The 40,470-nt window shown below is 39.3% G+C and carries 43 protein-coding genes and 1 pseudogene; 37 read left to right on the plus strand and 7 right to left on the minus strand.

The annotated features are described in order from the left end of the window. The 25 genes from DW694_RS14005 to DW694_RS14125 form a co-directional block, all read left to right on the plus strand. Nucleotides 1–2,050, plus strand: a 2,050-nt coding sequence (locus DW694_RS14005; RefSeq protein WP_286187158.1) for a heavy metal translocating P-type ATPase, incomplete at its 5' end; no start/stop codon positions are given. A 16-nt stretch (nt 2,051–2,066) separates the two neighbouring features. After that, complete coding sequence (locus DW694_RS14010; protein ID WP_021650478.1) at nt 2,067–2,585, plus strand: hypothetical protein; 519 nt, start codon at nt 2,067–2,069, stop codon at nt 2,583–2,585. 10 nt (nt 2,586–2,595) lie between these two features. After that, the gene (locus tag DW694_RS14015; protein WP_009203875.1) at nt 2,596–3,135 is read left to right on the plus strand and encodes a hypothetical protein; all 540 of its coding nucleotides are present in this window, start codon (nt 2,596–2,598) and stop codon (nt 3,133–3,135) included. Then, the gene (locus DW694_RS14020; protein WP_110102355.1) at nt 3,132–4,676 is read left to right on the plus strand and encodes an FAD-binding protein; all 1,545 of its coding nucleotides are present in this window, start codon (nt 3,132–3,134) and stop codon (nt 4,674–4,676) included. The genes DW694_RS14015 and DW694_RS14020 overlap by 4 nt, the downstream gene beginning before the upstream one ends. A 5-nt stretch (nt 4,677–4,681) precedes the next feature. Continuing rightward, entirely contained in the window at nt 4,682–5,386 is a 705-nt protein-coding gene (locus DW694_RS14025) for a 2Fe-2S iron-sulfur cluster-binding protein (protein WP_110102357.1), read from the plus strand. Nucleotides 5,387–5,948: 562 nt separating this feature from the next. Next, a complete protein-coding gene (locus tag DW694_RS14030; RefSeq protein WP_147420735.1) occupies nt 5,949–6,170 on the plus strand; it encodes a DUF6508 domain-containing protein in 222 nt (73 codons plus the stop codon). A 4-nt stretch (nt 6,171–6,174) separates the two neighbouring features. Further along, nucleotides 6,175–6,405: a hypothetical protein gene (locus tag DW694_RS14035; RefSeq protein WP_021650484.1), complete on the plus strand. Its 231-nt coding sequence runs from the start codon at nt 6,175–6,177 to the stop codon at nt 6,403–6,405. Nucleotides 6,406–6,553: 148 nt separating this feature from the next. After that, nucleotides 6,554–6,715: a hypothetical protein gene (locus tag DW694_RS16995; protein ID WP_158526416.1), complete on the plus strand. Its 162-nt coding sequence runs from the start codon at nt 6,554–6,556 to the stop codon at nt 6,713–6,715. Nucleotides 6,716–6,896: 181 nt separating this feature from the next. Next, a complete protein-coding gene (locus tag DW694_RS17060; protein ID WP_199579957.1) occupies nt 6,897–8,636 on the plus strand; it encodes a recombinase family protein in 1,740 nt (579 codons plus the stop codon). 29 nt (nt 8,637–8,665) lie between these two features. Next, nucleotides 8,666–8,812 (plus strand): hypothetical protein, encoded by a 147-nt coding sequence (locus tag DW694_RS17065; protein ID WP_199579958.1) that lies wholly within the window; start codon nt 8,666–8,668, stop codon nt 8,810–8,812. Next, on the plus strand, nt 8,809–10,035 hold the full coding sequence (locus DW694_RS17535) for a recombinase family protein (protein WP_320442618.1): 1,227 nt from the start codon (nt 8,809–8,811) through the stop codon (nt 10,033–10,035). The genes DW694_RS17065 and DW694_RS17535 overlap by 4 nt, the downstream gene beginning before the upstream one ends. Before the next feature lie 44 nt (nt 10,036–10,079). Then, nucleotides 10,080–10,775 (plus strand): hypothetical protein, encoded by a 696-nt coding sequence (locus DW694_RS17540; RefSeq protein WP_330409185.1) that lies wholly within the window; start codon nt 10,080–10,082, stop codon nt 10,773–10,775. A gap of 23 nt (nt 10,776–10,798) precedes the next feature. Next, complete coding sequence (locus tag DW694_RS14065) at nt 10,799–11,689, plus strand: LysR family transcriptional regulator (protein ID WP_110102361.1); 891 nt, start codon at nt 10,799–10,801, stop codon at nt 11,687–11,689. 158 nt (nt 11,690–11,847) lie between these two features. Beyond that, complete coding sequence (locus DW694_RS14070; RefSeq protein ID WP_110102363.1) at nt 11,848–12,540, plus strand: DUF4405 domain-containing protein; 693 nt, start codon at nt 11,848–11,850, stop codon at nt 12,538–12,540. Between the two features lie 17 nt (nt 12,541–12,557). Next, the gene (locus tag DW694_RS14075; protein ID WP_110102365.1) at nt 12,558–13,484 is read left to right on the plus strand and encodes a prolyl oligopeptidase family serine peptidase; all 927 of its coding nucleotides are present in this window, start codon (nt 12,558–12,560) and stop codon (nt 13,482–13,484) included. Between the two features lie 117 nt (nt 13,485–13,601). Beyond that, nucleotides 13,602–14,489: an aldo/keto reductase gene (locus DW694_RS14080; RefSeq protein WP_182465507.1), complete on the plus strand. Its 888-nt coding sequence runs from the start codon at nt 13,602–13,604 to the stop codon at nt 14,487–14,489. Nucleotides 14,490–14,507: 18 nt separating this feature from the next. After that, a complete protein-coding gene (locus DW694_RS14085) occupies nt 14,508–15,140 on the plus strand; it encodes a flavodoxin family protein (protein WP_006427000.1) in 633 nt (210 codons plus the stop codon). A gap of 45 nt (nt 15,141–15,185) precedes the next feature. Then, nucleotides 15,186–15,872, plus strand: a complete 687-nt coding sequence (locus DW694_RS14090; protein WP_118753209.1) for a flavodoxin — start codon at nt 15,186–15,188, stop codon at nt 15,870–15,872. A 144-nt stretch (nt 15,873–16,016) separates the two neighbouring features. After that, complete coding sequence (locus tag DW694_RS14095) at nt 16,017–17,018, plus strand: aldo/keto reductase (RefSeq protein ID WP_015528537.1); 1,002 nt, start codon at nt 16,017–16,019, stop codon at nt 17,016–17,018. A gap of 128 nt (nt 17,019–17,146) precedes the next feature. After that, complete coding sequence (locus DW694_RS14100; RefSeq protein WP_110102395.1) at nt 17,147–17,650, plus strand: flavodoxin; 504 nt, start codon at nt 17,147–17,149, stop codon at nt 17,648–17,650. Between the two features lie 20 nt (nt 17,651–17,670). After that, nucleotides 17,671–18,225 (plus strand): flavin reductase, encoded by a 555-nt coding sequence (locus DW694_RS14105; protein WP_006426948.1) that lies wholly within the window; start codon nt 17,671–17,673, stop codon nt 18,223–18,225. Between the two features lie 15 nt (nt 18,226–18,240). Then, on the plus strand, nt 18,241–19,002 hold the full coding sequence (locus DW694_RS14110) for a carboxymuconolactone decarboxylase family protein (RefSeq protein ID WP_110102397.1): 762 nt from the start codon (nt 18,241–18,243) through the stop codon (nt 19,000–19,002). Next, nucleotides 18,992–19,276: a helix-turn-helix domain-containing protein gene (locus DW694_RS14115; protein ID WP_286187161.1), complete on the plus strand. Its 285-nt coding sequence runs from the start codon at nt 18,992–18,994 to the stop codon at nt 19,274–19,276. The genes DW694_RS14110 and DW694_RS14115 overlap by 11 nt, the downstream gene beginning before the upstream one ends. Nucleotides 19,277–19,728: 452 nt before the next feature. After that, nucleotides 19,729–20,151 (plus strand): MarR family transcriptional regulator, encoded by a 423-nt coding sequence (locus DW694_RS14120; protein WP_110102401.1) that lies wholly within the window; start codon nt 19,729–19,731, stop codon nt 20,149–20,151. A 14-nt stretch (nt 20,152–20,165) separates the two neighbouring features. Next, nucleotides 20,166–21,449, plus strand: a complete 1,284-nt coding sequence (locus DW694_RS14125) for a cytidylate kinase family protein (protein ID WP_118753211.1) — start codon at nt 20,166–20,168, stop codon at nt 21,447–21,449. Nucleotides 21,450–21,600: 151 nt separating this feature from the next. Here DW694_RS14125 and DW694_RS17545 read toward each other — a convergent pair whose 3' ends face one another. After that, nucleotides 21,601–21,831 carry a helix-turn-helix transcriptional regulator gene (locus DW694_RS17545; protein ID WP_118608482.1) on the minus strand — a complete coding sequence of 77 codons (231 nt, stop codon included), beginning with the start codon at nt 21,829–21,831 and terminating at the stop codon, nt 21,601–21,603. Nucleotides 21,832–21,929: 98 nt separating this feature from the next. Between DW694_RS17545 and DW694_RS17000 the strand changes: the two genes are divergently transcribed. Next, entirely contained in the window at nt 21,930–22,103 is a 174-nt protein-coding gene (locus DW694_RS17000) for a hypothetical protein (RefSeq protein ID WP_182431210.1), read from the plus strand. On the opposite strand, the gene DW694_RS14135 is transcribed toward DW694_RS17000, so the two are convergent. Next, nucleotides 22,065–22,520, minus strand: coding sequence for an Rrf2 family transcriptional regulator (locus tag DW694_RS14135; protein WP_118608483.1), 456 nt, complete (start codon nt 22,518–22,520; stop codon nt 22,065–22,067). The two genes, DW694_RS17000 and DW694_RS14135, sit on opposite strands and share 39 nt — an antisense overlap. A gap of 226 nt (nt 22,521–22,746) precedes the next feature. On the opposite strand from DW694_RS14135, the gene DW694_RS14140 reads away from it, so the two are divergent. Beyond that, entirely contained in the window at nt 22,747–23,373 is a 627-nt protein-coding gene (locus DW694_RS14140; protein WP_118753212.1) for a DUF3786 domain-containing protein, read from the plus strand. Here DW694_RS14140 and DW694_RS14145 read toward each other — a convergent pair. Beyond that, the gene (locus DW694_RS14145; RefSeq protein ID WP_059085498.1) at nt 23,295–23,942 is read right to left on the minus strand and encodes a TetR/AcrR family transcriptional regulator; all 648 of its coding nucleotides are present in this window, start codon (nt 23,940–23,942) and stop codon (nt 23,295–23,297) included. The genes DW694_RS14140 and DW694_RS14145 overlap by 79 nt on opposite strands. A 168-nt stretch (nt 23,943–24,110) precedes the next feature. Here DW694_RS14145 and DW694_RS14150 point away from each other — a divergent pair, with 168 nt between their 5' ends. The 3 genes from DW694_RS14150 (at nt 24,111) to DW694_RS14160 (ending at nt 27,723) form a co-directional block, all read left to right on the plus strand. Then, the gene (locus tag DW694_RS14150) at nt 24,111–24,881 is read left to right on the plus strand and encodes an AAA family ATPase (RefSeq protein ID WP_092070354.1); all 771 of its coding nucleotides are present in this window, start codon (nt 24,111–24,113) and stop codon (nt 24,879–24,881) included. 85 nt (nt 24,882–24,966) lie between these two features. Further along, on the plus strand, nt 24,967–25,899 hold the full coding sequence (locus DW694_RS14155) for a MoxR family ATPase (RefSeq protein WP_118753213.1): 933 nt from the start codon (nt 24,967–24,969) through the stop codon (nt 25,897–25,899). Between the two features lie 6 nt (nt 25,900–25,905). Next, nucleotides 25,906–27,723: a nitric oxide reductase activation protein gene (locus DW694_RS14160; RefSeq protein ID WP_118753214.1), complete on the plus strand. Its 1,818-nt coding sequence runs from the start codon at nt 25,906–25,908 to the stop codon at nt 27,721–27,723. Nucleotides 27,724–27,816: 93 nt separating this feature from the next. On the opposite strand, the gene DW694_RS17320 is transcribed toward DW694_RS14160, so the two are convergent. Next, complete coding sequence (locus tag DW694_RS17320) at nt 27,817–29,382, minus strand: transposase (RefSeq protein WP_237971408.1); 1,566 nt, start codon at nt 29,380–29,382, stop codon at nt 27,817–27,819. Nucleotides 29,383–29,570: 188 nt separating this feature from the next. Here DW694_RS17320 and DW694_RS14175 point away from each other — a divergent pair, with 188 nt between their 5' ends. The 6 genes from DW694_RS14175 (at nt 29,571) to DW694_RS14200 (ending at nt 37,891) form a co-directional block, all read left to right on the plus strand. Beyond that, the gene (locus DW694_RS14175) at nt 29,571–30,194 is read left to right on the plus strand and encodes a site-specific integrase (RefSeq protein WP_118753215.1); all 624 of its coding nucleotides are present in this window, start codon (nt 29,571–29,573) and stop codon (nt 30,192–30,194) included. A gap of 514 nt (nt 30,195–30,708) precedes the next feature. Next, the gene (locus DW694_RS14180; RefSeq protein WP_353615827.1) at nt 30,709–31,986 is read left to right on the plus strand and encodes an ATP-binding protein; all 1,278 of its coding nucleotides are present in this window, start codon (nt 30,709–30,711) and stop codon (nt 31,984–31,986) included. A 161-nt stretch (nt 31,987–32,147) separates the two neighbouring features. Further along, complete coding sequence (locus DW694_RS14185) at nt 32,148–32,675, plus strand: hypothetical protein (RefSeq protein WP_286187167.1); 528 nt, start codon at nt 32,148–32,150, stop codon at nt 32,673–32,675. Between the two features lie 220 nt (nt 32,676–32,895). Next, nucleotides 32,896–34,536: a hypothetical protein gene (locus DW694_RS14190; protein WP_118753217.1), complete on the plus strand. Its 1,641-nt coding sequence runs from the start codon at nt 32,896–32,898 to the stop codon at nt 34,534–34,536. A gap of 201 nt (nt 34,537–34,737) precedes the next feature. Further along, on the plus strand, nt 34,738–36,456 hold the full coding sequence (locus DW694_RS14195) for a hypothetical protein (RefSeq protein WP_118753218.1): 1,719 nt from the start codon (nt 34,738–34,740) through the stop codon (nt 36,454–36,456). A gap of 181 nt (nt 36,457–36,637) precedes the next feature. Next, nucleotides 36,638–37,891 carry a HEPN/Toprim-associated domain-containing protein gene (locus DW694_RS14200; protein ID WP_118753219.1) on the plus strand — a complete coding sequence of 418 codons (1,254 nt, stop codon included), beginning with the start codon at nt 36,638–36,640 and terminating at the stop codon, nt 37,889–37,891. A gap of 37 nt (nt 37,892–37,928) precedes the next feature. Here DW694_RS14200 and DW694_RS14205 read toward each other — a convergent pair. Continuing rightward, nucleotides 37,929–38,561: pseudogene (locus DW694_RS14205) on the minus strand (transposase); the annotation flags it as partial. Between DW694_RS14205 and DW694_RS14210 the strand changes: the two are divergent. Next, the gene (locus DW694_RS14210; protein ID WP_330605119.1) at nt 38,530–39,186 is read left to right on the plus strand and encodes a transposase; all 657 of its coding nucleotides are present in this window, start codon (nt 38,530–38,532) and stop codon (nt 39,184–39,186) included. The pseudogene DW694_RS14205 and the gene DW694_RS14210 sit on opposite strands and share 32 nt — an antisense overlap. A 115-nt stretch (nt 39,187–39,301) precedes the next feature. On the opposite strand, the gene DW694_RS14215 is transcribed toward DW694_RS14210, so the two are convergent. Then, nucleotides 39,302–40,066, minus strand: a complete 765-nt coding sequence (locus DW694_RS14215; protein ID WP_118753220.1) for an ATP-binding protein — start codon at nt 40,064–40,066, stop codon at nt 39,302–39,304. Then, nucleotides 40,063–40,470, minus strand: a 408-nt coding sequence (locus DW694_RS14220) for a hypothetical protein (protein ID WP_353615828.1), incomplete at its 5' end; no start/stop codon positions are given. The genes DW694_RS14220 and DW694_RS14215, both read right to left, overlap by 4 nt.

Consider the following 40,470-nt stretch of genomic DNA (forward strand, 5'->3'; position numbering starts at 1 on the left):
ATTGGATGGAGTACAATCCTCAGTTGTAAATTTGATGAAGCAGACGCTGACAATCAATGTTGCTCCAGCTGCCGCAAATACAATAGCCAGTCAGATTGAAACGATTGTCCACAGCCATGAGCCAGATGTAGAAGTTTCCGAAATTGCACAGGAATACTATATACCTGCAAAAAAACAGGATACCAATACATCCTATAACAATGAGGACAAGAAGTTGACGATTCGTTTAGCGATTGGCGCAGCAATCTATGGTATTGGTATGGCATTGACAGTTTTTGCGAAAGTGCCACTGCCTGTCGAGTTAGTTTTTCTCATTGTCTCCTATATTATTCTTGGCGGGGATGTTGTATGGCAAGCTGTGAGGAATATTTCAAAGGGACGTGTATTTGATGAACATTTCCTGATGAGCGTTTCTACGATTGGTGCTTTTGTCATTGGTGAATATCCGGAAGCAGTTGCTGTTATGCTGTTCTATCAAGTTGGTGAATTTTTCCAGTCATTGGCTGTTGAGCGTTCCAGAAAATCTATATCAGATTTAATGGATATACGTCCGGATTGTGCTACAGTCAGAAGGAACGGAGAATTGATTACCATATCTCCTGAAAGTGTTGCCATTGGCGAGATTATTATTGTAAAGCCTGGTGAAAAAATCCCATTAGACGGTGTGGTATTGGATGGAGATTCTATGCTGGATACGAGGGCTTTAACTGGAGAATCGGTTCCGAGAAGCGTTCATAAAGGAGACGAAGCACTTTCCGGTTGTATGAATCAGACGGGTGTTTTAACGATTAAGACAACGAAAGCATTTGGTGAATCTACTGCTTCAAAGATTATTGATCTTGTGGAGAATGCGTCCAGTAGAAAAGCACCAACAGAAAATTTCATTACTACATTTGCACGTTATTACACTCCTGTTGTTGTAATCTTAGCAGCTATTCTGGCAATTCTGCCACCGATCCTTCTTGGTGGAGGTTGGACAGAGTGGATTCGCAGAGGATTTGTTTTCCTTGTGGTATCTTGCCCATGTGCATTGGTCATTTCAATCCCGCTGACTTTCTTCGGAGGTATTGGTGCGGCATCTAAACGAGGTGTTCTTGTAAAAGGAAGTAATTATTTAGAGGCGCTTAATAATGTCAGCATTATTGTGTTCGATAAAACTGGAACACTTACAAAGGGTGTTTTCAATGTGACTGATATTCTGCCTGCAAATGGATTTTCAAAAGAACAGGTTCTGGAGTATGCGGTCCAGGCAGAGAGCTTTTCTAACCATCCTATTGCAAAATCCATTCTCTCTGCTTATGGAAAAGAAATTGACCAATCAGTTATCTCTGATTACAAGGAAATTTCCGGATATGGAATCAGTGCCATGGCAGGAAAGAAGAAAGTTTATGCTGGCAATACGAAACTTATGGATTCAGAGCATGTGGAGTACACAGCCTGTGAAAAAGTTGGTACAAAGGTTTATGTAGCAGTAGATGGTCAATATGCCGGATGCATTTTGATAACAGATGAAGTAAAGCCGGACAGCAAAAAAGCAATTTCTGATTTGAAACATATCGGTGTGGAAAAAACAGTCATGCTTACTGGTGATGATGAAAAAATCGGAAAGGCTGTTGCGGAAGAATTGCAGTTGGATGAATATTATGCACAACTGTTTCCTGATCAAAAAGTGGAAAAGGTTGAGCTTTTAGACAGTAAAAAGAGACAGGGAAGCAAATTAGCTTTTGTTGGTGATGGTATCAATGACGCTCCTGTCCTTGCTCGTGCGGATGTTGGTATCGCAATGGGTGGTCTTGGTTCAGATGCGGCCATTGAAGCTGCGGATGTGGTTCTGATGACAGATGAACCATCTAAGCTGGTGGATGCGATTGATGTGGCAAAAGCGACAAAGCAAATTGTCATGCAGAATATAGTGATTGCCCTTGGAATTAAGAGTGTGTTCCTGATCCTTGGTGCTCTGGGTATAGCTGGAATGTGGGAAGCTGTATTTGGTGATGTAGGCGTTACCATAATTGCCGTCTTGAACGCAATGAGGATTTTGAAAAAATAAGAAACGAGGTGGCAATGTGAAACGGAAATTGATTCTGTTAGCAGTTACAATTGTTTTTCTTGCAGGTTTCGGTGCACTTTTGCATTCACCGCCTTCTATGATTGATGCAGTCACAGGAGCAACACCGAAGTCAAAAAAGGCGGCTCAAGCCTCCGCACAGTTGGAAGGCTCTTATGTTCTCGGTATTAATATGATGTCAGATGGTCTCGACAACGAGAACACCCGGAATAAATTAAAAGAATTGGCACTGGACGATTCGGAAACAAATGAAACAGATCTCATGAAAACGGACATTAGTTTTCGGTTATATGTATCTGAGACGGATTATCCGCTTGTCAGTTATGCTAAGAAACTCTGTGACAGGTTGAAACAGGCCGGTTTTTTCGTAGATCTGAAAGAGTACAGTAACACAATGATGCTATCAAGAGTGGTAAGTGGAAAGTATGATGTATTCCTGGCATCGGATGATTTTATTGACGTTACAACGCTAACACAGATGGACTATATGATCATGGACAGCGAAGAAATGAGGTGAGCGGGAATTTATGAGAAAATGGAATACGATTTTGTCTGTTTTAATGCTTCTCATTTTTATGATTCATGGAATCATGGGCAGCTTTATGCTGAACGGAGTTGGAAGTAGTGCAGGGAAACTTCTTGCATGGATTGGTGTTGGTATTCTTGTTGTGCATACGGTGATTGGTGTCATCCTGACAGTTCAGAGTTTACAGACAGCGAAGCAATCAGGAAAAATGTATCTGAAACAAAACGTCATATTTTGGGCGAGACGAGCCAGTGGGATGGCAATACTGATTCTGCTGTTATTCCATATTGGCTTGTTTGGAAAGGTGCAGAATGGGACATATATTTTGTTCCCTTTTACAACGGTAAAGATGGTAACTCAGCTTTTGTTCGTAGCGGCAATCTTTGTTCATATTTTTATCAATATCCGCCCATTGCTCGTATCACTGGGAATCATCAGTTATAAAGAACGAAGGAGTGATATTTATTTGATCCTTTCGGTGCTTCTTCTTTTTATAGCGGGAGCGGTTATTTTATATTATATTGGGTGGCAATATCTATGAGTAAGACAATTGTTATTATAGGTGCTGGACTGGCAGGACTTTCAGCGGCTTTGCAGGCAGCGGAAAATGGATGCAATGTAAAACTGGTTTCCTCCCTTCCGTCAGAGCGGGCACAGTCTGTTATGGCGGAGGGCGGTATCAACGCAGCTTTGAATACAAAAGATGAAAACGACAGTCCCGAAGAACATTTTACAGATACAATAAAGGCAGCATGTGGTCTGGCAGATCCAAATGCAGTTTGGGGAATGACACAGGCAGCACCGGAGCTGGTGCACTGGCTGCTAAAACTTGGAGTTAAATTTAACATGAGTGGCTATGATGATGTGGATCTGCGGAATTTTGGCGGGCAGAAAAAGAAACGGACTGCTTTTGCACAGAGCGATACCGGGAAGCAGATCATGACAGCTATGATAGACGCTGTTCGCAGGAAAGAAGCATCTGGTATGGTAGAACGGTTCAGCCATCATTCTTTCCTAACACTTCGTCTGTGTGGCAATATTTGTTGTGGCTGCGTAATCAGGGATGAATACAGTCAGGAGACTGTGGAATTACCGGGGGATGCGGTTATTGTTGCCACCGGTGGTATGCACGGATTGTTTGGAAATACAACGGGTTCGCTGAGCAATACAGGAGAAGTCACCGCAGAATTGTTCCGGCTTGGTGTTCCTCTGGCAAATGGCGAGATGATCCAGTACCATCCGACAACTGTGAAATGTGGTGGAAAACGCATGCTCATCAGCGAGGCGGCCAGAGGGGAAGGTGGCAGGTTGTTTGCCATGAAAGATGGAAAACAATGGTATTTCATGGAGGAAAAATACCCGGAGCTTGGAAATCTGATGCCACGAGATATTACCGCCAGAGAGATATGGAAGGTCAGCCATGAATCAGAGGTATTTCTTGACATGACGGAAATATCGGAGGAGATTATTTCAAATAAGCTATCTGGTCTGGCAGACGATTGTATGACCTATCTGCATAAAGATATACGAAAGGAACCGGTGTCTGTTTTACCGGGAATTCACTATTTTATGGGAGGCATTCTGGTGGATGAGCAGCACAGAACGCCGATTCAGAATCTTTACGCTGCCGGAGAATGCTGTGCCCAATATCATGGTGCCAACCGTCTTGGTGGAAATTCTCTGTTAGGAGCGTTATACGGAGGACGTGTTGCGGCAAAATCAGCATGTGAACAGGCAGATGTAGTAGATCTATCTTGTGCGACACAGATAGATTTTCCACCAACGTCTCAAATTTCAGAAATAAAGCAATTAAACAAAGTGATGCAGGATACTATGGGCGTTGTCAGAAATGAGAATACGTTGTTAAATGGGATTCAAACGGTACAAGCGCTGACAGGAAATCTTCCATTGCTTGGCATGGCAGTTCTAAAGAGTGCTCTTGCAAGAAAAGAAAGCCGTGGTGCACACTGGCGGGAGGATTATCCGAAGAGCAATGACGATGATTACCTTAAAACAACGGTAGCCAGATTTGATGGAAAGCAGATACAGATTTCCTTTGTACCTGTTCCAGAAAGGCGGTGATTCACTTGGTATATAAAATAAGAATCAGGCGGCAGGAGAGTCAGAAATCAGACAGTTATTGGCAGGAATTTGAGTTTGACGGAAGCAAAAACAGCTCTGTTGCCAATGTTCTAAAGGAATTGAACAGTAGAACACCTTTGAAAGATAATTCAGGGAATATAGTTACTCCCATCAGCTGGGAATGTAGCTGTATGGTGCGAAAATGTGGGGCTTGCGCCATGCTGATTAACGAACGTCCGAGGCTGGCATGCTCTACATTTTTACATACGTTAAAAGGTTCTACAATCACCTTGGAACCTTTAAGCAAATTTCCGCTTGTAAGAGATTTGATCGTTGACCGGTCAATTCTGTTTGAAAATTTGAAAAAACTGAACCTTTGGCTTGAAAGTGAAGCTTATATGAATCCGTGGACACATGAACCGAGATACCAGTCGGCACGCTGTCTGATGTGTGGCTGCTGCCTTGAAGTGTGTCCTAACTTCTCTGCAAATGGGACTTTCGCAGGCGCTGTTGCTGCAGTCAACGCATTTCGGATTCTGAATGAAGAACAGGAAATAAGCCATCGGAATGAGGTTTCAACTCAATATAAGGAAAATTATTTTGAGGGATGCGGGAAATCATTAGCTTGCCATAACATTTGCCCGATTGGTCTGCCTGTCGAAGAATTGATCGTGAGGTCAAATTCGGTAGCTATTTGGGGAAGACAGTGAGTATCAAAACGCTGATTAAAAAAACATGATTAACCTACATCTATGGTTTTACCAAAAATAGAGACATATCCTTTGTTTCGGTGTGGTAGCGGTTTTATTATGGACTGGATTCCGTCAAGGATGAATTTGATGCTTCCCTGAGAAGTATATCCAGTCGGAAGAATATGTCTCAGCAAAGCAGCAGAAGAGATATTGATCAAATTATGTCAATGTCTCTTTTTTTATGGAAGAAACAGGCTGATCAGAAATATGCAAAAGAGTAGCCTATTTTAATTATTTAACGAAAGGCGAACAGGGGTGTTCACAAGGGTGTGCACCGTTAAATTGTATCAATTTCGTAGTCGCAACGAAACCTTGCTGTTGTGGATATTACATGAATATATTTTGCGCTAGAATAATTATTGGGTATATGTTAAAATATAAAGAACATATATTCGAACGTTTATCAAGGTGGTGTATAGCATTGACAAAGTCAGAGAAACTACGAAAAATTCAGGAAATATTGGAATTAAAGAATCCACAAGAGAATCTGTATGCAGATCTGTTAAAGACAATAGGAGATTTGAAAACAAATTATGGGGATTACATGATTACGGAGCCGATTGACTGTAATGAGGAACTGAAACGTGTTCCGGGAGCGGATTATGAACTTTGTACGGCGTTGCTGACAATGCTGCTGAGAGAAGATCATTTTTCCAATGGTTCTTTTGAACGGAGATTTGCTGACGGGCAGGTGCTTCCTGTTCTGGTGAGGATGAAGGATGTTTTGAGTGCAGGAGTGTGATTTTATGAAAGTCGGGGATACTGCATATATTGTGGAATCAAACAGGTATGTGAGAGAAGTGGAGATCCGCAGGTGTTCCGGCGGGATGTTCCTGGTACGTTTTACAGATACGGGCGGCGGAATACAGGTGAAGGCTCACAGGCTGTTTGCAACGAGGGAAGAAGCTGAAAAGAGTATTGAGAAGGCACCAGAGACAAAGAGGGTGCGTGGGAATCCGTATGACCGATGGTATTGAACGGATGATAAAGTAAATAAATGATCAGGGGAAACCTGTTGCTGTTTGCGGAGAAATCTGTGGATGGCAGCGGGTTTATTTTTTTGTCCGGAAAGTCAAAAAATCAGGGACCAGGACTCCTTGGAACAGTAGGAGGTGGTTTTTGGCTATGGGAAAAATTGAACTGATCGATACCGGCAGACTGACGGAGAAACAGGCCAGGCTAAACATGGAAAAGTGTGCAGAGTTTCTGGCAAGAATGATCCAGAAGTACGGGGATGTGGTTCTGGGGGAGATTGAGGAGAGAAATTCACAGCTGCAGGGGAAGTGATCGAGTGTGCCGGTGGTCTTTTGGGGCTGCCGGTCTTTTTGCGCTATGGAAACCGCATAGGAGAAGGTGGATTTTGGGGCAGTTTTTTTGGTCGTTCTGCGAGTTGGCACAGACTGGTGATTCCGATATATTTTATGTACGGCAACCGTATGACGATGGGCAACCGAAATGAGGTGAAGATTTGAGAAAGAAATGTTACATATATACCCGTGTTTCTACAGCGGCTCAGACAGAGGGATACAGTCTGGAAGCACAGACAGAGCGGCTTCGGAAGTATGCGGACTATAAAGAAATGGAAGTGGTCAGGGAATACTGTGATGTAGGCAGATCTGGAATGAGCATCAAGGGCAGACCGGCTTTTATGGAAATGATGGATGACATTTCCTGTGAGAAAGATGAGATCTCCTGTGTGCTGGTGTTTAAGTTATCCCGCTTTGGAAGAAATGCGGCAGATATTTTGAAGTCTGTGCAGCTGTTGATGGATTTTGATGTGGATCTGGTCTGTGTTGAGGATGCCATTGACAGTTCCACGCAGGGCGGACGTCTGACACTTGCTATCCTGTCGGCTGTGGCAGAAATGGAGCATGAGAATATTACAGTCCAGTTCACGACGGCGAGGATGCAGAAGCTGATGAATGGGGGATGGCCGGGCGGCGGCGTGCCGTATGGATATGTGAGTGTGAATAAGGAACTGGTGGTGGTTCCTGAGGCGGCGGATCTGGTGAGGATGATTTATCAGAAGTATCTGGAACCGGATATGATGCTGAATACGGTTGTGGGCTGGATGAATGAGAATGGTTATAAGCGTGTGGTGAAGGGAGAGGATAAGGTTATCACTTCGGATTTTGTTTCTTCGGTGCTGGGAAATCCTATTTATTATGGGATGATCGTATATAATAGGCGGATAAATTCTGAGGAGATTAAAAAGAATCCGAAAGAGGTTATTTCCATCAGGGGCAGACATGAGGCGATTATTCCGGAAGATGTCTGGATGCGGGTACAGGAAAAGCGGAAGAGCTTGAGAAGACCGCAGAAGAAGGTGGATGATCCGGAGCGGATCAGTCTTCTGTCCGGATTGGTGAAGTGTCCGGTGTGCGGAACAGGGCTGGTTACAAAAAAGAATAAACGGAAGAACAGCAATCGTGGCGGCTATTATAAGATTGTTTATTCTTATGGGTGCCGGAATTATCGTAAGAGTGCAGGGCGTGTCTGTGACTGCTGGCGGACATACAATCAGGAGAAACTGGATAAGGCTGTGATGGAGATTGTGGGAAAGGTGACAGAAACAAGGGAGTTCCGTCAGGCAGTTATGGATGTGGTTGGGGACAGGAGTTCGCTGGATGCCTGTGAAGCGGATCTGAAAAGGACCAGAAAGGAACTGCACAGTCAGGAGCATCTGAAATATAAGCTGGGGATGGAACTGGACAATCTGGATATTTTTGCAGAGGACTATGACGGAGAATATGAGGCTGTTCAGGCAAAGATTGACGGGGCTTATGACCAGATCGAATGTCTGGAGGAGAAGATCCGGAAGCTGAAAAAGAAGATGGAGGCTTTGAAGAAAGGGGTTCGTTCTTCTGATAATATACGAAAGATTCTTGATAACTTTGATCTGCTGTTTGAGAGAATGAGCTGTGAGGAACGCAGGGAACTGTGCAGGCAGTTTATTGAGCGGATTGATGTTTTTTCTGAGGAAAGGGAAGATGGCAGGATCCTGAAAAAGATTGTTTTCCGTTTTCCTGTTTATTATGAGAGCGATGGAAAAAGAAAAGTGAATGATGAGCCGGATGAAATGGTGACTTTTGCAGTGGACTGTACGGAGCATCAGGTGACGGCTTCTGAGGCGAAAGCGACTTACGTAGAGATCCGTGCATATGTGAAAGAGAAGTATGGGATGAATATTCCTACATTATATATATAGCGCAGGTGAAACGGAAGTATGGTCTGGATATGGGGAAAGCGTATAACAAACCAGCGAAAAATAAGAATCATGTGCCAGTCTGTCCGGTGGAAAAGGAAAAGGCAATTCTGGATGCTTTGAAGCATTTTCGGATGCTGGATGAGGATGTGGAGTACAGGAAGGAGAGTGCAGAGTGAAGAAAAAATGTTATATTTATATCCGTGTTTTTACGGCAATGCAGGTGGACGGCTACAGTCTGGAGGCACAGAAAGAAAGGCTGATGAAGTTTGCGGAGTTCCAGGAAATGGAAGTGGTCAGGGAATACTGTGATGCTGGTAAATCCGGAAAGAGTATTACGGGCAGACCGGAGTTTCAGAGGATGCTGCAGGATGTGTCCGAGGAACGTGACGGAGTGGCATTTATTCTGGTGTTTAAGCTGTCACGTTTTGGAAGGAATGCAGCAGATGTTTTAAACTCCCTGCAGTTTATCCAGGATTATGGAGTGAATCTGATCTGTGTGGAAGACGGGATTGATTCTTCTAAGGATTCCGGCAAGCTGACCATCACGGTGCTGTCGGCAGTGGCTGAGATTGAAAGGGAGAATATTCTGGTCCAGACAATGGAAGGAAGAAAGCAGAAGGCCAGAGAGGGAAAATGGAATGGCGGACAGGCTCCTTTCGGATATGATCTGGATTCCAAGAATAGCACTCTGGTGGTGAATGAGGAAGAAGCGGAGATTGTGCGGATTATTTATGACAAGTTTGGGCATACGGATATGGGGGCAGATGCTATCTGTAATTATCTGAACCAGAGAGGTTATACGAAGAAAAAGGTCAGGGGGCATGAGCTGAACTATTTTGCCAGAGGACTGATCATGAAGATTTTGGATAATCCGGTTTATACTGGTAAGATTGCTTACGGGAAGAATGTTACGGAGAAGGTGAAGGGAACGAGGGATGAATACCGGCGTGTGAAGACTGATGATTACCTGCTGGCAGATGGACTGCATGAGGCGATTGTGGATGAAGAGATGTGGGAGGCGGCGAGAGAGAAAAGGAAGAGGACGGGGGTTAAGTGGAATAAGACACGTAGTCTTGAACATGAGCATATTTTGTCGGGACTTTTGAAATGTCCGGTGTGTGGTGCTGGAATGGCAGGAACTGTGAGGAGAAGGAAGAATAAGAAATCTGGTGAATATAAGGATGACTTCTATTATAGATGTCAGCACAGGAGAAAGATTGATGAGGAACATTTCTGTGATTTTAAGCCATCACTGAATCAGAATGAGATCAATGCAGAGGTGGAGTGGTTCATCAGAGGGATGATTGCTGATGAAAGGTTTCATGAGTATATTGGAGAAAGATTGCAGGAAAAGGTGGATGTCTCGAAGCTGGAAGAGAAGAGGAACGGGATCAGCTGAAGGGGCAGTTACAGCAGGTTGTCGGGGCGAAGAATAAACTGCTTGTGATGATGGATACTTTGGATGCTGGCGATAAGCATTATGCAAGGAAGTTCCAGGGCATGCAGGACCGTCTGGATAATCTTTACGACAGGATTTCTGGTTTTGAGAATGAGATTGCTGATGTGGAGGAAAAGATTAAGGCAGCGTATGGAAGACAAATTAGTGAAAAACAACTGTACCAAATCCTGCAAAAGTTTGATATACTGTATGCAGAAATGTCAGATATTGAAAAAAAGGAGTTTATGCAGTTGTTTATTGATGCAATTGAGTTATACCCGGAAAAGATGGATGATGGGCGCATCATCAGGCAGATTGATCTGGCATTTCCGGTGTATTATGAAGGTTTTGAAGGCGAAGCAATTCGGTTGCTCAACGAAAACACAGTCGAGATGGTATGTTTATTGTCCAAACTCCACGAAGCGAAGCATCATGTGAATGTGAGACTTGACATGGACGAGATGGATTTAACGGCGGCTGAGAGCAAGGCTACTTATGAGGAGATAAAGAAGTATGTTGCAGAGTATAATGATGGGATGAAGGTATCTAATCTGTATATTGCACAGGTGAAGAGAAAGTGTGGAATTGAATTAGCGGAGAATTTTAATATTCCTAGGTCAGAGGGAGCAAAGCAACCACAATGTCCGAAGGAGAAAGAAGAGGCAATTATTGGGGCACTGAAAGCATTTCAGATGATTTAAAATCACAAAGAGGAGTGAATTACATGATGTATAATCCACAACTTGATACATTTATCTGCGTTGTAGAAGCTGGAAGTTTTAGTAAAGCGGCAGAAGAATTATATATAAGTGCACCTGCGGTTATTAAACAGATAAATTCTTTGGAAAACAGCTTAAATTTGCAATTATTTGAAAGAACACACAGAGGTCTTATTATTACGGAAGCTGGTAAATCGCTCTATCAGGATGCAAAATATCTGATTCAATATTCAAAAGAATCGTTGATACGGGCGCAGGAAGCAATGAATCATAATGAAGAAATCATTCGTGTTGGAATATCTCCGATGACGCCACCGGAAGTTTTTGTGGAACTTTGGCCTAAGATACAGAAAATATATCCGGAGATGAAGTTTAAATTGATTACATTTGAAAATACACCAGAGAATGCAAGAGAGATACTGGCTAATATGGGAAAGAATATTGATGTGATAGCTGGAATCTTTGATGAAAAAATGCTTGAACTCAGAGGCTGTGATGGCACTGAGATTTCAAGAGAACCATTTTGTGTGGCGGTATCAATTCATCACAGGCTGGCAAAAAAAGAAAAAATTACACTTGATGATCTGGCTGGAGAAAATCTTATGCTCATGCGAAGAGGATGGAGTTATTATGGCGATATGCTAAGGGATGATATGATGAAAAATCATCCTGAAATCAATATTGTAGACTTTAATCTGTACAATGTAGAAGCATTTAACCGATGCGAAAACAATAATGAGGTATTACTGGCATTCAAGAGCTGGGAAAGTGTTCATCCACTGATCAGAATCATTCCAGTAGAGTGGGATTATACTATGCCGTTTGGAATTCTTCATTCGAAAAAACCGTCCATTAAGGTTAAGCGGCTGATAAATGCTATTAACAAGGTAAAATAAAAATTGAATACATGCGAGTAGAAACCTAAAGGTTAATACTGAATAACAAAACGAGACTTCTAATGGAGTCTCGTTTTGTTATACTTTAGCTGAAGTGAAAATGGAGGATACTATATGCAAATAAAGACAATAAGAATGCTTTAGATAAGAGGTAGGATATGAAAAATAAACGATTTACAGCAAAAATATTGATAGATATAGGAATGACGATATGTTTGCTTCTTCTTATGCCATATAGTCTGCTCAGCGAGACTGCACATGAGTGGATTGGTATGGCGATGCTTGTGCTTTTTATTTCACATTACATACTGAATCATAAATGGGTGACCTCTGTAAGGAAAGGAAAATATAATGCGTTCAGAGTGATACAGACAGTATTGGTTATCATCATGCTTATTCTTATAATGGGTTCCATGATAAGTGGAATATTATTGTCAAATCACATATTTAAATGGATAAAGATTTCCGGAACATATATGACAGCCAGACAGATACATATGTTTTGCGCATACTGGGGACTGGTGGTGATGTCATTACATCTCGGATTTCATTGGAATATAGCGGTAGCAATGGCAGGACGATTATGGGAACATCCATCCGTCATCAGAACATGGGCAGCAAGATCTGTCGCAACCACAATTGCAGGTTATGGTTTATATGCATTTTACAGGAGACAGATAGGAGATTATCTGATTATGAGGATGCATTTTGTATTTTATGATTATGAAAAGGGGATCTTTCCTTTTCTGCTGGATTATCTGGCAGTAATGATATTGATTGCATTTATTGGATATTATAGTGGAGTGTTTCTAAAGAAAACAGGTAAGAGAAAACGAAAAGGTTCATACTGAAAGAAGGTGGTGTATTTATGGAAAAGCGGAAATTAGTACTTACAATTATTGGAGTTGTTATTTTAGCAATGGTAATCATGGTATATATCTACTTTTCAAAACCCGGCAGGGATGAAAAGAAGAATCAACAAACAATAAACCAGGTACAGACCGTACAGCAGAAGACAGATGAGAAAAAAGAAAATACAGAAAAAAATACATCCGGAGATGAATTGGAAAATGTTACGCCGGGAAGCGAAGAATACCGGGGCTTCCTCCTGGATAATGTTCTTCATTCTCCAAATGAAGGGGACATTCATTACAATGTATATATTCCGGATGCATATGACGGGACAAAGGAATATGCACTATATGTAACATTACCCGGATATCAGGGATTATATTTTCAGGGCGTGGGAGAAAATATCCGGACAGAAGATTTTGGATTTGAAGCACAGAAGTATATTACCGATATGATTATTGTAGCTCCACAGTTAAATGACTGGGGACAGACATCAGCAGATCAGACAATTGAACTGACACAGTATTTTCTGACGCATTATATTATTAATCCATCGAAAGTATATATTAATGGTTATTCCGGAGGAGGAGAAACCCTGTCACTGGTATTGGCAAAGCAGCCGGAATTATATACAGCGGCACTTATGTGCAGCTCTCAGTGGGATGGTGCATATGAGCCGGTTGTGGAGATGAAAACGCCGGTATATTTTGTGATTGGCGAAAGCGACGAATACTATGGATCAGAACCTTTTAAAGAGGCATACCAGCAGATACATGAGCTTTACAAAGAACAGGGATTACCGGAATCAGAGATTGATAAACTGGTGGTACTGGATGTAAAAGATAAAGATTACTTTGAAGGAACACCGGTCACTTATCAGCATGGCGGTGGCTATCTGTTTTGTCGTGACAAAGAAATTATGGGATGGCTGTTCAATCAGTAAGAACCAGAATAAACCGAAAGGTTAAGACTGAAAAACTTATCGAAACTTCTCAAAGGAATCTATCAGTATTATAGTATGAATGTAAGATAAATGAAAGAAAACAAGGAGGATACGACAATGGAATATATTTCATTAAATAATGGTGTAAAAATGCCAATACTGGGATATGGCGTATATCAGGTAACAAAAGAGGAATGTGAAAGATGTGTGCTTGATGTTTTAAAAGTTGGATACCGGGCGATTGATACAGCACAGAGTTATTTTAATGAGGAAGAGGTTGGGAATGCAATCCAAAAGTCAGGCATTCCAAGAGAAGAAATCTTCCTTACAACAAAGGTGTGGGTCGAACATTATGGATATGAAGAAGCAAAGAAATCAGTTCTTGAATCCATGAAAAAGTTAAAGACAGATTATCTGGATCTGGTATTGCTTCACCAGCCATTTTCAGATGCTTACGGTGCTTACCATGCATTGGAAGATCTGTACGATGAGGGAAAAATCAGAGCAATCGGAATTTCCAACTTTTATGTAGACAGAATGGTTGATTTTGCATCCTTCAACCGCATTAAACCTATGGTAAATCAGGTGGAAACCCACATCTTCAATCAGCAGAAAGAGATGAAGGAATGGGCAGACAAATATGATATCCGGTTAGAAGCATGGGCACCATTCGGTGAGGGCAGAGGAGGCACCTTTGAGAATCCTGTCATCGCAGAGATTGCAGAAAAATATCAGAAGACTCCGGCACAGGTTATGCTTCGCTGGCATATTCAGAGAGGGGTAGTGGTTATTCCGAAATCAACACACATTGAGAGAATGGAAGAAAACTTTAATGTTTTTGATTTCACACTTTCTGATGAAGATATGAAGACTATTGCAGAACTGGACAAGAAGACAAGCTCCTTCTTCTCGCATCAGGATCCGAATATGGTGGAATGGTTCGTGAAGATGGTTGAGGAAAGAAAAAAGAATAATGACAGTTCAAAAGAAAAAAAGAACTGGTAAGCATAAGAGGAAAAATCAATGAAAGTATTACTTGTCAATGGAAGTCCACACAAAAATGGCTGTACTTATACAGCTCTTTGTGAAGTATCCAGTGCATTAAATGAAAATGGCATAAGTACAGATATTTTTTGGATTGGAAACAAGCCGATTTCAGGATGTATTGCCTGCAGAAAATGTCAGGAAAAAAATAAATGCATCCTGGATGATATCGTGAATGAATTTCTGGAAATAGCAGGGGATTATGACGGATTCGTATTTGGAACTCCGGTACACTGGGGTGGTGCAGGCGGTGCAATCACATCCTTTATGGACAGAGTCTTTTATGCCGATTTAAACGGTGGCGGCGACAGATTCCGCCTGAAACCTGCCGCTGTGGTAATTTCAGCAAGAAGGGCCGGAACAACGGCCACATGGGATCAGGTAAATAAATATTTTGGTCTGATGCAGATGCCGATTATCACATCGAGATATTGGAATATGGTACATGGGACGAATCCGGATGAAGTAAAACAGGATCTCGAAGGAATGCAGGTTATGCAGATCCTTGGAAACAATATGGCATATTTCATTAACTGTAAAAATGTTGCGACAAAAATGGGAATTGAAATGCCAAAGGCACCGGATTTTGTATTTACCAATTTCATCCGATAGAAATTAGCGTGACAAACATTTTATACGACAGGAGGTGACCTTAGAATGAAAACAAAGAAAATAGCAGCAGTACTCTTAACATGCATCGTGGCAATCGGTTTGATGGCAGGATGTGGAGCAAGCAATACAAACCAGTCTGCTTCTAATAATGACAGCCATTCTACAAGTACAAACCAGTCTGGAAATGAAGAAGCGGATACAAATTCCGAAAACACTACAGATACAACAGAAAATACATCAACAGGAAATGGAAAAACATTGGTTGTATATTATTCAGCTTCAGGAAATACAAAAGATGTTGCTGAAAAGATAGCAAAAATTACAGAGGCAGATCTGTTTGAAATAGAGCCTGTGGAGCCATATACAGATGATGACCTTGACTGGACAGATGATGACAGCCGGGTGTCAAGAGAACATGATGATGAGAGCTTAAGAGATGTGGAACTGGTGTCTACAACAGTTGATAACTGGGATTCATATGATACGGTATACATTGGCTATCCTATCTGGTGGGGAATTGCAGCATGGCCAGTAGATAACTTTGTAAAAGAGAATGACTTTACAGGAAAAACAGTCATCCCATTCTGTACAGCAGCGACCTCGGGAATCGGTGACAGCGGTAATCTTCTGGAAGAGATGACAGGAACAGGTGACTGGAAAGAAGGGGAACGATTCCATGGTGGAGCGTCTGAATCAGATATCAGTTCATGGATAGACAGTCTTGGATTATAAAAGAATATAAAAATATTTGGAGGAATCGTAATAAGTAAGACATAACCTTTAGGTTTAAACTGCCTAACAAAGAGAGACTTCTGTCCGGAGTCTCTTTTTCTTATACTTACAGTAAAGTTTGAAATATAGAAAAGGAAGATAAAGATGGAGATAAGAATTTTAGGAAGAGACTTAGAAGTATCAGAAATCGGATTTGGATGTATGGGAATGAGTCATGCATATGGAACTGTTTCAACACAGAAAGAAGCAGAAGAATTGATTGAAAAAGCGATCGATGAAGGCTGCACATTTTTTGATACGGCAGAGATATACGGAACAACAGAAGACCCTCATCACAATGAAAAACTGCTTGGGAAAGTGTTAAGGCCATATAGAAACAAAATTGTCCTTGCATCAAAGTGTGGGATACGTTTTGATGAAACTGCAACAACTGTAAATAAACCTTTGATTCCTGATGGACGACCGGAGACGATTAAAGCATCGATTGAGGGATCTTTAATGAGACTTAACACAGACCATCTTGATTTATATTATATTCATCGTATTGACATGACTGTACCGATTGAAGAGACGGCAGGAGCTATGAAGGAGTTAATGGAGCAGGGAAAAATCACACACTGGGGGTTATCAGAAGCTAGTGAAGAGATTATTCGACGTGCACATAAAGTATGCCCGGTTACAGCGATTCAGAACAGATATTCCATGATGTACAGGGATTATGAGAAATTATTCCCGGTGCTTGAAGAATTGAAAATAGGATTTGTTGCATTTTCGCCGCTTGCAAATGGATTACTGACAGCAGCATATCATTCCCATGGGGAATTTGAAAAGCCGGGAGATTATCGAAGCGCAATGCCACAGTTTACAGAAGAAGGATTAAAGGAAAATAATGAATTTATGTCCTGGATGAAAGTGATTGCAGAAGAAAAAAATGCCACGCCTGCACAGATTTCTCTTGCATGGATGCTTGCAAAGAAACCATATATCGTACCAATTCCGGGAACAAGAAAAGTAAATAGACTGGAAGAAAATATGGAATCAGCAGATATAAAGCTGACTCAGGATGAAGTAAAATCTATTGATGAGATGCTTGCCCATATGCCGATGTCGCAGGTGTTTGGAGGTTCAAAAATACAGAAGAAATAAAAGAGGTGAGCAATGAAAACAAGGAAAAAGATAACCATCGGGGTAATAGTGGCTTTCTTAGCGGTAGTCATGGTGGGTTATATCTATCTGTTTACAGGGGCTAAAATAAGTAAAGGAGAATAGAGATAATGGAGAAAATGTTAGTTGTATATTATTCCTGGTCAAATGGAAACACGAAAAGAATTGCAGAGCAGCTGACTAATGGGACAGGTGCAGATATTGCGAGAATCGAAACAACAGAGCCATACAGCGGCAGTCATGAAGATGTGGTTGAACAGGGAAAAAGAGAGGTAGAGGCAGGCTTTATGCCTCAGATCAATCCGATATCTGTAAATCTTGCTGATTATGATGTGATTGCTATCGGAACTCCAACGTGGTGGTATACGATGGCACCTGCAGTGCTTACATTTTTGACAACAAATGATTTTACAGGAAAGACAGTGATTCCATTTATGACAAATGGTGGATGGCCGGGGCATGTTATAAAAGATATGGAGGAAAATTGCAAAGGAGCTGCCTTTGCACATGAAATGCAGATTCAGTTTGATTCCAAAGGAAAAGATCATCTGGAAACTTCAGAAGAGGTGATTACAGAATGGATTGGGCAGATAAATACTGATATAAACAAATAACCATAAGGAGAGATAAAACAATGAGAAAAAATTTTGGAGCAAAGCCATTTTTATATCCACAGCCGGTTATGATTCTGGGAACCTATGATGAAAATGGAAAGGCAAATGCAATGAACGCTGCATGGGGCGGAATTGTAGGTGCAAATGAGATTATTGTAGATTTGTCTGCCCATAAGACAACAGACAATATTATAAAAAATAAGGCTTTTACAGTAGGGGTGGCAGATCTTGAACATCTGGTTGCCTGCGATTATGTGGGAATTGTTTCTGCAAATAAAGAAGCAGATAAGATGAAAAAAGCAGGCTTTACTACAACGAAAGGTGAATTTGTAAATGCACCAATCATCAATGAACTTCCATTGACTCTTGAGTGTGAACTTGTAAAAGTCATTGATGGCAGCAAGTATCTTGCGGAAATTAAAAATGTAAGTGCAGATGAGAAATATCTCGGTGATGACGGAGAAATTGATCTTAGTAAGTTTACACCAATTACATATGATCCGGTACATCACGGATATTACAGACTTGGAGAACGTGTGGGAAATGCTTTTAAGGATGGAGCAAAGTTAAAATAAGGACAGGTGATTAAAGTGAAAAAAATTGTACAGACAGCAGGAAGAAACGCACTGAATGAATTTGCACCACAGTTTGCACATTTTAATGATGATGTTTTGTTTGGAGAAAACTGGAATAATCAGGATATTGATGTAAAGACAAGATGTATTATAACAGTCACAGCACTTATCGCTTCAGGAATGATTAATACATCTTTAGTACATCATTTTGAAAATGCAAAAGCTCATGGAGTGACTCAGAAAGAAATTGCAGCCGTGATTACCCATATAGCATTTTATGCAGGGTGGCCAAAAGGATGGGTGGCATTCAATCTTGCAAAAGATGTCTGGAGTATAGACGAAGGTGATCTTTCATATGAAGATGAAGCAATGAGAGCTCATGCTAAAAAGATGATATTCCCGATTGGAGAGCCAAATGATAAATTTGCACAATATTTTACAGGGAAAAGTTTTTTGGCTCCTGTGTCTACGTCACAGGTTGGAATTTTCAATGTGACTTTTGAACCTGGTTGCAGGAATAACTGGCATATTCATCATGCAAAAAGCGGAGGCGGACAGATTCTTATCTGCATTGCAGGACGTGGATACTATCAGGAAGAAGGAAAAGAAGCAGTAGAAATGAAACCCGGAGATTGTGTCAATATTCCGGCAGAAGTAAAACACTGGCATGGAGCAGCACCAGATGAATGGTTTTCACATCTGGCAATTGAAGTACCGGGAGAAAAAACATCATCCGAATGGTGTGAAACAGTAACGGATGAGATATATGGAAAATAAACTTGATGCAGTCCAGTACTATCAGGATCACAAAGATCTCGGAATACGTGGATGTGCAGAAAATCTTGGCATCGGATACAGCACATTAACAAAATGGCTAAAAGACTTCCGGGAATCAGGTGATATTCCTGTTCGTGGTTCTGGTAATTATGCATCTGATGAGCAGAAGGAAATTGCCCGTCTCAGACGTGAATTACGTGATGCCCAAGATGCACTTGATGTGTTAAAAAAGCAATCAACATTCTGGGAAAATGACGGAAGTCATTTATTTTGAAGTGTCTGAGAAGACGGAAACTGCCAAAAAGGCTGGATGCCGGGTTTCCGTCTCCGGGATGTTGAAATTTTTAGGTGTCTTTCGCTCAGGATTACATGTAAGTATAGATGATGTTTGGGATGCAACATGATAGAAGAGCTGTAAGATTTTGAAAAGAAAATCTTATGGCTTTTTTTGCAAACAAATAGAAGAGGAAAATAGTGTTAAAATGTAAAAAAATATTTTACAATAATAAAAAAGAAAAATGCTGATGAGGTATCAATTACGATTTAGTTTGAGCTAATATCATGGTATTACCCTGAAACAAAGACACTATATTATCAAGAGGGTAATACATTGTACAAGATTCCAATATACTAAAAAAGTTATTGACATACGCCACAAATATAGTTATAATTCCAAATGTTTGAATTATAACTATTTATATGATAAAAGAAGGAGCTAAATAATAAATGGATGATTCATTTCACTACCTGTCTATGATAAACCATATGACTGTCCAGAAAAAACTAATGGAACAGCTGGCAGACACAGGCCTTACCTTGGGACAGCCCAAAGTATTGGATTACCTGAAAGATCGCGATGGTGCCAGCCAGAAAGAGATTGCGGCAGGATGCCTCATCGAGGCAGGATCTTTAACGTCCATTTTGAACCGTATGGAAGAAAAAGGTCTGATCGAAAGAAAAATGCTCAATGGAAACCGTCGTACTTTTCATATTTTTATGACAGAATCCGGAAAGAAAAATCAGAAGCTTGTGGAGGAGGCTTTTAAGAAAATAGAAAAAACTGCATTAAATGGTATTTCCGAAGAAGAGCAGAAGTTGTTTATGGATATTTTTTGCCGGATCTATCGAAATCTTGCAGATATGAAATGAGGAGGAAATAAAAAATGGAGAAACTAAAACGATATTTAATATTTCTGGTGGGATTGTTTGTAAACTCCCTGGGAGTCAGTCTGATCACAAAGGCAAACCTAGGAACATCCCCGATTTCATCAATTCCTTACGTATTAAGTCTTAATTTTCCATTTACACTTGGAAATTTTACCATCTTTTTCAGTATCTTTCTGATCGTACTGCAGTTGATCATCCTGAGAAAGAACTTTAAATTGGAGCACATCCTTCAGATTCCGGTATCCATCATATTTGGATATTTTATTGATCTTACCATGATTCTTTTTTCCTGGGTCAATCCGGAAGCGTACATCATGAAGATTGTATATCTTCTCATCGGATGTCTGATTCTTGGCGTAGGTGTATATATGGAGGTCTTGGCAGACGTTGTCATGCTTCCGGGAGAATCTTTTGTCCGTGCTATTGTTCTTACATGGAAAACAAATTTCGGAACAACCAAGATCTGTTTTGATGTATCCATGTCAGTGATCGCTGCTGTACTTTCTTTCGTATTTGCAGGAAGACTGGCTGGTGTAAGAGAAGGTACCGTTATTGCTGCCCTTCTGGTAGGCTTTATCGCCAGACTCATCGGTAAGAAACTTGTATTCCTGAAAGATATGATTTTCCCGGAAAGCGTATCTGCAGAAAACGAGAACGAAGCAAAAGAACAGACAGCAGGAACCTATGGAAAAAATGTTATCGCCATTGGAAGACAGTTTGGAAGTGGCGGCCACGATATTGGCAAGATTCTTGCAGAAAAGTTGGGATATGATTTTTATGATGCGGAGATTATCCAGATGACAGCAGGAACCACCGGATACACACCGGAATTCATCAAGAAAAACGAAGAGATCATGACAAACAGTCTCATCTATGATCTGGTTAATCAGATGTATCTGAATGCGGATATGCAGGATGAAGCACCGAAGGATAAGATTTTCGAGGCAGAATGTCAGGTTGTACGTAATCTTGCGAAAAAAGGCAACTGCGTGATAGTAGGCCGTTGTGCAGATTACGTTCTCAGAAATTCCGGAAACTGTCTGAAAGTATTTTTTTCAGCGCCTCTTGTGAGCAGAATTAGAAGAGTGGCACAGAGACAGAATATCTCCGAGGGAGAAGCCAAAGCTACGGTTCAGAAAAATGAAAAACTCCGTGCAGATAACTACCGTTATTACACCCGCCGTATGTGGGGTGCAGCCGGAAACTTTGATCTCAGCCTGAATACAGATTTGGGAGAAGAATATATTGAGAACTGCATCCGCAGTGCTATGAAACTGTAAAAATATATAAAGCCTTATAATATTTGTCGTAAATGATATAGCCCCTTAAGGAACAGTCAATCTAAAAATCATATTTGAGGGACATATCATTTGCAGTAATATTATAAGGCTTTTTCTTTTCTACTGTATACAGATAAGACATATACAGGACTTATAAAGTATTTCGGTATTCCGCTGGTGTCATATGGAACTTTTTCTCAAAAATTTTATAAAAATGCGTAATGTTGGAATAACCGATCTCTTCCATGACAGCAGTAACAGAACGATCAGGCTGCTTTAACATTTTCGCCGCTCTGGACAGACGGATATTCTGGATAAGAGAAGAAAAAGTCTGTCCCGTATAATTTTTTAGGATAAAAAGCAGGAATCCTCGGCAATTCAATTACCGAGATGAAAGCGTAAACTGTGCATGTCTACACTCATAATAAATGAAAGATTGCAGAAAAGTACAACACAACACCAGAAGAGGTACGCAGAGAAATGCAGATAGCCATAGATGCAGGATTTGATAATCCTGATCCGGCTGTGCGAAGTATTTATGGGAAACCTGAATCCGGTCATAAGGAAGGTGAACCGGATGTAGTAGGAACATTTTCCGTAAATCGGGATGAAAATTTAACCGTGATGGCTAACCGGGGAGATATTGAGGATTGATGTTCGCTGATAATAGGTATCTATGATATCCTGTAAAGTAATCGTATTCATTTTTTCTTCAGCAGTTTTTTGGATTTCATTATAGAATTCCTGTAAAGACAACTGAATATTAATGCCAACGCCGCAATCAGGGTTGGTATGAGTATCTAAATGGAGCAGCGGCTTCTCACCTTCAACTGCTTTATAAATATCCAGCAATGTAATCTGATCCGCAGGTTTTGAAAGAGAAGGACGAGCATGTCCGGCTACACTGGTCATAAGTCCGGCTTTTTTTAGTTTTAACATAAGCTGGCGTACAAAGCCGGGATTTGTATGGACACTTTCTGCAATTGAGGCACTGGAGAGAGATTTTTCCTGGTTGATAGCAATCAGAACCATCACATGAACAGTATCGCTTAATTTTGTTGAATATTTCATGATAAGAAACTCCTTATAGTATGATATAATGATTTTTTTCACATTTTTGAGACAAAAATATTTCTGGTTTGTCTAAAATATTTCAAGTTCTCAACAGTTCTTTTTAATGTGTTGAGAAACTGTGCATATTTATTATTTTGATGATTGTAAATAATATAATTACAACTATAATGAAATTTAAAGGAAAAGTCAACACAGTAATGAAACTTACGGCAAAGGAGAACTTATGGAATACAAAAATCAAACAGAAAATCGTGCATTTCAGGAAATGTTGCAGTCAGCAGTAAAACGGCTGCAAAATCGTTCCGGAGAGGATCTTGCTGCAAAAAGTGGGGCTGTTTTTCATAGCAGTCGAAATGTGCTTGAAGTACTGAGTTTTTATGAAACGATTGAAATTCAACTCCCTGAGTTTCGTATTAACTCAAACATGGACGAATGGCATTATCTGACATTGCTGCATTATCTGGATATGGCCGATGGAACAGAAGGTTCACAGAAGCTCATTACTTTTGGTAACCTGAAAGATGGATTGATTCGAGGAACCAAGTTTGACCGGACTGCAGAGCAGAAACTGGAAAAGCTTTTGCAGGATAAAGATCCTGAGAAAATTCAGAAAGCATGTAAAAACCTGGGTGCAGAATTCACAGAGACAAAGGCGGATTTGTGTGCTGTTTTTCCAGTCCTGCCAAGATATCCGGTAACTTTAAAGATATGGTTTGCAGATGAAGAATTTCCTGCATCTGGCAAAATATTTCTTCAGGATCATGCCGATCATTATCTGAGTGTAGAAGATGCGGTAACAGTTGGAGAAATTTTGCTGCAAAAATTATCGGAAGCATTTTCTTCCCTCTGATCATGGATCAGAAAACTTTCCAGTCCGGCTTTGATAAATTTGTCAATTGTTGTCTGAATCTGTTTCCAGTCATTACAGTGATTACGTAGCATCAGTCTGTTGATGGAAAGGCAGCCATTCATTTGAAAATAAAAAACCGATTCTGCCTGCTCAAAGGTCAGGAGGCTGTGTGACATAAGCCAGGTCACATAGCCTTCTTTTGTATTTTCTGCTAATTTTTCCAGAAGAATGGGGGCAATTGCATCATCCAGAAACAGTGCCCTGTATTGTGATTCCATCTGTATTTTCTGACAGAACGGATAGGAACAGCTTTTTTGATTTAGACAGAATAAATGATCTACAGTTGTTAACATATCCTGAGTCATATCATTAAAAATATCTGATAATACATCATGGATATCGTAGTAATGAAGATAAAAAGTGCCACGGTTGATTTCAGCATTTTTGCAGATCTCTGTAACTGTAATTTTCGTAAAACTCTTCTGCTTTAACAATTCTAAGAACGTATCTTTTATGGTTTGCCTAGTATAGCGGGTACGGCGATCTTGTTTTCTCGTTTTTTCTGACATTATATACTCCTGTATTATTTGGTATCATATGATTCCTCAACAATTTTTCTGATGTGTTGAGTAGCCATACAAATCTCACAGATTGATTATTGTAATTTATATAGTAACAACTATAATGAGATTTAAAGAAAAAGTCAACAGATTGTTCAGAATTTTAGGAGGAAAAACATGGGACATGTAATTGCTGTATCAGGAAAAGGCGGTGTAGGGAAAACAACCCTTTGTGGATTGTTGATTCAATATTTATGTGAAAATGGAAAACATCCGGTTTTAGCTGTAGATGCAGATGCAAATGCGAATTTGAATGAAGTGCTCGGCGTTGAACCGGAGATTACACTCGGAGAACTGAGAGAAGAGATTGAACGTGCAGGAGTTGATCCACGGTATCAGATTCCGACAGGAATAACAAAACAGGCTTATCTGGAAATGCGTCTCTCCGATGCAATTGCAGAAGAAGATGATTATGATTTGATGGTAATGGGGCGAACCCAGGGACAGGGCTGCTATTGTTTTGTAAATGGTCTTGTGCAGACCCAGGTTCAGAAACTGCAAAGCCATTATCCATATATTGTGGTTGATAACGAAGCAGGTATGGAACATATCAGCAGAGGAATCCTGCCAATGATGGAAGTTGCGATTCTTGTAAGTGACTGTTCAAGAAGAGGTGTTCAGGCGGCCGGACGTATTGCAAAGCTGATGAAGGAGTTAAACTTTAAACCACAGAAAACCGGATTGATCGTGAATCGTGTTCCAGATGGAAAACTGGATGCCGGAACTCTGGAAGAAATCCGAAATCAGGGACTGGAACTGTTAGGGGTTGTACCACATGATGACCAGGTATATCAGTATGACTGTGCTGGAAAGCCGATCATACGGCTTCCGAAAGATTCTCCTGTAAGAAGTGCACTGGGAGAAATTGTAAAGAAGTTAGGATTGTGAGTTGGAGGATTGAAAGTTTGAAGATTGAGTAAACAGAAATATTATCTGATTTGGTATAACCAATTGCAAAGAAAGGAAAATCCTCATGAGAAATCATTGGACAGAAATAGAAAAATATTTAGAAGACCAGAAGATAGCGCAGGAACTGATTGGAGAACTGAGAGATTTTCACATGCGTTATGAGGTAAAGGATCAGGTAAAGGAACGGGTAGAAAAACCGGATATCCTATTTTATGGGAAAAAGATTCTGGAAATGTCAATAGCAGCGCTTCTTCAGGGAGATAACCTGTTACTTTCCGGTGCGAAAGCTACAGGAAAAAATGTACTATGCGAGACACTGGCATGGATATTCGGAAGACTGGAATACGACATTTCTTTTCATGTAAATACAGACAGTGCCGATCTGATCGGAACGGATACCTTTATAAATAATGAGGTTCGCCTTCGGAAAGGCCCCATCTACCAATGCGCGGAATTTGGAGGATTTGGAATCCTGGACGAAATCAATATGGCAAAAAATGATGCGGTTTCTGTACTGCATGCCACACTGGATCATCGGCGCAGAATCGATATTCCAGGATATAACAGGATTTTACTTCATCCGGCAACACGATTTATCGGCACGATGAATTATGGTTACGCAGGTACCAGAGAGCTAAATGAAGCATTGGTTTCAAGGTTTATGGTAATTGATATGCCTGAAATGGATGAGGATAGTGTCCTTTTTGTATTAAGACAACATTTTCCAGATGGGAAAAAAAGTGCACTGAAAGCCTTTGCAGGACTGTTTCTGGATTTGCAGATCAAAGCTTATCATGGAGAAATCTCAACAAAATCTCTTGACCTGAGAGGATTGGTTTCTGCTGTAAAAGCAACAAGAAGCGGACTTTCTCCAATTGATGCAATCCAGATGGGGATCATAAATAAAAGTTTTGATGTATTTGAAAAAGAGATCGTAGAAGATGTGGTTTCTACCAGAATCCCATCTTCCTGGACCGGAAAAGATATATGGGGGTAAGCTTGTATGGAGGATGTCAGATGGCCGGCGGAACAACTGGAAGAACATCGTCTGGAGATCAGCAATCGTATCAGAAATCTTTTTTGGACAGTCAGTGGTGATTATGATATGGAATTTGAACCGGATACAGAAAAATATGTTTATTCAAAACAAACAGTTCTGTATGAGGCAGTGAAGCAGGGTGCCTTTGCACGATATTTTGATCAGAAGAAACTTGGCATGTATTTGATGAAAAAATTACATTTTTCTGCTGGAGAAGATATGCTTTTGCCTCTTGCCGGATTATGCATGGATGCTGCAGTGAATCGTTTTATCATTCGAGAACGTTTGGGAACAAAGGAAATCAGAGAACAGGCGTTCAGAGAATTGGAAAAGGCCGAGGAAGAGCAGGTATCAGACAAAGCTGGAACAGACCTGATTCACAGGATTAGGCTTCTGTATATAAGGCATGTTCTGGAGAACACAGACGATGAGGGAATGGATCCACAGGCAGAGATTGCATTGTACAAGATTCTTTCTCTGAAGGATGCGGAAAATACGGAAGAGGTCATAAACGTGATAGATGAGATTTATAATCATGTTCTGGATCCCTCTTTTGAAAAAAGGAATGGAAATCTGGAGAAGATTCTGAATTTACCGGATATGGCATTGGCCAATGACGCGTGGCAGGAATGCATGACGGATGAACAGATGGAAGACATCATTCAAAAATATCTTTCTAATCTCAAAAAAAAGATGATGAGTCTGGATATCAGAAACAAAAAGAAAAAAAGATTTTATTTCTCTCCGGAAAATGAAGAAGTTCCGGAAAGTTCGGAGAATATAAATCCACAGGCAGTGCGACGGATACGGGAATATGTGGAACTGAATTACGGAAAATCGTATCTAAGTGAATCGGAGCAGGCCAGAGTCAACCGTAAATTTTGTACAGGAATCCACAAAAACTGTATCCTGTATCTTACAGATGGAATTTTACAGAACCCTGTGATAAAAAATAATCAATACCGTTTTTCACAGTTGCAGTTTGAAAAAAATAAAGCCTATTATGGAAATAATCACTGGATCATCAAAAGAAATATTTCTGAGTTGGCAGAGTCACTGAAACGGGCATTTATAATCCGAAAGGATGATTTTGTCAGCAGATCTGATGCAGGGCAGCTTGTTCCTGAAAGGTTATGGAAAATTGGAAGAACAGACGATGACAAGTTATTTAATAGAAAAAAGAGATCAGAAGATTCTGAGTTTGTAATAGATGTCCTGATTGATTCCAGTGGTTCCCAAGCTGGCAGACAGGCTCAGGTAGCGGCACAGGGATATATTATCAGTGAAGCATTAAGCCAGGCAGGAATTCTTCATCGGGTGACAGGATACTGTGCTTTCTGGGGATATACAGTACTTCAGAGATTTCGGGATTATGAAGATCCAAGGGAAACAAATGAAAGAATCTTTCAATTTCGGGCATATGCCAATAACAGAGATGGGCTTGCCCTGAAAACCGTTTGTTCCTCTCTCATGGAGCGACCGGAAAAAAATAAGATTTTAATCGTATTAAGTGATGGAAAACCATGTGATATGAGCATACAACGACCAGGAACCCGCCAGCCCAAGATCTATGACGGAGAAGGAGCTGTGAAAGATACTGCATATGAGGTGCGCCGAGCCAGAAATCAGGGAATTTTCGTAATTGGTATTTTTGTAGGGAATGAAGAAGAACTCTCCGTGGAAAAGAGAATCTATGGAAAAGATTTTGCCTATATTCGTAATATCAGCAATTTTTCCCGTATGGTAGGAACTTTTTTGCGAAGACAAATTGATATGGAATGAAAATGGAGGAATCACTATGGGTAAAATTGGATTTGCCAATTGCCAGGATGTAAGAAATCAGAAAAAGATACGGGAATTAGATTGTCCACGCTGTCATGAACCGGGAGGCATTGAAGCCTTTGTGAAAGACGGGATACTTGCAGAGGATGGAGTATGTGATAACTGCGGATATATTCTTCCAGAAGGAACAGAACTGGAGGAAGTGGAGTAAGAAGCATTTAAGGAGCATAAAAAAGATGTTTTGCGTATTGCTTCGGAACTTATGCTTGAAAAGATTGTTTTTACTTTATGCAGGATACCTGCACAGGCATTATAGGACTGCTCTTCATGTTTTGATGATTTAAGGAGTCTGTCAATCAGTTCTGACATCGCAGGACCAATGGCAGAAGCCCAGCGGCGGTAATAATTACCATCCGTTGAATTGACTTCTTTGTAATAAAGGTGTTCTGGCGGCATATGTTCATCTACCGTGATATACAGCGGAAACTCTCTATAAGACCGCTTATGTGTACAGATCAGCCGATTATACTGATTACAGATTCTGATCTCTGAAGCGGTTGCCTTCAGGATTGCAGGTTTGCCACAGTAAGAGTACAATACGGAGTAGTAGTGGCCGTCATACTCGATGTGGTAGTTGTTGGGAACTTTTAGGACCGCTTTATAGTTGCAAGCCGTGTAACATCCGCCTGGCAGTGGTTTCATACATGGTTTGTCATACTTTTCGAAAGCATCCTGTCTTGAGAAATCCTTGCCTTGAAAAGATCGTTTATTGAGGACTGCTACTATTTTTTTGATTTCAGCATTCAGGTCTTCAAATGATACATATATCTTTTCTTTCAGTTTCTCAACCAGGTGTATTTCAAGATAACGTACATGATTTTCAACTGTAGGCTTGCCTTTCGGCTTTCTAGCGGGTGGTGGAAGAACTATAGTTTCATAGAAATCTTCCAGATCTGCAAATGTAGACTGCAGGATAAGTTCATCCTTTGTGTGCTTGGTTACAGCAGTTCGCAGGTTATCGGGCACAAAGTATTTCGTAACAGCACTATAAAATGAAACAGCATGGGCACAGCCTTCTATAAAACATGGGAGCTTCTCATTTGGAAAAGCTTCTGCATAGATCAGACTGCTGACTCCAAGAGTGGTCGCAAAGATATGGACTTTTTTGATCTCGCCCGTTTCGGTATCTGTTAACAGTTCCGGCTGATCACCGACCCAGTCGATATACATCTTTTCACCCGGGATTCGGTTTACGGCCATTGATACCTTCTGGCCACCATAGTTTTCTGCTATGAATCGGTTGAAGTATTCGTAAAACTGTGACTTCTCATAACCATCAGGATTCTTTTCTTTATAATCCAGCCAACAGAACGAAATGTTCATGTGGCTCCCTAGTGCATGGATTCTGTCATAGTAATACTGGAAATCTGGAAGTGGGACATTTTTCCTCTGTAGATTTTTCTGCGGATAGAAAAGGTTCTCAACTTCATTAGGTGCCATCATTCGGAGTTCCTCGATTGGGATTCCGTTGGCATGGTATCGGCTCATGATCAGATTTAATGTACCTGAGCCAATCTTGTAACGTTCCATAACGGACCTGGTCTGGCATCCATTCAAACGCATCTGGATGGAGCCGATAATCGTGTTGTAGTCTTGCATAGTTATGCCTCCTTTCGCAATCATTTGATGACTACGAAAGAACTATAGCACGTTGAAAACTTATTGATCAGCTGAAGCGGAAACGCGTTCAGTTACATCCGGAAAGACTGATCAGCTCTTATCGGAATGCGTGGTCAGATGAGCCGGAATTTGCAAATGATACACATTATTCAAAATATTATGATGGCATGTATGTTTTATTTAAGACAGGGATGCGTATTTCAGAATTTACAGGTTTGACGCTATCAGATCTGGATATGAAGAACAGAACCATCAATATCGATCATCAGTTACAGAAGAAAGGAACACTGGTTTATATTGATACTACTAAAACGTATGCAGGAAAAAGAGTGATTCCTATGACGGATGGTGTGTATGAGGCATTTAAAAATATTTTAGCGGCAAGACCTAAATTTAAAGTTGAACCGATGATTGATGGATATTCTGGTTTCCTCTGGTTTGACAAAGATGGAAAACCGATGGTGGCCATGCACTGGGAGAAGTATTTTAAGCATGCAGTGGATAGATATAATAGTATTTATCGAGTGCAGCTTCCGAAGATTACTCTTCATGTGTGTCGACATACTTACTGTAGCAATATGGCGAAGTCTGGTATGAATCCGAAAGTGCTTCAGTATTTGATGGGGCATAGCGATATATCGGTAACTTTGAATACTTATACACATTTGAAATTGGATGATGCGAAGGAAGAAATGGAAAAGCTGGCCAAGGCACAGGAAGCAACAATGGCAGTAGAAAGAGCTGAAGGAAAGTCGGATTTACACAGTTTGAGGGGACGCAAACGTGCATAAATAAAGGATTTGTGGCATAGTGCCACATATATTTTTTCAGTGTAATCTGCCATGGACAATAGTCAAATGCCGGAAAATCTGAAACTGTGTAAAACGGGTTTTTGAGGGTGATTTTACACAGTTGATGGGAAAAGAGCACCAAAATACGCTGTGAAAAGCCGAAAAAAGAAAAATATTTTGAAATGTGAAAATGACGGAAAGCCGCATAAAACCTAGATAAAATCAAAATTGACCGAGATATGACAGGAGGAAAAAATAGTGATAAGAGTGTTATTCATCTGCCACGGCAACATTTAAAGTATGGCGAGAAAGACTTGATTTTGTAGGATTTTCTAGATAGAAACAAATAATTTACACCTTATTTATACCTTTGGAAGACCGAATCGGAATAATTAAAAAAGTTGTCATAATTCAATTGGTCAAAAAATAATACTACACTCAAAATCAATTAAAGAATCAATCGTAAAAAAATACGATTGATTCTTTAATTGATTTTGCATATAATATAATTATTATGGTTGGAAAGGGAACGATTACTATGCGTGAAACAAGAATATTAGAATTCAAGGAAACGATTACGAATACTTTTTTGAAAACAGTTAGTGCCTTTTCGAATTACAATGGTGGAACAATTCTTTTTGGGGTTGATGATAATGGAAATGTGAAAGGATTGCCAGATGTAAAACAGGCCTGTCTGGATATCGAAAATAAAATCAATGACAGCATATCACCTCAACCAAACTATACACTTGAAATACAGAACAATGACCAGACGATAAAACTTACTGTAAAAAGTGGTCTTCAAAAACCGTATTTATATAAATCAAAAGCATACAAACGAAATGATACAGCAACGATAGAGGTAGATACATTGGAATTTTCAAGGCTTGTATTAGATGGAAAAAATATTAGCTTCGAAGAATTACCTTGTAAAGATCAGGAGCTATCTTTTGAAATTTTACAGTGTAAACTGAAAGAAAATATTTACATTGAAACTTTCAATCAAGATACTTTAAAGACATTGAACCTGTATGACAATATAAATGGTTATAATAATGCAGCGGGACTTTTGGCAGATAAAAATCATTTTTCAGGAATTGATATTGTTAAGTTTGGTGAGAATATCAGTATTATTCAAAAAAGAGTAACGTTTGAACATATATCGGTTTTAGAAATATATGAAAAAGCACTTGCTGTATTTAGAGATTATTACCAATATGAAGTAATACAGGGGGCTGACAGAAAAATGGTAGAGAAAATACCGGAAGCAGCTTTCAGAGAAGCAATTGCAAATGCTTTGATTCATAGGGTATGGGATATTAATTCACACATCAGAGTTTCTATGTTTGATGATAGAATAGAAGTAGTGTCTCCTGGTGGATTGCCGGCTGGAATAACGGCAGAAGAATATTTATCAGGTAAACTATCTATTTTAAGAAATAGAAATCTTGCAAATGTATTTTACAGACTGGGATTAGTAGAGATATTTGGAACAGGAATTACACGAATCAAACAACTATATGCAGAGAGTTTGATAAAACCAGAATTTGAAGTGTCAGAAAATGCTATAAAAATTGTACTACCGATATTTGAAACGAATGTCAATTTAACCGAAGACGAAAAAGTGATTTACAAATTTTTAAGTAAGACGATGCTGAAACCAATAAGTGAAATTGCACCATATGTCCCATTTGGCAAATCAAAAACAACACAATTACTGAAAGCTATGGAGAAAAAAGGTGTGATTGCAGTTGAAGGAAAAGGCAGAGGAACAAAATATATCATTAAGTGATTGAGAACATAGCGGGTTCAAATTACACAATCTTTCAATAACACAAGGAGAAAATCATATGATAAAAATTTTATTTTTATGCCATGGCACTCTTTGAATTTGGAGATTATTCGTATCAGGAGATAACATTAAAGGAGAAATTGCTGGAGGTGTTATCGTATTTGTTGCGGATAGGTGATTTCAAGCAGTATGCCGGAAAGACTATCCTAAATAATGTTTATATGGACCTGCGAGGGAAAAAGCCTGTATTTAAGAGAACCAAGACGGCTATGGAAAGAAATAATATATTTGCAACAATCAGAAGGTATGCAAAGAAGCTAAAGCCGCAGTATAATGGAGATGTATATCTGGAAACGGTCAGATGTTATTTCGATATATCGCAAGAAAATCTGGAAAAGTGCCGATATACATATCAAGGGAACGAAACATACGCCTTTCTGATGTCGGATAAATATATTATGGCACTATATACGCATTGTCTGGTGACGAGGAAGAAGGCTGCTATGCAGGGGACACAGATTGAAGGATTTACAGAAAAAGAGTATGGAATGGTTAGGCTTAAGAATGTGGGGGATGTTTTGTTTCAGGCATTGTTGCTTGATAATGTGAGATTTGAAAATGACAAGATATGTACGGAATTTTGCACTTGTTTTTGGGGATTAGGAAAAGTACGTCAAATCGGTATTTGAGGAGGGCTATGATGGAATGATTTACTGTGCAATTATTCTTTCAATTTTATTCCTGCTTAGTGGGATTATGAGTAGGTAAGTGTTATTGATTATTGCATCAGTATTATTTGCACCAAGTCATATTGTAACTTCATATAGAAATGCAAAATGAGATTTGCAACTTGGTATTTGTAAGTTAAAAATAGATGAAAATGTTTTATTGTGCAAAGGAGTGTGTAATATGAGCGAAAATTTTAATAGTCATATTGCCTGTGAAGGTACGGATAATGATATTAATTGGGTTTGCAAAGTCTGTAAAGATTTGCCGAATTATGCGGGAATGTACTTGTATCAACGAGAAAGAGAAAAAAATCAGTTGAAAAACGTAAAGGATAGACGTGCTGATTTAATACTGCTGAAATATTATTATGCCTTGCTGCACCTGTTGGACAAGATACATGAGCTTCATGAATGTCCTAATCCGGAAAATGATGTACCAAAATACGCAGACCGGAAATGCTCAACACCAGAATGTTTTGTTTATTATCGATATATATATAATACTTATGCGAGCATTTTGATGACAGAAAAGGGACTTAATCAGATTAATCTAAGATGTGATATTTGTTCTGTTTTACCTTATACTATTTTTAGTGACTTAGAAATGATTGCTAAAAATATGCATAGTGATGATATGGAGAAAACACAAAAATTAGAGATAGAAGCAGTAATCGCAGATTATTATTTAGAAGCGGTTGGTTCTTGTGAACAGTGGGATGAGTGTCCGAGCGGAGTGGACTGGTTGGAATTGATAAAAAGTGTTCAGTTGTTAAGGAAATATCTGGAAAAAAAAGATCGTAAGGAACTTCAAATTAGTCTGAACGAATGGAACAGAGTACGGTCTATCGACAACATTCTGAACACTGAAATAAAAACAACTTGTAGAGACTTTCAGACGAAGAACATTCCGTTATGTGTATTGGAAAAGAAAACGCTTGTGTATATGGATTTTGGCGTTTATCAACTATATGAGAGTAATGAAGTTTTCCACACACAACTGGATAATTATGCCGAAATGGATGAAATTCAATTTGTGTATAGTCCTACTCATATGGAGGAAGTATGTAGGATGGACAATTCTATATTTGAGGGCAAACGGCGAGATAATATTTCAAAAATTTGTAGCAACTGCGAAGTCTTTCTGGTTCGGGACGGATGTCTCAAAATTCTCACAGAACCTGTAGAAGTGTGCTTTGACCGTGCGAAAAAACTTCAGGTTTTGAATCAGTATGCTGAAGAGTCAGAATGCGCTACATTTGAGGCTCTAGAGGAAAAAACGTGTGGATTACTCAGATGGGACGAAAAAGAGGTGGAAACACACAGAAAGGAAATTTCTTTGTTAACATCTACACAGTTATTTGATCCGAAGAATGAGATGATTGATAACGAAAGCATTAATAGGGTATTTTACGAGATTTGTGGTTCTCGTTTTCCAGTTGAGGACTTTAAGGATTATTGTAAAAAGGAAAGAACCTTTTCCGAGATTAGAGAAGCGGTTCGGCTTCTTTTTATACTAATGAATGCATTAGGCTATCACAGAAATAAAATTGAGAAGCGCACAAAGTTTACATATAAAGCTTTTTATCCTACTTATGATCGTGAGTTTTACAGAACCATTAGAAGTGGTTTTTATGATGTTGATCATATCTGTTATGCGTCAAAATGTAACTATTTTGTTACCTGTGATTATGCATTGTCATCGCAGGCGATGGAAATTTATCGTTATCTTGGATGCAAAACCAATGTCATCTATTGTGAAAAGAAAGCACCGGATCCTTCCTTACCTTTGGCAGTGTTATGTAAGAAAACAGCTACTCCATAAAACTTTTGTGATACTATATCGGTTCGTTCATTGTAATCATATGTGGAAAGTATTGCTTTCTTACTTCAAAAAATTCGTTCTAAGAGAGAAATAAATTCCAGTTGTAAAAACGAATGCAATTCATATTTAATAGATTATAAGGAATTCCGTATAGAAAAACATGCTAAGAAGAACATTATTTGATGAGAAAAGGTGAGGTATATGGAGAGACAGCAAGAGTATGAATTAAGAAAGAAAATTGCAGATGCTATACAAAATGATGTCGACAGAGTATTTTCTGAAAAATTACAGTTATTTAATCATGATTTCTATTATGAGATTCTTTTTCCACTTATCGTGTTAGAAATGAACTATAAAATGAAATCTGAAGAATCTTTAGCTGCGGGATTGGGTGATTCTAATGAATATCTCATTTTAGTAAATCCTCTTCGAGAAGCTATATATTGGTACATACATAGGGTGCTCATATCCGATAGGAAGATTTCGTTTTCAAAGAAAAGATATGTTCCTAGTTTAGGTGAAGAATATTCATTTGTTGAGTATGTATTACAATTGCACGACGAATTTAAGCGGGGAGAGCAAATAAGAGAAATACGTGATTGCGCTTCAAAGGTAATGATAAAACCTGAAGATGATAATACATATGGTTTCTATTTTCCTGTTATTTCAGAAAAATATCATAAAGAATTATTATATTATTATGGTTTAGATGATACTTTGAATTTTGAGGTAGAAAAAGAAATATTTGTTGAATGTGAGAAATACTTGCATGATAAAATCAATGTGAAAGAGTTAATAAAACATCCTCAGAAGATTTATATTTTTTATAATATACTAAATAGAATGGCAAATGTTATTGATACTAAATATTTCGAGTTGTGTAAGAAACGTGTAATGTCAGACTTAAATAAGATATCGTCGTCTTCACTTAGAAGCTTAGATGATAATACGAATAAAGTGATTATTGGGAGCAAAGATGAGTTGGCCACATTTTTGGCATTGCTTTATTATCTGAGTAGGCTTTGTATGCAGAAGTATATGTTGGCTTCGTCGACTATGGTGGGTGAATTGGAATATGTATGTCAGTATGATCTCGTCAAAATATTAGCATTAGGGAGGCAAATAGGAATCTCGAGAGATTCTGTAATGAGTTATATAGATTATTTTTCGATGGATGTTAACGTGACAAGTGGAAATTTTACTGAATTTCCCCTGTTAAAATTTAAGAATAAAATTATCTGGATACCAAGCTCCATAGTATTGAATGATTTTCAATTCTCGATAGTAAATGGACATTACTACAAAGGAATACGTTTCGAGAATAAGGATGAGACGGTTTCTCAGTCAATAATTGATTATATTGTTAATCATGTGAATAAATATTCGAATATTCTTTATAATACAAATTATGTTTATTCAGTACCTAATGAGACATTTAAGGGAAAGCCCCTTAATAGTGATATTGATGTTGCAATGTATGATAAAATAGGCAAAAAGTTGCTAATTATTGAATGTAAATGGAAGGAAAATGTATATCAAAACCGTGAGAATTATATAAAAATTGAAGATGCCTTAAAAAAAATATATGATAATCAATTGGAAAAACATCAAACCTATCTTGAAAGAGATATTAATAGACTAAATGAGCTATTTGATAATCAGATTGACTTTACAAGGGAAGGAGACGTTGATACCTTATATCTTTTTGTTGATAAAAGGATACAGTATCATGATAATGGAACAAATCGGCATGTCATTCCAATTTTTATGCTTGCTTATTTATTTGAAAATAATTCATCTAAGAGGCAATTAATATTAAGTGATGTGTTCTCGGAAATACGGGAAATGAAAAGTAGGGTGAGATATGAAAGAATTAAACTAAAAGAACCAGTACATCTTGGGGAAATAACAGTTATATAAAGTTGATGACCCATGGATATAAGTTATTTTGATTCGGTAGATTTCAGCTTGCAGTAATAATGTAATCATAGTAAACATACTAGTTCAATTCTTGGGGGATGCTTCATACTGGTCCATGGTACTGAATTAGTAATATATAGTAACACTTAATCAAAGAAGAAAACGCTGACAAGGAGGTAACATGGGAGAGATTGTTGGACTATGTATTGGAAGTTATGAATTTTTATCACGCAAAAATACTTTTGGTGATTTATTATCAATTTTTAGTCAAGATGATTTGACGATAGAAGAAGTATTTGACAAAGAACTAGATGAAAGTATTACTAGACGATATTTTACTACGACTGTTAATAATGCAAAAATGTGTTTAGATGTAATGGGACATACAACTCTAAAGGCAAAAAGTTTATTTGAATACCATAAGAAGAATTATTTAGACTACTTAGAAGAAGATTTTGATGATGAAGTCGATAGTGACAATATTGAAAGAAAGTATACCTTTGAAAATTGGGCCCGAGCAGTAAAAAAGTATTCTTCAATATTAGCGTCCGATATTTATGAGAATGGTGATTATATATCATTAGAGAAATGCAGGGGAGAGAACAATTCTCTGTGCGAGAAAATAGTATTAGACTCATTACCACATTGTAAGGATGATACATATTTTGGCATTGATTTCTATTATTTAGATGAAGAAATAGGATCACCGTGGGATGTATTTCGTATTATTTTAGAAGCATTTAAATCGGAAGACATAATTACTCTTGATTATACAAATCTATTTGAGGGTGGATGGTGTGATGAGGTTCCAGAGGAAAAAGAGTATTTAGTATCTAAGACAGTTATACTTACAGAAGGTAGTACAGATGCAAGAGTTATATCTGAAGCAATGAAATTGTTGTATCCTCACATGGTAAAGTTTTATTCTTTTATTGATTTTTCAACTTATGTTGTGCAGGGAAGTACAAATTACTTAACGCATTATTTAAAAGCATTTATTGCTGCTGGAATCAGGAATAGAATTATTGCATTATATGATAATGATTCAGCTGGTTTAAGTGAAATAAAAGTTTTAAAAAATATTCCAATTCCATCAAATGTAAGAATTATGCACTTGCCAGATTTAGAAATGTGTCTCCATTATCCAACTATTGGACCGGGAGGAAGTTCAATAGACAATATTAATGGTCGTGCTTGCTCAATAGAAATGTTTCTTGGTAAGGATATTCTGAAAAAAAGTGGAGAATACGAGCCTGTTCGTTGGAAATCCTATATTGATAAAGTAGATGCATATCAAGGTGAAATAGTTTCTAAATCAGAAGTGTTGAAACAGTTTAAATTGAAGGTTAAAAGAAGTCAGGATCAACTTGTTTTAGATGAATGGGAAGAGTGCGATTTGCTACTTAGGGAAATTTTTGCTGCTTTTGAAAAGTAACCGCTTAATTTTTAGGTATGATAGAAAAAATCCCCGACTACTTTTCAGTAGCCGGAGCACCTTGACAATTCACATATGATTGATTTGATTCGTTTGCACGACGTTTGATTTCAGCTTTGACGGTTTCGTTCCATGGCGCCAGAAGTTCTAATTCATCATCACTCATCCTATCATCAGGCAGTTTTTCCAGCAGATAGGTAAGATATTGATAGACGTTTACTCCATTGGCTTTTGCCATTTCTACTATTGTGTACACGATGGCACTGGCCTGGGCTCCGTTTGGTGTATCGCAGAACAGCCAATTTTTACGGCCTACTGTAAACGGGCGGATCGCATTTTCGCTGAGATTATTAGAAAAACTGCAGCGGCCATCTTCCAGATAGGTGGAAAGATAGGATCGGCAGTTCTGAATGTAGGTGACAGCTTTATCCATTCTGCTTCCACGGGTAGGGCTCTGCTGATCAAGCCACGACAAAAAGCCTTCTACTACCGGCTTTTCTTTTTCAAGACGCGCCTTTTTGATAGCATCGAAGGAAGAATACTTTGATCTGATCACATCTTCCAGATGGAAGAGCTGGTTAATGTACAGCATTCCCTGTACGGATGGCTGGGTATAATCCAGAGCCTTTCCCTTAGGGATGGCATCTGTCAGATATCTTCTGCAGTGTGCCTTATCCAAGTACTCGAATAAGGCACACTGCAGACGTCGCTTCTATGATGCGTTAGAAGTCATCCCGAAAGCGCATCAGAAAGAATCTATCCTGCATCTGTTTATAAAACAGATACAAGCCATTTACCGGGAAGAAGGAAAACTAGCAGGTCTTTCATCAGAAGAAAGGCTTGCCCAGCGTCAACTGGTGGTGAAACCACTAGTGGATGCTTTCTTTGCGTACCTAAAACAAAATGAGACTAAAGCTCCAAAAAGCGGAAAAACAAGGGAAACTTTTACCTACGCTTTAAATCAGAAACGGTATCTTAGAGTGTTTCTGGACGATGGTGATCTTCCAATCGATAATAACGCCAGTGAACGTGCAATCCGAGGTTTCTGTATTGTAAAGAAGAACTGGGAGATGATTGATACGATCAACGAAGCAACAAGTTCAGCAATCATCTATAGTATCGCAGAAACAGCAAAAGCGAATAATCTGAAGCCTTTTGATTATTTTGAATATCTGCTGACAGAAATCCCAAAGCATGCAGAGGATAAAAACACTGACTTTTTAACGGAATTTCTTCCATGGTCTAAGTCTTTACTCGAACATATCCGGAAGTCTAAGAAAGCAGTTGAAAAATGATATGGCCGCTGAAAGCGGCCTAATATTTTGCAAATTATGCTTAAACGGAATGCCAGTTCCGCTACTGCGGAACGGCCATTCCATTTTTAACGGTACGAAGTACCGCTAGATGATATCATTCCGTTTCACGCATATTTATACCGTTCATCTCCAAACGATATGTATGATGTTTATCTGTGATACGTGTAAGGCATGCATCAGCGTAGGTGTTATCGGCAAACATATCAAACCATGTACTGACTGGAAATTGTGAGATAACTACAGTTGATTTTCTTCCATCCCTGGTATCAAGGACTTCAAAGAGATCCCGACATTTATCAAGGGCGAGATCCATAAGACCGAAATCATCGATCACAAGCAGATCCAGTTTGGTCAGTTTATTCAGGTAATCCAAATTTGTGGATTTGATGCGTGCCTGTTCCATTTCACTCATAAGGGTGTTTGCCTTTATATACTTTACACTTTTAGACTGCTTCATTGCAGTTACGCAAAAAGCATTGATAAGATAAGTTTTTCCGCTGGCAGAAGAGCCTGTTACAATGAGATTTTTTCCTTCCTCTATCCAATGGCAGGTGCTCAGCCGTTCTATTGTCTGGGTGTCAAGCTGACGTTCCGGACGGTAAATGGTTTCGTCAAGATCTGCCGCCGGGTATCGCAGATGCGCTTCTTTCATTAGACGATTAAAACGTTTATCTGCCCGTGCCTGCCACTCTGCATCAACCATTGCTGTCATGCGTTCCATAAAAGTGTTCAGATCTGCATTGGGATCTTTCAACTGTTCTTCCAGGATATGTGCCATTTCTGGAACACGGAAACTCTTCAGACGCATGATCAGAGCCTGTTCCTGAGGCGTTAATGTAATGTCATGGGATGAACTCATTTGTATGCCTCCTTTCCGCGGATATTTGTATGGGAAGGAAGTTTTCCGGTTCCGTTCATACCGCTGTTGGAATGATTGTTCCGGACCATGCCAAGTGCTTTCTTGAAATAAGAATACTTGCAGGCATTGGCTTCTACGCATTTCTCAGCAGCCTTCTGAACCAGTCTGTGTGGAACATCCTTACAGGAATGGAGTACACCGGCACAGCTGTTGTATGCCTGTTCCTCATGTTTGGGACTGCGGAGTATCCTGTCAATAAGAGTTACCATAGCCTCTCCATAAACAGATGCCCACCGTCTGTAATAAGCTCCGTCATGTGCATTCACTTCTTTATAATACAGGTGTTCTGGAGGCATATGATTGTCATCTGTAATGTAAAGAGGAAAATCACGGTAAGATCTTGG

The sequence above is a fragment of the Ruminococcus sp. AM26-12LB genome, from assembly GCF_003480785.1.
Taxonomy (GTDB): Bacteria; Bacillota; Clostridia; order Lachnospirales; family Lachnospiraceae; genus Blautia_A; species Blautia_A fusiformis.

What these genes read in the sequence shown, in the direction of transcription:
- DW694_RS14015 (WP_009203875.1), top strand. Translation starts at nt 2,596, where the DNA reads ATGAGAAAATGGAATACGATTTTGTCTGTTTTAATGCTTCTCATTTTT.
- DW694_RS14020 (WP_110102355.1), top strand. Translation starts at nt 3,132, where the DNA reads ATGAGTAAGACAATTGTTATTATAGGTGCTGGACTGGCAGGACTTTCA.
- DW694_RS14035 (WP_021650484.1), top strand. Translation starts at nt 6,175, where the DNA reads ATGAAAGTCGGGGATACTGCATATATTGTGGAATCAAACAGGTATGTG.
- DW694_RS16995 (WP_158526416.1), top strand. Translation starts at nt 6,554, where the DNA reads ATGGGAAAAATTGAACTGATCGATACCGGCAGACTGACGGAGAAACAG.
- DW694_RS17065 (WP_199579958.1), top strand. Translation starts at nt 8,666, where the DNA reads ATGGGGAAAGCGTATAACAAACCAGCGAAAAATAAGAATCATGTGCCA.
- DW694_RS14065 (WP_110102361.1), top strand. Translation starts at nt 10,799, where the DNA reads ATGATGTATAATCCACAACTTGATACATTTATCTGCGTTGTAGAAGCT.
- DW694_RS14070 (WP_110102363.1), top strand. Translation starts at nt 11,848, where the DNA reads ATGAAAAATAAACGATTTACAGCAAAAATATTGATAGATATAGGAATG.
- DW694_RS14075 (WP_110102365.1), top strand. Translation starts at nt 12,558, where the DNA reads ATGGAAAAGCGGAAATTAGTACTTACAATTATTGGAGTTGTTATTTTA.
- DW694_RS14080 (WP_182465507.1), top strand. Translation starts at nt 13,602, where the DNA reads ATGGAATATATTTCATTAAATAATGGTGTAAAAATGCCAATACTGGGA.
- DW694_RS14085 (WP_006427000.1), top strand. Translation starts at nt 14,508, where the DNA reads ATGAAAGTATTACTTGTCAATGGAAGTCCACACAAAAATGGCTGTACT.
- DW694_RS14090 (WP_118753209.1), top strand. Translation starts at nt 15,186, where the DNA reads ATGAAAACAAAGAAAATAGCAGCAGTACTCTTAACATGCATCGTGGCA.
- DW694_RS14095 (WP_015528537.1), top strand. Translation starts at nt 16,017, where the DNA reads ATGGAGATAAGAATTTTAGGAAGAGACTTAGAAGTATCAGAAATCGGA.
- DW694_RS14100 (WP_110102395.1), top strand. Translation starts at nt 17,147, where the DNA reads ATGGAGAAAATGTTAGTTGTATATTATTCCTGGTCAAATGGAAACACG.
- DW694_RS14105 (WP_006426948.1), top strand. Translation starts at nt 17,671, where the DNA reads ATGAGAAAAAATTTTGGAGCAAAGCCATTTTTATATCCACAGCCGGTT.
- DW694_RS14115 (WP_286187161.1), top strand. Translation starts at nt 18,992, where the DNA reads ATGGAAAATAAACTTGATGCAGTCCAGTACTATCAGGATCACAAAGAT.
- DW694_RS14120 (WP_110102401.1), top strand. Translation starts at nt 19,729, where the DNA reads ATGGATGATTCATTTCACTACCTGTCTATGATAAACCATATGACTGTC.
- DW694_RS14125 (WP_118753211.1), top strand. Translation starts at nt 20,166, where the DNA reads ATGGAGAAACTAAAACGATATTTAATATTTCTGGTGGGATTGTTTGTA.
- DW694_RS17000 (WP_182431210.1), top strand. Translation starts at nt 21,930, where the DNA reads ATGCAGATAGCCATAGATGCAGGATTTGATAATCCTGATCCGGCTGTG.
- DW694_RS14135 (WP_118608483.1), bottom strand. Translation starts at nt 22,520, where the DNA reads ATGAAATATTCAACAAAATTAAGCGATACTGTTCATGTGATGGTTCTG.
- DW694_RS14140 (WP_118753212.1), top strand. Translation starts at nt 22,747, where the DNA reads ATGGAATACAAAAATCAAACAGAAAATCGTGCATTTCAGGAAATGTTG.
- DW694_RS14145 (WP_059085498.1), bottom strand. Translation starts at nt 23,942, where the DNA reads ATGTCAGAAAAAACGAGAAAACAAGATCGCCGTACCCGCTATACTAGG.
- DW694_RS14150 (WP_092070354.1), top strand. Translation starts at nt 24,111, where the DNA reads ATGGGACATGTAATTGCTGTATCAGGAAAAGGCGGTGTAGGGAAAACA.
- DW694_RS14155 (WP_118753213.1), top strand. Translation starts at nt 24,967, where the DNA reads ATGAGAAATCATTGGACAGAAATAGAAAAATATTTAGAAGACCAGAAG.
- DW694_RS14160 (WP_118753214.1), top strand. Translation starts at nt 25,906, where the DNA reads ATGGAGGATGTCAGATGGCCGGCGGAACAACTGGAAGAACATCGTCTG.
- DW694_RS17320 (WP_237971408.1), bottom strand. Translation starts at nt 29,382, where the DNA reads ATGCAAGACTACAACACGATTATCGGCTCCATCCAGATGCGTTTGAAT.
- DW694_RS14175 (WP_118753215.1), top strand. Translation starts at nt 29,571, where the DNA reads ATGTATGTTTTATTTAAGACAGGGATGCGTATTTCAGAATTTACAGGT.
- DW694_RS14180 (WP_353615827.1), top strand. Translation starts at nt 30,709, where the DNA reads ATGGTTGGAAAGGGAACGATTACTATGCGTGAAACAAGAATATTAGAA.
- DW694_RS14190 (WP_118753217.1), top strand. Translation starts at nt 32,896, where the DNA reads ATGAGCGAAAATTTTAATAGTCATATTGCCTGTGAAGGTACGGATAAT.
- DW694_RS14195 (WP_118753218.1), top strand. Translation starts at nt 34,738, where the DNA reads ATGGAGAGACAGCAAGAGTATGAATTAAGAAAGAAAATTGCAGATGCT.
- DW694_RS14200 (WP_118753219.1), top strand. Translation starts at nt 36,638, where the DNA reads ATGGGAGAGATTGTTGGACTATGTATTGGAAGTTATGAATTTTTATCA.
- DW694_RS14210 (WP_330605119.1), top strand. Translation starts at nt 38,530, where the DNA reads ATGGCATCTGTCAGATATCTTCTGCAGTGTGCCTTATCCAAGTACTCG.
- DW694_RS14215 (WP_118753220.1), bottom strand. Translation starts at nt 40,066, where the DNA reads ATGAGTTCATCCCATGACATTACATTAACGCCTCAGGAACAGGCTCTG.